Below are 57,671 nucleotides of genomic sequence, written 5' to 3' on the forward strand. Positions count from 1 at the left end.
GCTCGCTCGCCGCCGCCTGGGACGGGCGGCGGCTCGTCACCCTCACCGGTGCGGGCGGGGTGGGCAAGACAAGGCTCGCCCTGGAGGCCGCGGAGACGTACGACGGGCCGGTCCACCTCGCCGAACTCGCCTCCGTACGCGAGGAGTCCACGGTCGCCGCCGCCGTCCTCACCGCGCTCGGGGCCCGCGAGACCCACCTCTGGCACACCTCGGCCGTCGCCGCGGCCGGCCCGAAGGACCGCTTCGCGCCCCTCGTCGAACACTGTGCCGGGCGCCGGATGCTCCTTGTCCTCGACAACTGCGAACACGTCGTCGCCGAGGCGGCGGAGCTCGCGCAGGCGCTGCTCACCCGCTGCCCGGGCGTGACCGTCCTCGCGACGAGCCGGGAGGCCCTGGGAGTGCCGGGGGAGGAGGTGCGGCCGCTGGGCCCGCTGCCCGTGGACATGGCGCTGCGACTCCTCGGGGAGCGGGGCGCCGCCGCACGCCCGGGGTTCGGGGTGGCGGAGGACCCGGAGGCCGCGGAGGAGATCTGCCGCCGGCTCGACGGGCTGCCGCTGGCGATCGAACTGGCGGCGGCGCGGCTGCGGATCCTGTCGGCACGACAGATCGCGGACCGGCTCGACGACCGCTTCCGGTTGCTGACCTCGGGCGCCCGGACGGTCCTGCCGCGTCAGCAGACCCTGCGGGCGGTGGTGGACTGGTCGTGGGACCTCCTCGACGAGGCCGAACGGGCGGTACTGCGACGGCTCGCGGTGTTCACGGGCGGGTGCGACCTCACGGCGGCGGAGGCGGTCTGCGAGGGCGGACCCCGGAGCGCCGACGTCCTCGACACGCTCGGCGCCCTTGTCGACAAGTCGCTGGTGGTGGCCGCTCCGGACGGCGGCGGGATGCGCTACCGGCTCCTGGAGACCGTCGCCGAGTACGCGAGGGAGCGGCTGGACGAAGCCGGGGAGCGGGCGGCGGTCGAGCGGCGGCACCTCACCCACTACCGGGAGCTCGCCCGCCGGACCGACCCGGAGCTGCGCGGTCCGGACCAGATCACCGCCATCGCCCGCCTCGAGCGGGAGCACGACAACCTGCGCGCCGCCCTCCGGACCGGCGTCGAACGCGGCGACGAGCAGGAGGTGCTCTGCCTCGTTCACGCGCTCAGCTGGTTCTGGCAGCTCCGCAACCACCAGGTCGACGCCCGTACCTGGGCCGCCGAGGCCGGGCGCATCGGCCCCGACCCCTTCCAGGAGCCCGTCCGCCCCGCCGAACCACTCGACGGACGGTGCCTGGACGTGCCGCCGCCGTGGGCGGGCGAGCGGCTGTGGGAGGCCCGGCGCGGCGGCCGGCTGTACGCCCTCGCCACCGAGGGCGGCGAGGGCGCCACCGCCCTCGAACGGCCCGAGACCCGCGCCCGGCTCGCCGCCCTGGTCGCCGCGTACCGCCCCGGCCTTCCCCAGACCTGCCGCCAGCCGGGCACGATGTGGTACTTCGCCCGGCTCATGACCGGAGAACTCACCGGGCTCGACGAGACCCTGTCCCTGATCGTCGACGCCTCCCGCACCCACGGCACCGGCTGGGACCTGGGCTTCGCCCTCCTCATGCGGGCCAAGCTCGTCGGCCACGGCGCGGACGCCGCCGAGGCGCTCGCCCTCTTCGAAGCCGCCGGGGACTCCTGGGGGATCGCGGAGGCACTCGCCGCCCGGGGCGAGGCGTACGAGCGCGAGGGCCGGCTCGCCGAGGCCGCCGCCGACTTCGAGCGGGCGACCGAGGCCGCGGCCCGCGTCGGCGCCCGCTCCCAGCTGCCCTCCTTCACCGCCCGCCTCGCGGCCGTACGCCTCCGGCTCCACCCGGAGGGGGACGCGGCGGCCGAACGACTCCTGGTCGAAGCCGCCGACGAGGCCGGCCAGTGGGGCGCGGAGTCCGCCGGCACCGGCCGGCTGCTGCTCGCCCAGCACTACGGTCACACCGGGCGCACCGGCCTCGCCCGCGCGCAGCTCTCCCGCCTGGAGGAGGAGTTCGGGGACGGCACCCCGGCGCTCTTCTGGGGACTCGTCGGCGGGACGTGGGCGTGGCTCGACTGCCTCGACGGCGACCACGACCGGGCGCTGTCGCGCCTCGCGCGGGCCGTCGTGGACATCGAGACCCTCGCCCACCTGGTCGCCCCGCACCTCGTCGTCGCCCAGTTCGGTACCGCGGCCTGGGCCCGGGGCGGGCGCGGCGCACCGGGCGACGCGGAGGCGGGGGCCCGGCTGCTCGGCGCGTACGACGCCCACGCCGGCTCGGGCACGGGCGCCGGCTTCCGCCCCTTCACCGCGCAGACGGAGGAGACCATCCGGGCCCGCGCCGAGGAGACGCTCCGCGCGGCCCTGCCCCCGGAGACGTACACCCGCCGGTACGCGGAGGGCGCGGCTCTCTCCCTCAGGGCGGCCGCCGCCCTGGTCCGGGACCTGGAAGGCCCCTGATAAGGCCTGTCCGGCGGACCATGGCCGGGTTCGCGACGTCTGACACGGCGCCTCGCCGCGCTGCCGAAACGCCCGAACAGCTCCGCTGTCAGGTCACTCCGGCGCCTTGCGATGCGTCCCCTACGCGGCAGTACGGGCTCCGCCCGGCCCGGCCCGGGGAAGAACGGCTTGACCTGCTGATCGGGGCCCGCGAGGACGAAGCCGCCGAGAGTCGGCGCGCCGAGCGTGACGCGCCGCATGCGCGGGGTCATCGGCCGGACGGCTGTCACCCGCAGGCGGTGCAGGGGCAGAGGCCGGCTCCTCGTGGTCGGCGGCTTCGGGGGCACTCCACCTTCGCGGGCCCGGTCGTCACGCCGCCGACAGCCCGTCGGCGCGCGGTGACCGCCCTGGGGCGCTTGGCCCCCATCAGCCCCCGGATGCGCTCGCAGGGGCCGGACACGAGAATGGCGAGTGCCGGACGAACACGTAGGAGGCGGCATGAACGCTGAGCCCGACAAGACGTCCCCGGGGGACTTCCCGACGCCCGACCGGCTGCTGCACGCCGGTTCTGAGGGCGATTTCACGGCGGAGGACCTGGTCCTCGCATCGGGCCGTGACGTGAATCCGAAGAGCCTCGCCTGGGCGGAACGCCGCATGGCGGAGAAGGGGCGCGCCTCCATGGACGAGCTCCTGCCGTAAGACCTGGCCGGCCTTCGGGCCGGTTCCGTCCTTCCCCTCCCACAGGCCCCGGCTCGGTCGCTCCGAACCGGGGTCTCGGGCGTTCCCGGCAGCCCCGGGGCTTCCGCATTTGTGGAACACGTTCTACCGTGGCCGCGCGCCGCACCGCCCCGGATCGCCCGCGGGGCGCCGCCGCCGGACGCCGTCACGGGAGGACGCCATGCACCTCGAGTACACGCCCGCACAGAACAGCCTGCGCGCCGAGCTGCGGGCGTACTTCGCCGACCTGGTCCCGGAGGACGTCCACACCCGCTACGCGGACCCGGCCTCCCAGAAGCGCTTCTACCGCGAGACCGTGCGGCGCCTCGGTGCCGACGGCCGGCTCGGGGTGGGCTGGCCCACCGAGTACGGCGGCCGCGGGCTGACCCCCATGGAGCAGTTCATCTTCTTCGACGAGGCCGCGCAGGCCGGCGTGCCGCTCCCGCTGATGGCGCTGAACACCGTCGGCCCGACGATCATGCGGTACGGCACGGACGAGCAGAAGGGGTACTTCCTGCCCCGGATCCTCTCCGGCGAGATCGACTTCGCCATCGGCTACAGCGAGCCCGACGCGGGCACCGACCTCGCCGCCCTGAAGACCCGCGCGGTGCGGGAGGGGGACACGTACGTCGTCAACGGCCAGAAGATCTGGACGACCAACGGTGACACCGCCGACTGGGTCTGGCTCGCCGTCCGCACCGACCCCGACGCCCCGCCGCACAAGGGCATCACGATGCTCCTCGTGCCGACGAGCGACCCCGGCTACTCCTGCACGATCATCAACACGCTCGCCTCGCACGACACCACCGCGAGCTACTACGACGACGTCCGCGTCCCGGTCTCCCGCCGCGTCGGCGAGGAGAACAGGGGCTGGCGGCTCATCACCAACCAGCTCAACCACGAGCGCGTCACCCTCGCCGCCCACGGCACGATGGCGATCCGCGCCCTCCACGACGTGCGGCGCTGGGCCGCCGACACCCCGCTCTCCGACGGCCGCCGCGTCATCGACCTCCCGTGGGTCCGCCGCACTCTGGCGCGCACCCACGCCCGGCTCGACGCGATGAAGCTCCTCAACTGGCAGATGGTGAACGCCGTGCACAACGGCACCCTCACCCCCCAGGACGCCTCCGCCGTCAAGGTCTACGGCTCCGAGGCCCGCCGCGACGCCTACGCCGCCCTCATGGAGGTCGTCGGCTCGGCGGGCGCCCTCAAGGAAGGCTCGGCGGGCGCCGTCCTCCACGGCGAACTGGAGCGCGGCTACCGCTCGGCCGTCATCTTCACCTTCGGCGGCGGCAACAACGAGATCCAGCGGGAGATCATCTCCTGGATCGGCCTGGGCATGCCCCGCGTCCGTCGCTAGGTCCGTTGTTCGGCGCCGCCGTAGTTCTCGGCTGTGCGCCGGCCCCTGAGATGGCCCTTTCACGCAGTCTTTCCCCGAGGCGGCCTCGTCCGGGCCGCAGGGCGAGGCAGTGCCGAAGCCAGCCGCCGCCTACGTCGAGCCGGACGGCTCGGCCCTCACCTGCGTGGGGGCCGGACCTTCGCCACGTTCCCGCGATGCCGGCTGCGCGGCGACAACTCGCTGTCCTGACCAGCCGGGCGGGCTCGTCGCTCAGCGGTACTCGCAGAGGTAGGCCGTCTCCACCGCGACCTTGAGCTGGAAGCGGCTGTCCCCGGGGACCTCGAAGCGGTCTCCGGCGGCGAAGGTCTTCCACGCGTCGGCGCCGGGCAGCCTGACCGTCAGCGCGCCGCTGACCACGTGCATGACCTCCGGCGCGGCGGTGCCGAACTCGTACTCGCCCGGGGCCATGACACCGATGGTCGCCGGGCCCTCCTCCTGCGTGAACGCGATCGACTTGACCGAGCCGTCGAAGTACTCGTTGACAGGGAACATGGGCGTCCTCGTGGGGGAATCAGGTGGCCTGGTCACGGCGTACCGGCCAGGGGTAGGGGCACCTTAGACGGCGCGCGGGCGACCCCTTCGGCCGGTCTCACGTGCTGGACGTCGGACGGCCCCCGAAGGACCAGTCGTGGACCTCGATGTCGGCCTCCCCGACGCCCAGGACCAGGTGACGGTTGCCGCCCTCGCGGCCTCCGGGGAACTCCCACGTCGTCCGCCCCAGCGTGTCGCGCCGGGCGCCGCAGCGGGACGTCCCGGTACACCCCGGCCTGGTAGTCGGGCTCCGAGCGCCACATTCCGGCGGACGGAGGACAGGGGCCCGGGCCGGCCGGCCTGTGCCACCATGGGCGGATGCCGAAGAGAAGGGCGGCCGTCGCATGACCACCTCCACCGTCGTCGTGCCGCTCACCGCGGAGCACGCCGACGCGGTCGTCGCCATCTACCAGGCCGGTGTCGACGAGGGCAACGCCACCTTCGAGACCGTCGCCCCGACCTGGAAGCAGTTCGACGCGGCCAAGCTTCCCGAGCACCGCTTCGCCGCTCTCGGCGACGCCGGGCGCGTCCTCGGCTGGGTCGCCGTCAGCCGGGTCTCCGACCGGTGCGCGTACGCCGGAGTCGTCGAGCACTCGGTCTACGTCCATCCCGACGCCCGCGGCCGGGGCGTCGCCTCCGCGCTCCTCGACGCGCTCGTCGCGTCCACCGAGGCGGCCGGCATCTGGACCATCCAGTCCGGCATCTTCCCCGAGAACGCCGCGAGCCTCGCCGTCCACGCCCGCGCCGGCTTCCGCGTCATCGGCACCCGTGAACGCATCGGGCGGCACCACGGCGTCTGGCGCGACACCGTCCTGGTCGAACGCCGCAGCCCACGCATCGGCTGACCGGAGCCGGCAGCCCGGCGTCCGGCGTCCGGCACGGCGGGAATCCCGAACCGACGGACGGCAGCCCGCACCACGGACCGAAGAGGGCGCGTACGGACCGGTTCCCCGGGGCCGGTTCCGGCGTAGCCTGAGCGCCATGAGGCAGGACGCCGACCCCGGGCTCTTCGGTCCCCGCTCCGTGACCTGGCAGCTGCACAGCGACCCCGTGATGTGGATCGCCGGGGTCCGCGCCCTCTGGCTCCAGGCGCTGCACCCCGTCGCCGTCCGCGGCGTGATGATCAACAGCGGTTTCCGGCAAGACCCCTGGGGCCGGCTGATGCGGACCGCGAACTTCGTCGGGACCCTCAGCTACGGGACCACCGAGGCCGCCGAGGCGGCCGGCGCCCGTGTCCGGCGGATCCACCGGCTGCTCGGCGTGGACGACCCCGAGCTGCTCCTCTGGGTCCACTGCGCCGAGACCGACTCGTACCTCTCGGTCGCGCGCCGCTCCGGCATCCCGCTCACCGACGCCCAGGCCGACCGGTACGTCGACGAACACCGCACCTCGGCCCGGCTCGTCGGGCTCGATCCGGACACCGTCCCGGCGTCCACCGCCGCGCTCGCCGCCTACTTCGAGACGGTCCGACCCCGGCTCGCCGCCGGACCGGACGCCCGGACCGTCGAGGACTTCCTGCGCCGCCCGCCCGTGAAACCCGCCCTGGTCCCGGCGCGCGAGGTGATCTGGCGGCGCGTCACCGCACTCGCGTACGACACCCTGCCCCCGTACGCCCACGCGCTCTACGGCCGGCCCGCCCCGCCGCCGGAGACCGTCACCCGGCGGCTCGTCGCCGCGGCCGGCCACCTGCGCCGCGTCCCCGCCCGCCTGCGCTGGCGGCTGCCACCCCGGCACATCCTGCGCGCCATGGACCGCCTCGGCCCGGACACCCGGCCCGACCCGTACGCGTACCCCGCCCCGTATTCACTGTCCGACCCGGCGGCCATACTGGAGGAGCCGAGGAGGCAGTACGGAATCGACGGGGGCGGCAGCACACGATGGGGGACTCCAGACTGATCCAGGGCCGGTACCGCCTGCACGAGGTCATCGGCCGCGGGGGCATGGGCGAGGTGTGGCGCGCCACCGACGAGGCGCTCGGACGCGGCGTCGCCGTGAAGTGCCTCAAACCGCTGGGACCGCAGCAGGACCCGCAGGTCCTCACCGTGGTGCGCGAGCGTTTCCGCCGCGAGGCCCGGGTGGCGGCGGCGCTCCAGCACCGGGGCATCACCGTCGTGCACGACTTCGGCGAGTACGACGGGGTGCTGTTCCTCGTCATGGAGCTCCTGGAGGGGCGCAACCTCAGCCAGCTCCTCGTCTCCAACGACCAGCAGCCGCTGCCCGTCCAGGAGGTCGTCGAGATCGCCGACCAGGTCGCCGACGCCCTCGCGTACACGCACCGGCAGGGCATCGTGCACCGCGACCTGAAGCCCGCGAACATCATGCGGCTGCGGGACGGCACGGTGAAGATCTGCGACTTCGGGATAGCGCGACTCGGCGCCGACATGGGCTTGACCTCCAAGCTCACCGGGACCGGCATCGCGATGGGCACCCCGCACTACATGTCCCCGGAGCAGATCGGCGGCGGCGAGGTCGACCACCGCAGCGACCTCTACTCCCTTGGCTGCGTCCTGTACGAACTGGCCACCGGCGCCCCGCCCTTCGACCTCGGCGACTCCTGGGCGATCCTCATCGGCCACCGGGACACGGTGCCGAGCCCGCCGCGCGCGCTCCGGGCCGAACTGCCGGACTTCTTCGACCGGATCGTCGTCGACCTGCTCGCCAAGGTCCCCGAGGAGCGGCCCGCCGACGCGGGCGACCTCCGGCGCCGGATCGTCTCGGGCCGCTTCCCGCCGGCCCCCTTCCCGTCGCCGGCCGAGACGCCCGCGCTCCCCGTCCTGCCGCTGACCGTCCCCCTGCCCGTACCCGTGTCCGGCGCCCTGCCCGTGGCCGCGGAGACGGGCCCCGCGCCCGCGTGGGCCCGGGGACTCACCGGCGGCCCCCGACCGGCTGCCGTCACCGGACCGCGCCCGGCCCTCCACGACCCCGCCGCGGCCGTCCTCACCGCCGAGTGGACCACCGCGGGCGCCGGCGGCCCGCCGCCGCCCGCCCCCGCGCCCTCGGCGGAGCTGATCGCCGTGCTCGCCGGGCGTTTCCGGGCCGGGATGGGCCTCGGCCGGCTCGGCCGCTGGGACGAAGCCGAGTCCGTACACCGGTCCGTCGCCCGGGACCGCGCGCGGACCCTCGGCGAGGACCATCCCGACACCCTGACCAGTCAGTACGAGGTCGGCTTCGCCCTCGCCCGGCTCGACCGCCCCGCCGACGCCCTGCACGTCTTCGGCAAGGTCGCCGAGGCCCGCGCCCGCGTGCTCGGCGACGACCACCCCGACACCCTGGCCGCCCGACAGGAGCGGGCCTACGCCCTCGGCCGACTCGGACGGCACCCCGAGGCGTACGAGGTGTACGCCGAGGTGCTCGCCGCCCGTGAGCGCACCGTCGGCCCCGACCACCCCGACACCCTGCGCTGTCGCCACAACATGGCCTTCACGCTGGGCCGTCTCGGCCGTCTGGAGGAGTCGTACCGTACGGCGCACGAGGTCGCCCAGGCCCGGTCCCGGCTGCTCGGCGAGGCACACCCCGACACCCTCGTGACCCGCCACGAGGTGGCGTACACCCTCACCCGCCTCGGGCGCGGAGAGGAAGCGCTCGTCCAGTACCGCGCGGTCGCCGAAGCGCGGGCCGCCGCCCTCGGCCCCGACCACCCGGACACCCTCGCCGCCCGCTACGAGACCGGGGTCTGCCTCGGCCGGCTCGGCAGGGCCGCGGACGCCCTCGACCTCTGCCGTGAGCTCGTGGCCGCCCGTACCCGCGCCGAGGGCCCCGACGGGCCGGAGACGCTCCGCGGCCGCCAGGCCGTCGCCGTCAACCTCGGGCGGCTCGGGCGCTGGAGGGAGGCGCTCGCGGAGTCGGAGGGCGTGCACGCCGACCGCGAGCGGGTGCTCGGTGCCGACCACCCCGACACGCTCCTCAGCCGCTGGGAGACGGCCGTCGCCCTCGGGAGGCTCGACCGCTGGGAGGAGGCGCTGGAGTGCCACCGGGCGATCACCGCCGTCCGCACCCGCCTCCTCGGACCCGCGCACCCCGACACCCTCGCCGCCCTCGACGCCGAGGCCCTCTGCCTGGAGCGCCTCGGCCGACACGCCGAAGCGGCCGCCCTGCTCCTGAGAGCGGCGTCCCCGCCGGGGGCGTGAGCATCAGCCGGACGGCGTGAGCTCCTTCGGGCCGTACCGGGCCGAGAGTGCCCCGGTGGCCAGGGCCCAGTAGCGGTCGCCGAACGACCAGTGCCACCACTCCGTCGGGTAGTTCACCAGGCCCGCCGCGGTGAGCACGGAGCCGAGCAGCTCCCGATGGGCGCGGGCCTCCGCACCGATGCCCTCGGCCTGGGTGTAGCAGGCGCCGCCGCTCTCCTCCGGGGACGCGTTCATCCGCGTCCCCAGGTCGAGTTCCCGCCCGTCGGCCCAGGCCAGGGTGAGGTCGACGGCCGCGCCGGCGCTGTGCGGGGCGATCTCGGGCGGGGAGACGTACCGGCTCGCCGCCGACAGGATCCGCTCCTCGGGCCACCCGGGACGGAGCGCGCGGAGTTCGCCGGCGTACTCCTCGAAATAGGCCCGCTGGAGCGCCGGAGGGCGGTACCCCTCGACGAACAGCAGCCGCAGACCTTCCGGCAGCAGCTCCTGCGCGGTCAGGAGCCGCTCGACGACGCCCTCCCGCAGGTGCGCGAACGCGTCCGCCGCATCCCGCTTGCGCGTGTCGACGAGCAGCGGACCGGCCCGGCGGACGTCCACCAGGCGCTCACCGCACTCCGTCACGGGTATGGCGGCGACCCTCGGATCCGACATCAGAACGATCTCAGTCATCCCGCGATCATGACGCACGGCGGCGGGGTTCCCCCGGCGCACCGGTGCGTGTGAGCATGAGCCATGACCGCCCCTCACGCTTCCGCAGGGTCCCGCTCGTACGACGCCGTCATCGTCGGAGGCGGGCACAACGGGCTTGTCGCCGCCGCCTATCTGGCCCGCGCCGGACGCACCGTCCTCGTCCTGGAGCGGCTCGGCTCCACCGGCGGGGCAGCCGTGTCGACGCGGCCGTTCGCCGGGGTCGACGCACGGCTCTCGCGGTACTCGTACCTGGTCTCGCTCCTCCCGGAGAAGATCGTGCGGGAACTCGGACTGCGGTTCGCCGTGCGGAAACGGTCCGTCTCCTCGTACACCCCGAAGGGCGACGGCGGCCTCCTCGTCGGGGGCGGACCCGAGCGCACCCGGGCCTCCTTCGCCGCGCTCACCGGCTCGGACGCCGCGCACGAGGCATGGCGGGCCTTCTACGCCCGCACGGGCCAGGCCGCCCGCCGCATCTTCCCCACCCTCACCGAACCGCTCCCCACCCGCGCCGAGCTGCGCGCCCGCGTCGACGACGCCGACACCTGGCGGATGCTCTTCGAGGAACCCCTCGGCGTCACCGTCGAGAAGACCTTCGCCGACGACCTCGTCCGGGGCGTCGTGCTCACCGACGCCCTCATCGGCACCTTCGCCGACGCCCACGACCCTTCCCTGCTCCAGAACCGCTGCTTCCTGTACCACGTCATCGGCGGCGGCACCGGAGACTGGGACGTGCCCGTCGGCGGCATGGGCGCCCTGACGGACGCCCTCGCCGACGCCGCCCGCGCCGCCGGGGCCCGTATCCTCACCGGCCACGAGGTCACCCGGATCGAGACCGACGGGCACCGCGCCGCCCTCACCTACCGCACCGCCGACGGCGAGGGCACCGTCGAGGCCGGCCAGGTCCTCGTCAACGCCTCCCCGCAGGAGCTCGCCGCCCTGCTCGGCGAGACGCCCCCGCCCGCCCCGGAGGGCGCCCAGCTCAAGGTCAACATGCTCCTGACCCGGCTGCCGAGGCTACGGGACCGGTCCGTCGACCCGCGCGAGGCCTTCGCCGGCACCTTCCACATCGCCGAGGGGTACGGCCAGCTGGCCACCGCCCACGCCGAGGCCGCCGCCGGAAGCCTGCCCTCCGCGCCGCCGTCCGAGATCTACTGCCACTCCCTCACCGACCCGACGATCCTCGGCCCCGAACTGGCCGCCACCGGCCACCAGACGCTCACCCTCTTCGGCCTGCACACCCCCGCCCGGCTGTTCGCCGCCGACAACGAGGGCACGCGCGCGAAGCTCCTCGCCGCGACCCTCGCCCAGCTCGACGCCCACCTGGACGAGCCGATCGCCGACTGCCTCGCCCTCGACGCGGAGGGCCGCCCCTGCGTCGAGGCGAAGACCCCGCTCGACCTCGAACGCGAACTGCGGCTCCCCGGCGGCCACATCTTCCACCGCGACCTCTCCTTCCCGTACGGGAAGGAGAGCACCGGCCGCTGGGGCGTCGAGACCCCCCACGCGAACGTCCTCCTGTGCGGAGCGGGAGCGATCCGCGGCGGGGGAGTGAGCGGCGTCCCCGGCCACAACGCGGCGATGGCGGCACTGGGCCGGTGAATGTCCGGGGCCGCCTCGACCGGGTCCTCTCCGTTCGGCCCCGTTGACGTCGCCCTGTCCCCGCCTGGGGTGTGAAGCTGATCTGCGAGCGCGCTTAAGAAATCCTCGATGGACCGCGGGCCCCGCGTACGGAAGATTCTCTTCCGGGGATCTTGGGCGCGCAGCCGTGCCCGCACCCCCACATCACAGGACACGCACGTCGGGAGCCGTTGCATTGAAGGCGCTGGTCAAGCTGAAGGCGGAGCCGGGACTCTGGCTCACGGACGTGCCCGAGCCGGAGACAGGCCCCGGAGACGTCCTCATCAAGGTCAAGCGGACCGGTATCTGCGGGACCGACCTGCACATCCGCTCCTGGGACGGCTGGGCGCAGAAGACGATCGGCACGCCGCTGACGATCGGCCACGAGTTCGTCGGCGAGGTCGTCTCCGTCGGCCGTGACGTCGCCGACATCACCGTAGGAGACCTGGTCAGCGGCGAGGGGCACCTCGTCTGCGGCAAGTGCCGCAACTGCCTGGCCGGGCGCCGCCACCTCTGCCGCGCCACCGTCGGCCTGGGCGTCGGCCGCGACGGCGCCTTCGCCGAGTACGTGGCGCTGCCCGCCTCCAACGTGTGGGTGCACCGCGTCCCCGTCGACCTCGACGTCGCCGCGATCTTCGACCCCTTCGGCAACGCCGTGCACACCGCCCTCTCCTTCCCGCTCGTCGGGGAGGACGTCCTCGTCACCGGCGCGGGCCCCATCGGCATCATGGCCGCCGCCGTCGCCAAGCACGCCGGCGCCCGCAACGTCGTCATCACCGACGTCAGCGAGGAGCGCCTCGCCCTGGCGCGCAAGACGGGCGTCACGCTCGCCCTCAACGTCGCCGAGCAGACCATCGCCGACGGGCAGCGCACCCTCGGGCTCAAGGAGGGCTTCGACGTCGGCCTGGAGATGTCCGGCAACCCGCACGCGATGCGCGACATGGTCGCCAACATGACCAACGGCGGCAAGATCGCCATGCTCGGCCTGCCCAGCGAGGACTTCTCCGTCGACTGGGCGAAGATCGTCACCTCCATGATCACGGTCAAGGGCATCTACGGCCGCGAGATGTTCGAGACCTGGTACGCGATGTCGGTGCTCCTGGAGGGCGGTCTCGACCTCGCCCCCGTCATCACCGGCCGCTACGCGTACTCCGACTTCGAAGCCGCCTTCGACGACGCGGCCTCCGGCAAGAGCGGCAAGATCATCCTCGACTGGACCACGGGAGCCTGACCCATGTTCGATTCCGTACGCGACTCCGTCCGCGCCACCCTCGAAGAGATCGAGCAGGCCGGACTGCACAAGCCCGAGCGGGTCATCGGCACCCCCCAGTCCGCGACCGTCGAGGTCACCGCCGGCGGCCGCCCCGGCGAGGTGCTCAACTTCTGCGCCAACAACTACCTGGGCCTCGCCGACCACCCCGACGTGGTCGCCGCCGCCCACGAGGCGCTCGACCGCTGGGGCTACGGCATGGCCTCCGTCCGCTTCATCTGCGGCACGCAGGAGGTGCACAAGGAGCTGGAGGCCCGCATCTCGGCCTTCCTCGGCCAGGAGGACACGATCCTCTACTCCTCCTGCTTCGACGCCAACGGCGGCGTCTTCGAGACGATCCTCGGCCCCGAGGACGCCGTCATCTCCGACGCCCTCAACCACGCCTCCATCATCGACGGCATCCGCCTCTCCAAGGCCCGCCGCTTCCGCTACGCCAACCGCGACATGGCCGACCTGGAGACGCGGCTCAAGGAGGCCACCGAGGGCGGCGCCCGGCGCAAGCTGATCGTCACCGACGGCGTCTTCTCCATGGACGGCTACGTCGCCCCGCTCGACGAGATCTGCGACCTGGCCGAACGCTACGACGCCATGGTGATGGTCGACGACTCGCACGCCGTCGGCTTCGTCGGCCCCGGCGGCCGCGGCACCCCCGAGCTGCACGGCGTCATGGACCGCGTCGACATCATCACCGGCACCCTCGGCAAGGCCCTCGGCGGCGCCTCCGGCGGTTACGTCGCGGCCCGCGCCGAGATCGTCGCCCTGCTGCGCCAGCGCTCCCGCCCGTACCTCTTCTCGAACACCCTCGCCCCCGTCATCGCCGCCGCCTCCCTGAAGGTCCTCGACCTCCTGGAGTCCGCCGGCGACCTGCGCGAGCGCCTCAACGCCAACACGGCGCTGTTCCGCTCCCGCATGACCGAGGAGGGCTTCGACATCCTCCCCGGCGACCACGCCATCGCCCCCGTCATGATCGGCGACGCGGCCGAGGCCGGCCGGATGGCCGAGCTGCTCCTGGAGCGCGGGGTGTACGTGATCGGCTTCTCGTACCCCGTCGTGCCGCAGGGCCAGGCCCGCATCCGCGTCCAGCTCTCCGCCGCCCACTCGACGGAGGACGTGAACCGGGCCGTGGACGCCTTCGTCGACGCCCGCGCCGCCCTGCGGGGCCAGGGCGCCTGACCAAGGCACTCCCTCGTGTCCGCAGGCTGAGACACTAGGGGAATGATCGAAGCGCGGCGGTTGCACATCCTCCGTGCGGTGGCCGACCACCGCACGGTCACGGCGGCGGCCGCCGCGCTCTATCTCACCCCCTCCGCCGTCTCCCAGCAGCTCGCCGCCCTGGAGCAGGAGACCGGCCACCGCCTGGTGGACCGCAGCGCCCGCGGCGCGCGCCTCACGCCGGCCGGGGAGATCCTGCTCGGCCACGCGAACGCCGTGCTCGCCCAGCTGGAGCGCGCCGAGGCCGAGCTCGCCGCCTACGGCTCGGGCGACGCCGGTACGGTCACGGTCGCCGCGTTCGCCACCGGCATCGGGCTCGTCGTGGCCCCCGCCATCACGGCCCTCGCCCGCACCGCGCCCGGCATCCGGGTCCGGGTCCGGGACGCGGAGGGCGACGAGAGCCTCCTCATGGTCCTGGACCGGCAGGTGGACGCGGCCGTCGCGGTCGAGTACCGGGGCGCCCCGGGCGAGGACGACGACCGGCTCACGCGCGTCCCGCTCTACGCCGAACCGTTCGACGCGCTCCTGCCGTCCGGTCACCCCCTGGCGGGCGACGAGCGGGTCGCGCTCGCCGACCTCGCCAAGGACACCTGGATCGGGCAGTCCACCGGCAACCCCTGCCACGACGTGACCGTCCTGGCCTGCGAGTACGCCGGTTTCGCCCCCCGCTTCGCACATGTGTCCGACGACTTCCGGGCCGTCGCCGCCCTCGCCTCGGCAGCCGCCGGAGTGGCGCTCGTCCCGCGCTCGGCGCTGCGCGGGATGGACCTCTCCGGCGTCGACGTCCGCCCCGTGGACGGGGTCGCCCCCACCCGCCGGGTCTTCGCGGCGGTACGGCGGGGAGCCGAGCAGCACCCCCTGATCAGCCCGCTCCTGACGGAACTCCGCACGGCGGCGGCACCGGAGCGGGCGGACGCGGAACACTGACGGGGCGGGACGGGCGCAGTCGCGGCGAGGCGGGCCGAGGCGGGGCGGGGTGGCGGTCCGGGGCGAGTCGGGGCGGGGCTGGACGGCGGTCCGGGGCGAGTCGTGTCGGGGCGGGACGGCGCGCCCGGACAGGGTGACGGCCCTGGCTTCCTCCCCGCCTCAGTCCGCCGAGCGGCTCCACCCCACCGCCTCCAGCCGTGCGCCGTCCCCCGGCCGGGCCTCGTCGAAGAGCGGCCGTCCGGCGGCGTCGAGCACCCGCACGGCGTCCACGTACACCCCGCGCCCGACGTACCGCTTGTCCGTCTCGTACCGCCAGCGCAGCCGTACGGGGAAGGCACCCCGCTCCGGCAGGTCCGCCGTGAGCCGGTGCCAGACCCGGCCGGACCAGCCGCTCACCGCCCCGGCGGGATGCGGCCGCGGCTCCTCTCCCGGGCGTACGGTCACGAACGGCACCGGCTCCCAGCTCGCGCCGCCGTCCCGGGACGCCTCCAGGCGCGCGGCGTCCGCGCCCGGCTCGGTGTCCCACCACAACGCGCAGGCGAACCGGGCCGCGCCCGGCACCGGCGGGAGGGTGAGCGTGCCGGTGGCGCCGCTGTCCATGCCGGAGAACCAGGAGGTGCCGCCCCGGGGCGGCCGCACGGGTACGGCCCTGGCCAGCCGGTCCGCCGTGGCGACGCGGGGCGCTGACCCGGAGCGCCAGGAGCGCACCGGGTGCACGGAGTTGCCGAGCACGATCAGGAACGCGTCGGTCGTCGGGTCCAGGACGAGGCTGGTCCCGGTGAAACCGGTGTGCCCCGCCGTGCGCGGGGTGGCCATGGCGCCCATGTACCAGTGCTGGTGGAGCTCGAAACCGAGCCCGTGCGCGTGGCCGGGGAACGCGGTGTTGAAGTCGGTGAACATCAGCTCCACCGAGGCGGGGGAGAGGATGCGGGCCCGGCCGTACGCGCCGCCGTTGAGCAGGGTACGGGCGAGGATCGCGAGGTCCCAGGCGCGGGAGAAGATCCCGGCGTGGCCGGCGACGCCGCCGAGGCTGTGGGCGTTCTCGTCGTGGACCTCGCCCCAGACCATGCCCCGGTCGAGGCCGGACCAGGGCGGTCGGGCGTCCTCGGTGGCGGCGATCTCCGGGCGCCACGAGAGCGGCGGATTGAAACGCGTGCGGTGCATCCCGAGTGGAGCGGTGATCTCGTCGTGGAGCAGGGTGTCCAGACCGTGACCGGTGATCGCCTCCAGGATCAGCTGGAGCGAGATCAGGTTGAGATCGGAGTAGAGGTACGTGGAGCCCGGCGGGTTCGCCGGGGTCTCGGCCCACAGCAGCCGCAGCTTCCCCTCCCGGGTCGGCTCCCGGTAGAGCGGGACCCAGGGCCGGAACCCGGAGGTGTGGGTGAGCAGCTGCCGTACCGTGACGTCCTGCTTCCCGCCGCCGCCGAACTCCGGCAGGTACGCGGTCACCCTCGCCTCCAGCTCCAGGGCCCCACGCTCGATCTGCTGCACCGCCAGGATCGAGGTGAACAACTTGGAGACCGACGCCAGATCGAAGACGGTCTCCTCGGTCATGGGACGCTGCCGCTCGGGCGGCAGCTCGACGCCGGTGTCGGTCTTCTCGTCGTACGCCGCGTACCGCACGGCCGAGCCGATCGCCCGGTGCAGGGCGACGGTCCCGCCCCGCCCGGCGAGCAGGACGGCGCCCGCGTACCAGGGGTGGGCGGGGGAGGGGGCGAGGAAGCGCTCGGCCTCCGCGACGAGCCCGTCCAGGTGCGGGGCGAGCAGCCCGGCCCGTTCCGCCGAACCGCGCCGCAGCGTGGTCCGCCGCGCGGCCACCGCTGCCCCGCGCGCGGCCCCCGGTCCGGCCCCTCGCTCCGGGCCGGCCGCAGCCGCCGCCCCCGGCACCGCCCCGATCATCAGCGCACCTCCGAGAGCCAGTACGCCGCCGCCGAACGCACGGCGGCTCGGCCTTCCGTCTCGTTTCCCATCCTCCGTCATGCCCACCCTCTCCCACCGGGGACGACGGCCAAACGCCGACGTGCCGCCCGCGCCGCCCGTGTCGCGCACGCCCAAAGAATCTGACGATGCATCAGAAAAGGTCTTCCCTCCGCCGCGCCGCTGCGGCATCCTGCCGCCCATGGAGACGGAGCTGAGTCGCACCCTGGGGATCGAGCACGCCATCTTCGGTTTCACGCCCTTCCCCGCGGTGGCCGCCGCGCTCACCAGAGCCGGCGGGTTCGGCGTCCTCGGCGCGGTCCGCTACACCGCGCCCGACGACCTCGCCCGCGATCTCGACTGGATGCAGGAGCACACCGACGGCCTGCCCTACGGCCTCGACGTCGTGATGCCCGCGAAGAAGGTCGAAGGGGTCACCGAGGCCGAGGTCGAGGCGATGATCCCCGAGGAGCACCGCGCGTTCGTCCGCGCCACCCTCGCCAAGCACGGCGTGCCCGAACTGGCCGAGGGCGAGGCCTCCGGCTGGCGGATCACCGGCTGGATGGAGCAGGTCGCCCGCAGCCAGCTCGACGTGGCCTTCGACTACCCGATCAGACTCCTCGCCAACGCCCTCGGATCACCACCGCCCGACGTCGTCGCCCGCGCCCACGACCACGGCGTCCTCGTCGCCGCCCTCGCGGGCAGCGCCCGGCACGCCCGCCACCACGCCGACGCCGGCATCGACATCGTCGTGGCGCAGGGGTACGAGGCGGGGGGCCACACCGGCGAGATCGCCTCCATGGTCCTCACCCCCGAGGTCGTCGACGCGGTCTCCCCGCTGCCCGTGCTCGCCGCCGGCGGCATCGGCAGCGGCGAGCAGATCGCCGCCGGACTCGCCCTCGGCGCCCAGGGCGTCTGGCTCGGCTCGATCTGGCTCACCACCACCGAGGCCGAGCTGCACTCGCGCGCCCTCACCGCCAAGCTGCTCGCCGCCGGCTCCGGCGACACGGTCCGCTCCCGCGCTCTCACCGGCAAGCCCGCCCGCCAGCTCCGTACCGAGTGGACCGACGCCTGGGACGACCCGGCGGGACCCGGCCCGCTCCCCATGCCGCTCCAGGGGCTTCTGGTCGCCGAGGCCGTCTCCCGTATCCAGCGGTACGAGGTCGAGCCGCTGCTCGGCACCCCCGTCGGCCAGATCGTCGGCCGGATGACCTCCGAGCGCAGCGTCCAGGAGGTCGTCGACGAGCTCACGCGCGGCTTCGAGAAGGCCGTCGACCGCATCAACCGCATCGCCGGACGGAGCCTCCAGTGACGCAAGGTCCCACCGGATTCTGGGCCCAGGCCGCCGCCGACCCCGGCCGCACGGTCCTCGTCGCGCCGGACGGCGAGGAGTGGAGCGCGGGCCGGCTGCACGCCGAGGCCAACCGTCTCGTCCACGGCCTGCGCGCCGCCGGTCTCGAACGCGGCGACGCGTTCGCCGTCGTCCTGCCCAACGGTCCCGAGTTCTTCGCCGCCCATCTCGCCGCCACCCAGGCCGGGTTCTATCTCGTCCCCGTCAACCACCACTTCGTCGGCCCCGAGATCGCCTGGATCGTCGCCGACTCCGGCGCGAAGGTCCTCGTGGCCCACGAGCGGTTCGCGGAGGCCGTGACCATCGCCGCCGACGAGGCCGGCCTCGCAACGAGCCACCGGTACTCCGTCGGCACGATCCCCGGCTTCCGCCCGTACGCCGAACTCCTCGAAGGCCAGGACGCATCGGCCCCCGCCGACCGCACGCTCGGCTGGGTCATGAACTACACCTCCGGCACCACCGGCCGTCCCCGGGGCATCCGCCGCCCGCTTCCCGGAAAGCTCCCCGAGGAGACCCACCTCGGCGGCTTCCTCGGCATCTTCGGCATCCGGCCCGGCGACGGCAACGTCCACCTCGTCTGCTCGCCGCTCTACCACACCGCCGTGCTCCAGTTCGCGGCCGCCGCCCTACACATCGGCCATCCGCTCGTCCTCATGGACCGGTGGACGCCCGAGGACATGCTCCGGCTCATCGACCGGTACTCCTGCACCCACACGCACATGGTCCCCACTCAGTTCCACCGTCTGCTGGCCCTTCCCGCGGAGGTACGGGAGCGGTACGACGTCACCTCCATGCGCCACGCCATCCACGGCGCCGCACCCTGCCCGGAGCACGTCAAGCGGGCGATGATCGACTGGTGGGGCCGGTGCGTCGAGGAGTACTACGCGGCCAGCGAGGGCGGCGGCGCCTTCGCCACCGCCGAGGAATGGCTCAAGCGGCCCGGGACGGTCGGCAAGGCCTGGCCGATCAGCGAAATCGCCGTCTTCGACGACCACGGGAAGCGGCTGCCGCCCGGCGAACTCGGCACCGTCTACCTCAAGATGAACACCGGCGGCTTCCAGTACCACAAGGACGAGGCGAAGACCGCGAAGAACCGCATCGGCGACTTCTTCACCGTCGGCGACCTCGGCCTCCTCGACGAGGACGGCTACCTCTACCTCCGCGACCGCAAGATCGACATGATCATCTCAGGCGGGGTCAACATCTACCCCGCCGAGATCGAGGCGGCGCTGCTCTCCCACCCCGCCGTCGCGGACGCCGCCGCCTTCGGCATTCCGCACGCCGACTGGGGCGAAGAGGTCAAGGCGGTCGTGGAGGCGGCCGAGGGGCACGAGCCGGGGGATGCGCTCGCCACCGAGATCCTGGCCCACTGCGGCGACCGTCTCGCCGGCTTCAAGCGCCCGAAGTCGGTCGACTTCATCGCGGCCATGCCCCGCGACCCCAACGGCAAGCTGTACAAGCGTCGGCTCCGCGACCCGTACTGGGAGGGGCGCAAGCGCCCGCTCTAGTCCTCCAGTGGCGGATCGTGTTCCGGGCCGGATCGTCGTCGGCAGCGGCGCGCCGCTCGGTCCGCTGTCGGTAGCGGGGCCCGTCCCCGGTCGCCCGGCCGGTGATCGCTCCGGCGTGCTCCTGGGCTCACCTGCCTCGCCGCGTGACCTCCGGCGCCGTACGCCGTCGGGCCGGGCCGGGCCTCGCCCGGCGGCCGGTCGCCGACTCGCGAACAGATCCATTTCAGACAAACATGTCGAATTGTGGATCGAACTTCGGCGGCCCCTGACCCCGTGCACCCCCGCTCGTGCCGCGCAGCCTTCTTCGGCACCCCCAGGAGACCACGGGTGTCGAGCTCGTCGTCATCGGTGACGACGACCTCGCCGCGGCCGAGAAGGCCTCCGGCGCGGGGCGGGAGCCGCTGTGCGACCACGTCGCGCCAGTGAACGGGCTCGCGGTCGTCTCGACCGAGCGTCGACGACCGGCTCCGCGTGTACCGCGCTACTGACGAGGAAGCGGACCGTATGTCACCGGAAGGACCCCCCATGAACACCCCATCGCCCCGCGGGAGCCGGTCGGTGCGCGTTCGGGCGGCGAGCGCCGTCGTCGCCGTCGTCGCGACCGCACTCGGCGCGGTCGCCCTCGTGTCCTGCGACTCGGGCGGGGACGACGCCGACGCACCCGCGTTCAGCGAACGCCCCACGGCGCCCGACACCGCCTCGTTCTCCGGCGACCATCCCTCCTCCGCCGCCTCGGCGGCGGAGTCGCGGATCGCGTCCGCCCAGGCCTCGGCGTCGTCCGCGGCGGCCTCGGCCTCCGCACAGGAGGCGTCACGCCAGGCGTCGGTCGGCGCCGAGGCGGAACGCTCCCGGCAGGCGGCGGAGAACGCCTTGAAGGGCGTCGAGGGCAGAGGGAACGCCCTGAACGAGGTCGGGATGACCGGCAAGCCCCGGGCCGAAACGGGCGGCCTGCTCACCGTCGTCGTCACCATCACCAACAAGACGGACGCGACCGCGTCCTACGCCGTCCAGGTCGACTTCCTCGACCCGTCGGGCAAGGTCGTCGAGACCCAGTTCGTCGGCGCCGAGGACCTCGCGCCCGGCGAGCGCCGGCAGCCCCTGGTCATCAGCCGGCAGCCCCCCGAGCCGGTGCTCACGCCGCGACTCACCAAAGCACAGAGGTACTGAGAGGCGGGACCCGACCCGGATCCCGGCCGGGCAGTGGTTCATCGCCCACTGCAGCCGGTCCGGCGCGTCCATCATCTCCGCCTCGACGACGTCGAGCAGCCCGGCGAGGTCGAGCCCGGCGGGCTGCCTTCCCACGCGCGCGCACTTCATATCCATGAAGTTCACGAGCCACTCGTGCACCTTGGAGGTGTGGCCGGGTTAGGGTGCGGCGGCCGATCGGCGTGAGGAGGCGCGTGGAACAGCGGGTGCGGGTGCGGGTGCACAAGGTCAGGCTCGGCAGCGGCGAGGTCAGGGTCGTACGGCCGGATCCGGCCCCGGCGCGGCTTGCCCTGCGCGACGACGGCCACTGGCTCTCGATGTACGCCGACCGGGGCGGCGCCACCCGACTCACCGCGCTGTGGGCGCTGGCCGCCCGGTCGCCCCGCTCCCTGGTCCACCTTCCGATCCGCGCGAACCCGGCCCCCGAAGAGGGCCCGGGAGGGGGCGTGCCGGTCGCGCTCGACCTGGTCCTGGTCCACCACAGCCTGCAGTTCCCCACCGCCTCGTGGAAGCAGGTCCGGGCCCGGCTCGGTGCGGGCAGACTCCACACGGCCGCCACCCCGGACGGCGACTTCCCCGACGCGAGCGCCATCGACCACGAGCGCAGGTACCACGCGACGTACCGGGACCACCTCGGCTTCCACATCGCCGCCCACACACTGTTCGTCGTGGGCAGCGCCACCGCGTTCCGGGAGCACGGCACCGCACTGCGCGGCCTCGTCGACGAGGCCCCGTCCCACCGGCACCGCCATCCGGGTGCCGGACACTACTGCGTGGAGTTCGGCCCGGGTTCGTGGTCGCGGCCGCGGACCCGCCGCAACGTGCCGGGTGCCCTGCACATCCAGTACTGCGAGGACTGGCGCGCCTGACAGTGGTCCGGCGCCGGCCTCGCGGGTGAAGTCCAGGACGGTCGCGGATGTTCGGCGGGACCCTCGCCGCGTTCGAGCACGGTCTCGCGAGCACGACGACTGAACGAAACGGGCGAAAGGCCCCGTTGTGGCAGGATGCGGATCATGAGTTCGAGTACGGCGACGACGGCACGGCAGTGGACCACCTGGGGGCCGGTGGTGGCGGCGCTCGCCCTGGGCGCGGCCTGGGGGCGCGACCTCCCGGGCTTCGCCGTCGGCCTCATCGCGCTCTGCCTCATGGCCGCCGTCCTCGCGGCCGTCCACCACGCCGAGGTGATCGCCCACCGCGTCGGCGAACCCTTCGGCTCCCTCGTCCTCGCCGTGGCCGTCACCGTCATCGAGGTCGGACTCATCGTCACCCTGATGGCCGGTGGAGGAGAGAAGACCTCGACCTACGCGCGGGACACCGTCTTCGCCGCCGTCATGATCACGTGCAACGGCATCGTCGGCCTCTCCCTGCTCGTCTCCGCGCTGCGCAACCGCACCGCCGTCTTCAACGCCGAGGGCTCCGGCGGCGCGCTCGCCACCGTCTGCACCCTCGCCACCATGACCCTGGTCCTGCCGACCTTCACCACGAGCCACCAGGGCCCGGAGTTCTCCTCCGCGCAGCTCGCCTTCGCCGCCGTCGCCTCGATCTGTCTGTACGGCGTGTTCGTCGCCGTACAGACCTTCCGGCACCGCGACTACTTCCTCCCCGTCGCGCGCCCGGGGCAGGAGTCGGAGGACGAGCACGCCGACCCGCCGGGCACCCGCGAGACCTGGGCCAGCCTCGGCCTGCTCCTCCTCGCCCTCGTCGCCGTCGTCGGCAACGCCAAGCTGATCTCGCCCACCATCGAGGACGGCGTCGAGTCGGCGGGCCTGCCCAAGGCGGTCGTGGGTGTCGTCATCGCCCTGATGGTCCTGCTCCCCGAGACCCTGGCCGCCGTCCGCGCGGCCCGCAGGGACCGCGTGCAGACCAGCCTCAACCTCGCGTACGGCTCGGCGATCGCCAGCATCGGCCTGACCATCCCGGCGATCGCGCTCGCCTCGATCTGGCTGTCCGGGCCCCTGGTGCTCGGTCTGGGACCGCTCCACATGGTCCTGCTCACCCTCACCGGTGTGGTGAGCGCGCTGACCGTGGTGCCCGGACGGGCCACCCTCCTCCAGGGCGGCGTCCATCTCGTGATCTTCGCCGCCTTCGTGTTCCTGTCGTTCAGCCCGTGACGGGCCCGTTCACCCCCTGACGACCACCACCCGCAGGCCGGGCGAGCGCAGGATGTCCTTCTCGCAGAACCGGGAGGTGACCCAGCGCTCGCCCGCGTACAGCAGGGTCTGGTCGCTGTAGTGCGGTGACGCCGGGTTCGACGACTGGGAGTACGAGAGCAGGGTGCGGGCCACCGGACACCGGCTGCCGTCCCAGCCCACCGCCTGCACGTGGCTGGTCCCGTGCGCGACCTCCGTGTAGCCGCCGCCCGCCGCGTTCCACACGGGCTCGGTCTTGTTCCAGATGCCCAGCGACTCGGTCCCGCCGCCCACCGGGATCCGTTCCCCGTTCCGTACGACGAACTGGTGGGCGCCGAGCGGCGCGTCCAGCGCGATCCCCGCCGCCCGCAGCTCCGCCGCCGCGTCCCTGAGGGCCTGCGCGAAGCCGGGCGCGCCCGTGTTGAGCGTGCGCGGGGTGCGGACCGGATCAGCTGCCGAGAACGGCACCAGCCACTGGTCGGCCGGCTTCACCGTGCCGGTGAACTTCCGCCAGAACCGGTCGAAGAGCAGCGCGCCCCGGCTGTCGGTGTTCACCGTCCGGTCCCACGCCCCGATCACGCGACAGACCTCGGGGTCCTCCGGCAGGGCCGACGCGCAGGCCTTCGCCGCGTCGGCCGCCGCCAGGTCACCGGCCGGCGCCCGGTTGGCGAACTGCTGACGCTGGAGGTCGGCCACCGTGAGCCCACCCCGGCCCGCCATGGCCGCCACGTCCTCGATCCCGCCCCGGGTACGCAGCGAGCGCTGGGTCGCGACCGTTCCGAAGATCCGCTCGTAACCGGTCAACGGCCGGTCGGCGTTGGCCAGCCAGGCGCTGTCGTTGGAGTTCTCCACGTACGGGGTGTCCCGCAGGACCGGCATCTTCGACGGGCCGAAGACGCCCGGCTGCACCGCGTCGGGATCGGAGCCGAGCGCGCACTCCGAGCGCGAGCCGTCCAGCACGGCGACGCCCGAGGCCGGGTAGGTGGCCCGGCCGAGCGGGGTGGAACAGCGCGCGGCGAGCTCGTCGGTGATCCGGGGGAGCACCTGGGACTGGCTGAAGAGGGAGTGCCCCGCGGGGTCCGCCGCGATCGTGTTCACCCAGGGCAGCCCCTGCGTGCGCCGCAGGGTGTCGGCGATGTCCCGCGCGGAGCGGGCCTTGCCGAAGCCGAGCGCGGTGTCGGAGCCGCGCAGGTTCGCGGCGTTGGGATCGTTCAGCGCGTACGCCGTGGTCGAGGTCCACGGCAGCGGCAGCTGCGCGCCGAGCCCGCCGACGACGGGTCCGTACCGGGTCCACCACTGAGTACGGGTGACGGGGGCACCGTCCTTGACGGCCACGGTCACCGCGCGCGGGGTCATCCGCTCCGGCCGGCCGTCCACCGAATAGGAGGTCGGGTCGCCGGGCGCGAGCGTCAGCTGGTGGAGGTTGAGCGGCACCCCAGTGGCGACGGTGTGGCTCCAGGCGACCTTGTCGTTGAAGCCGATGCTGACGGCGGTCGTGCCGAGGAGCGAGGCGCCGGAGACGTTCAGCTCGCCCGGGATGGTCTGCTGCGACTGCCAGAAGCGGCGCCCGCCCTGCCACGGGTAGTGCGGGTTCCCCAGGAGCAGCCCGCGCCCGTTCGCCGTCGTGGCCCCGGAGAACGCGACGGCGTTCGAGCCCATGGTGGCGTTCTCGGCGGCGAACAGCTCACGCGCCGCCTCGGCCGTACGAGCAGGGTCCGGGTCCTGCGCGGGCGCGGCCGCGCGGGACGGGGCCTGCGGTGCCGGCGGCGCGGCCGCCGTGATCCCGTCCACGGCCCTGCCCTGTCCGCCGAGCACCGAGACGGCGAGGCCGCGCCGGGCCACGTCGAGCGCGGTCACCGGACGGACCCATTCGGCGCCCGCGCAGGCCGGGTCGGTGATCCGGTTCTTCCGCAGCCAGGCGTTGTAGCCGGCCGCCCAGCCGCGCATCAGCTCCCTCGCGTCCCGGCTCGGCCCGGCCGGCGCGGGGGTCCGGAGCAGGTCCTCGACCGTGCCCGCGTCCTTGACGCCACGGAAGTACAGGTCGCTGGAGAGGTTCGTCGCGGCGGAGGAGAGCGAGCCGTCCGGGGCGGCGGCCGGGCCGAAGTACCGGGAGCGTTCACCGTTCACGGTGAGGAAGCCGTCGGCCAGCACACAGACCTGGTCGGCGGCCTGCGCCCAGCCCGTGCCGAAACCGAGGTTCGCGTAGTCCTCGGCGACGATGTGCGGGATGCCGTACTCGGTGTAGCGGATGACGGCCGACAGACCCCGGTCGGACGGGTGACGGCCCCGGTCCCCGGAGTCGGCGGCCGCCGCGCCGGGGAGCGAGGCCGTGACGACGGCGAGGGCCGCGCCGGTGAGCGCCAGGTGTTCAAGGCGGGTACGGAGGTGCAAGGTGCCTCCCAACGGGTGGATGAGCACTGCGGGTTGCCCCATGCACGCAGTCGCGCGGCCCCTTGTCAACATCCCGTTCGGTATCCGAGGTCCGGGCATGCACGGCGCACCGCGCGGTACTTGACCTCCCGCCCTCCCCGCGCCCAGGATCACCGCATGGACCGACTCCTCAGCCGCACCGTCGACGGCGTCCTGCGCGCGAGCGCCCGGCGCGTGCCCGACCGGACCGCCGTCCGGTACGCCGACCGGACCTGGACGTACGCGGAGCTGGACGCGGCCGTCGACACCGCCGCGGCCGTCCTGCGGGAGCCGGAGCACGGCCTCGGCCTGCCGGAGTACGCCCGGGTGGCGACGTGCGGCCACAACTCGGACGCCTACCTCATCGCGTTCCTCGCCTGCGCCCGGTCCGGCCTGATCCACGTGCCGGTCAACCACCATCTGACCGGCGAGGACCTGGCGTACGTCCTGGAGCAGTCGGACAGTTCACTCGTCCTCGCCGACCCCGCCCTCGCCGACCGGATCCCCGAGGGCTTCGCGGTCAAGGCGCTGCGGGACGCCCCCGGTTCACTGCTCGACGCGCTCGCCGAACCGGAGCCGTACCTCACCGACCGCGACGCCCGCGACCTCGCCCAGCTGCTCTACACCTCGGGCACCACCGCCCTCCCCAAGGGCGCGATGATGACCCACCTCGCCCTCGCCCACGAGTACGCGAGCGCGATCGAGGCGCTCGACCTGAGCGAGGACGACCGGCCCGTGCACGCGCTGCCGCTCTACCACTCGGCGCAGATGCACGTCTTCCTGCTGCCGTACCTCGCCGTCGGCGCCGAGAACACGATCGTCGACGGACCTGACCCGGCCGTCCTGTTCGACCTGATCGAGACGGGCCGCGCCGACAGCTTCTTCGCCCCGCCGACCGTCTGGATCGCCCTCGCCGACCATCCCGGGTTCGCCACCCGCGACCTCTCCGCCCTGCGCAAGGCCTACTACGGCGCCTCGATCATGCCCGTGCCCGTCCTGGAGCGGCTGCGCGTCCGGCTGCCGGAGCTGCGCTTCTACAACTGCTTCGGCCAGTCGGAGATCGGCCCGCTCGCCACCGTCCTCGGCCCCGACGAGCACGAGGGCCGCATGGACTCCTGCGGCCGCCCCGTCCGGCACGTCGAGGCCCGGGTCGTCGACGAGAACGGCGCCGACGTCCCCGACGGAACCCCGGGCGAGATCGTCTACCGCTCCCCGCAGCTGTGCGAGGGCTACTGGGACAAGCCCGACGAGACGAAGGCCGCCTTCAAGGGCGGCTGGTTCCACTCGGGGGACCTCGCGGTCCGCGACGCCGAGGGCTACCTCACGATCGTCGACCGGGTGAAGGACGTCATCAACTCCGGTGGTGTGCTCGTCGCCTCCCGCCAGGTCGAGGACGCGCTCTACACCCACCCCGAAGTCGCCGAGGTGGCGGTCATCGGTCTCCCCGACGAGCGCTGGATCGAGGCGGTCACGGCCGTCGTCGTCCCGTGCGGGGAGGTCACCGAGGCCGAACTCCTCGACCACGCCCGCGAGAAGCTGGCCCACTTCAAGGCACCGAAGCGCGTCTTCCTCGTGGACGCCCTTCCCCGCAACGCCAGCGGCAAGATCCTCAAGCGCGACCTGAGGGACCGCTTCGGCGCCTCGTAACACCTCGACGCGTCGGGCGTTGAGGGTCTCAGCCCTCGCGGTCCTCCGTCACGCAGAGAATGTTGCCCTCGCTGTCCTTGAACCAGGCGCCCCGCATGGTGTCCGACTCGACCACTCCGTCGACCGTCTTGATGCCGGGGAGGTCGTACTCCTCGAACGTGACGCCCTTGGAGCGGAGAGTCGACATCTCCGCGTCGAGGTCGTCGACCTTCCAGCTCGCCAGCGTGTGCTCGGCCTTGCCGCCGTACGGAGTCTCGTAGAGGCCGATGATCGTGCCACCGCACTCGTACCTGGTGTCCTCCGGGGACTCCTTCGTGAGGGTGAGGCCGAGGGTCTCGGAGTAGAAGCGCTTGGCCCGGGTCAGGTCATTGACCGGAATGATCGCGGCTATGGGGGAGTCCGACAGCATCGCAACCACCTCCTCCCATCCAGGCTACGCGCCCCGGAGGTCCACGATCCGCCTGATCTTGCCCACCGAGCGCTCCAGCGTCTCCGGGTCGACCACCTCCACCGCCACCGAGACCCCGACCCCGTCCTTCACCGCCGCCGCGACCGCCCGCGCAGCCTCCGCACGCTCCTCCGGTGTCGCGTCCGGACGGGCCTCGGCCCGCACGGTCAGGGCGTCGAGTCGGCCCTCGCGGGTCAGCCGCAGCTGGAAGTGCGGCGCCACACCCGGGGTGCGGAGCACGATCTCCTCGATCTGGGTCGGGAAGAGGTTCACCCCGCGCAGGATGATCATGTCGTCACTGCGCCCGGTGACCTTCTCCATCCGCCGGAACACCCGGGCGGTCCCCGGAAGCAGCCGGGTCAGGTCGCGGGTCCGGTAGCGGATCACCGGCATGGCCTCCTTGGTGAGCGAGGTGAAGACCAGCTCGCCCTCCTCCCCGTCCGGCAGCACCTCGCCGGTGAAGGGGTCCACGATCTCCGGGTAGAAGTGGTCCTCCCAGATGTGCAGACCGTCCTTGGTCTCCACGCACTCCTGCGCCACGCCGGGGCCGATGACCTCCGACAGGCCGTAGATGTCGACCGCGTCGATCGCGAACCGCTCCTCGATCTCCTTGCGCATCTCCTCCGTCCACGGCTCCGCGCCGAAGACGCCCACCTTCAGCGAGGTCGAACGGGGGTCCACGCCCTGCCGTTCGAACTCGTCGAGCAGCGTCAGCATGTACGAGGGGGTGACCATGATGATCTCGGGGCGGAAGTCCTGGATGAGCTGCACCTGCCGGGCCGTCATGCCTCCGGAGGCCGGGATCACCGTGCACCCGAGGCGCTCCGCGCCGTAGTGGGCCCCGAGCCCGCCGGTGAAGAGGCCGTAGCCGTACGCCACGTGCACCTTGTGTCCGGGGCGTGCCCCCGCCGCGCGCAGGGAGCGCGCCACCACGTCGGCCCACATGTCCAGGTCGGCCTCGGTGTAGCCGACGACGGTCGGCCGGCCGGTGGTGCCGCTGGAGGCGTGGATGCGCCGGATCCGCGACTGGTCGACGGCGAACATGCCGAAGGGGTAGTGGTCGCGCAGGTCCGACTTGGCGGTGAACGGGAAGCGGGCCAGGTCCGCGAGCGTACGGCAGTCGTCCGGGGTCAGTCCGGCCGCGTCGAGGGAGCGCCGGTAGAAGTCCACGTTCTCGTACGCGTGGCGCAGGGTCGCGCGCAGCCGCTCCAGCTGCAGGGCCGCCAGCTCCTCGCGCCCGAGCCGTTCGCCGCTGTCCAGCAGTTCCGTCATGCGCCACTCCTCCACCGTCGTAAAACGGGCGACCGATCATTCGGTCGATCCGTTCCGGGTCAGTAAAACCGGAGGCACCCGGGACTTGGCAAGGGGGTGGACGGACTTTTCCCGTCAGGGCGCCCGGCCCGGACGGCGGGGCGGGGCGGGTGCTCGCGAGGTGGCCGTCGCCGTCCGGGTGCTCCCGCGCGCCAAATCCCGTTGCCCGGTGCCGGACGGCAGTGCTGGAGTGGCCGGCATGGAATCCCAGCACCTGCGTGACCTCTTCGACCTCCAGCTGCGCCGCGAGGCGCGCCCCGACGGGCCCGGCTGCCGGGTCGAGCGCGTCGGCGCCGTCGTCCGCCAGACCGGCCCCGCGCACGCCTGGAACGGCGTCCTCTGGTCCGGCTTCGACGCGCCCGCCGCCGACAGCGCCATCGCCCGGCAGATCGAGCACTACCGCGCGGCCGGGCTGTCCTTCGAGTGGAAGCTGTACGGGCACGACGCCCCCGCCGACCTCGGCGACCGGCTCCGCGCGGCGGGCTTCACCCCCGAGGACCCCGAGACGGTGATGGCCGCAGAGGCCACCGCCCTGCCCGGGGACGTCCCGCTCCCGGAGGGCGTCGAACTGCGCGCGGTCACCGACGAGACCGGGGTCCGCCAGGTCGTCGAGGTCCACGAGCGTGCCTTCGGCAGCGACAGCTCCGACCTCGGTCGCCGGCTCCTGGACCGTCTCGCGGCCGACCCCGGCACGGTCACCGCCGTCGTCGCCCTCGCGGCCGGCGAACCCGTCAGCGCCGCCCGCCTGGAGCTGTACCCCGGCACGGACTTCGCGGGCCTCTGGGGCGGCGGCACCGTCGAGGCCTGGCGCGGCCGCGGCCTCTACCGCGCCCTGGTCGCCCACCGCGCCCGCATCGCCGCCGCCCGGGGCCACCGCTACGTCCAGGTCGACGCGGCCGACACCAGCCGCCCGATCCTCCAGCGCCTCGGCTTCCTGGCGCTGACGACGACGACGCCTTACACGTACGAGGTCTGAGGTGGGCGGCCAGGGGGCTCCGGAGGTCGTCGTGCGTCCCCGGGGCTGTCAGGCCGTCCAGTGCGCGGGGCGGTCGAAGCCCTCCGGGAGGCGGGTCGCCGCGTTCCCGCGCGCCGAGTTCAGCTGGGGCTGCGTGAGGAACAGGGCTCCCGTGAGGTCCGCGCCCGACAGATCCGCGTCCCGCAGGTCGGCGCCGATCAGGTCCGCCAGCGACAGGTCCGCCCCCGTCAGGTCCGCGGCGATCAGCAGCGCCCCGCGCAGGTCCGTGCCCCGCAGCTTCGCCCCGCGCAGCCGCTTGCCGATCAGGTCCGCCCCGCGCCGGCTCTTCGGACGCCCACCGGCCGTGGCGCGGACCAGCTCACTCGTCCTGAGCAGCAGCGGGTTGACCTCGGCGCGCACCCCGGCCACGTCCAGCTTCTCCAGGGCGTCCGGCGTGCCGCCGGCGAGCTCCTCGACCCGGGCCAGCGCGGCCCGCAGCTCGGCGTGGACCGGGCGGGCCGTCGGCAGCGCCAGGGCCTCCGTGAGATAGCGCAGCAGCTCGTGCAGCTGGCGCACCACAGGGAACACCTCGTACATCTGCCGGGCCGTCTCCGGGGCCTCCCGCCAGGACACGCCGCCGAAGGTCACCTGGGAGACCCGCTGACCGGCGCCGAAGCAGTCGTACACGGTGCAGCCCTGGAAACCGCTCGGCCGCAGCCGCGTGTGGATCCCGCAGCGGAAGTCCTCCCGGAGGTTCCGGCAGGGCTCGCCCGACGCCTTGTTCACGGCGAAGTCGGCCGACTTGGCGAAGGGCAGCGCCACGCAGCACAGGCCGAAGCAGTTCGCGCAGTCGCCGCGCAGGGCGGATTCGCGGGTATCGGGCACGGTGGAACGGTTCCTTCGCAGCTCGGAGACGGTCCTCCACCGTATCGCGCCGCCGCAATCCCCTTCACGGAGAAACCGATTGCGGTGATCCGCCGGCTCCGGTGAGGATCGGCGGCATGCCGACGTTCACGACGTACGACGGGACCGAACTCGCCTACCGCGTCCACGGGGAGGGAGAGCCGCTCGTCTGCCTGGCGGGCGGGCCGATGCGCGACGCCCGTTACCTCGGGGACCTCGGCGGGCTCGCCGCCCACCGCGCCCTCGTCCTGCTCGACGCCCGCGGCACCGGGGCGAGCGCCGCGCCCGCCGACCCCGGCACGTACCGCTGCGACCGGCAGGTCGGCGACGTCGAGGCGCTCCGCGCCCACCTGGGCCTGGACCGTGTCGACCTCCTCGGCCACTCGGCCGGCGGGAACCTCGCCGTCCTGTACGCCACCGCCCATCCCGAACGGATCCGCTCCCTCGTCCTGGTCACCTCCGCCGCGCGCGCCCTCGGTGTCGTGCCCACCGACGAGGAGTGGGACAAGGCCGTCGAGGTCCACGCCGACCGGCCCTGGTACCGGGAGGCGAGGGCCGCGCTGGACGCGACCGGCCCCGACACCCCGCTCCGGCGCGTCCACGAGATCGCCGCCCCCTTCGCCTACGGCCGCTGGGACGCCGCCGCCCAGGCGCACGCGGCCGGCAACGGACGGGAGACGAACTGGGAGGCCGCCCCCGTCTACCACGGCGAGGGCGCCTACGACCCGGAGACGACCCGCCGCGCGCTCGGCGCGCTCACAGCTCCGGTCCTGGTCCTGGCGGGCGAGTACGACGGGAGCCCGACACCCGCCAAGGCGGCCGAGGCGGCGGCCCTCTTCCCGCGCGCGGAGCTCGTCGTCCAGCCGGGCGCCGGACACTACCCGTGGGTCGACGACGCGGAGGCATTCGTCCGCGCGGCCGCCGCCTTCCTCGACCCGGCCGTCCGTACGGTCACCGTGGACGGCGTACGGCTCGCCTACCGGGTCGCGGGGCCCGAGGACGCCCGGCCGGTCGTCCTCGTCCACGGCCGCGGCGAGAACAGCGCGAACTGGGCGGAGATCATGGCGGACCTGGCCGCCGACCACCGGGTCCACGCCGTGGACCTGGGCGGCCACGGACTCAGCGACCGGCCCGGCCGCTACGGCTTCGACGACTTCCGTGACGAGCTCGGCGGCTTCCTGAAGGCCCTCGGCCTCACCGGCGCCACCGTCGTCGCGCACTCGATGGGCGCGGGCGCCGCGCACCTCCTCGCCCAGCGCGAACCCGGCCTCATCGGCCGCCTGGTCCTGGAGGAGCCCCCGGCCTTCGTCCCGCTGGACCCGCCGCGGCCCGTGGCCGAGCGCCCCGAGGGCCCGCTCTCCTTCGACTGGGAGATCGTCCCGGCCACCGACGCCCAGCTGAACGCCCCCGACCCGGCCTGGCGCGAGCAGCTGTCCGCGATCACGGCCCCCACCCTCGTCGTCGCCGGCGGCCCGGCCAGCCACGTCCCGCAGGACCAGCTCGCGGGGCTCGTCGACGCCATCCCGGGCGCCCGCCTCGTCACGATCGAGAGCGGGCACCTCGTCCACCACACCCGCCCGGCCGCGTTCCTCGCCGCGATCCGGGATTTCGGGCTCTAGAGAACGCCTCCCGCTCGTTGGCCGGTATGAATCGTCCGTGTTCGTCACGGCGCCGCCGACGGTTCATCGGATGGTGCGTACTCGTGTTCATCGGACGTTCGCGCCGGACACGACACCAGGATCTCGGTCGTCGACGGTCTCGGCGTGGCTGGTCTGCGTCCAGGCGCTCCACCGCTGAGTGGTGGAACTGGAGGCCGGAACGGCCCGGCTGCGGGAGGCCGCTGCGATGACTCCGGCCGAGATGGGGCGATGACGACGGACGCGCTGTCGTCGGTGTCCATGGACACGGTCTTCCGGCTTCCCGTGACGGTCTGCCGCATCACCGGGTTCTCGGCGAGCGGACGGCCGGCGCCCTCCTGGAGCGAGCCACCGCCTCCACGGGAGACCGGCTCAAGCCCTCCATGGTCCGGGACCGGGAGCCGGACCCCGGCCTGCGGCGGTCCCGGCCGTGCCCGGACTTCGACGCGGCCGAACTGCTCGCGCCCATCGAGGACGTACGGGAGGCGGTCGAGGCCCGAGGTACGGCCGGTCGTGTGCCCCGAACGGCGGCAGGAGGACAGCCGCTTCGCCGTCAACGGCCGGCTGTTGCGCCCCCGACCCCGCGCACGGGCACTAGCCGCGCTCCTCCGCGTCCGCCTCCATCGCCACCGCGCGGGCCCAGCGGTAGTCGGCCTTGCCGCTGGGGGAGCGCTGGATGTGGTCGGCGATGACCAGCTGGCGGGGGACCTTGTAGCCCGCGAGCTGTTGCCGGCAGTGCGTCTGGAGGGAGTCCAGGCCCAGTGACCCCGCCCCGGACCGGAGTTGGACCACCGCGGCGACGTGGTTGCCCCACTTCGCGTCCGGTACGCCGGCGACCAGCGCGTCGTACACGTCGGGGTGGGACTTCAGGGCCTGCTCCACCTCCTCCGGATAGACCTTCTCGCCACCGGTGTTGATGCACTGGGAGCCGCGGCCCAGGACGGTGACCACCCCGCTCTCGTCCACGGTCGCCATGTCGCCGAGCAGCACCCAGCGCACCCCGTCCCGCTCGAAGAAGGTCTCGGCGGTCTTGACCGGGTCGTTGTAGTAACCGAGCGGGACGTGGCCGCGCTGAGCGAGACGGCCGGTCTCACCCGGGGCCACGGGCGCGCGGGTGACCGGATCGACGACCTGGGTCCGTTCGTTGACGTGCAGCCGGAAGCCCCGGGCCGGACCGGAGTCCTCCGTGGCGCGGCCGTTGGAACCGGACTCGGTGGAGCCGAAGTTGTTGAGCAGCAGCACGTTCGGCATGAGCTCCTGGAGCTGGGCCCGTACCGTCTCGGACATGATCGCCCCGGAGGAGGAGAGGCTGAGGAGTGCCGAGAGGTCCGTGCCCCTGAGCGGTCCGCGCAGCGCGTCCACGAGCGGGCGCAGCATCGCGTCCCCGACCAGGGAGATGCTGGAGACCTTCTCCTTCTCCAGGGTGCGCAGCACCTCCTCGGGCACGTACTTGCGGTGCAGGACGACCCGCTGCCCGTAGTTGAGGGCGATGAACGCGGTCAGGGTGGAGGTGCCGTGCATCAGCGGCGGCGCGGGGAAGAAGGTGAGTCCGGCGCCGCCGGCCGCGACCCGCTCGGCCAGCTCCTCGGGGCGCTTCACGGGCTCGCCCGAGGGGGCGCCGCCGAAGAGCCCTGCGAAGAACAGGTCCTCCTGGCGCCACAGGACCCCCTTGGGCATGCCGGTCGTGCCGCCCGTGTAGATGATGAACAGGTCGTCGGGCGAGCGGGGGCCGAAGCCGCGCTCCGGTGAACCGGCGGCCTCCGCCTCGGCGAAGGGCACGCACGCGAGCGGCTGGGCGTCCGCGGGCGGGGCCCCCACCCGCACGAGGTGCCGCAGCTTCTCCGTCTGGGGCAGCGCCGCCGCGACCCGGCCGGTGAACTCGGCGTCGAAGACGAGCGCGGCCAGGTCGGCGTCCCGGTAGAGGTGGACGAGCTCCTCCTCCACGTACCGGTAGTTCACGTTGACCGGCACGATCCGCGCCTTGAGGCAGGCGAGGAGGGTCTGCAGGTACTCGACGCCGTTGTAGAGGTGGAGGCCGAGGTGCTCGCCCGGCCGGATGCCCGCGTCGATCAGGTGGTGCGCGATCCGGTTGGCGGCGGCGTCGAGCTCTCCGTAGGTGAGCCTGCGCTCCGCGCCGGTGCCGGGATGGTCGACGTACACCAGCGCCTCGCGGTCGGGGACCACGTCGACGACCGATTCGAACAGGTCGGCAAGGTTGTACTCCACCGTTCCTCCTGACCCGGGTTCGCCGGCTCTCATGGGCGTGGCGGTCATTACAGCGCCGACCGGTCGACGGGGGAAGGGGATGCGCGGAAGAATCTGACTGAGTGTCAGAAAACTATTGAACTGGATCCCCGGCTCCTGCAACCTGTTCCAGAACTGGAGACGGGAGGCCCCCATGGGCGGCACCGAACACCTCAGCGTCCGGCGCGAAGGCGCCACGCTCGTCCTCACCTTGAACCGGCCCGAGGCCAAGAACGCCCTCTCGCTGCCGATGCTCGTCGGCCTGTACGACGGCTGGCTGGAGGCCGACGCCGACGACACCGTCCGCTCGGTCGTCCTCACCGGCGCGGGCGGTTCCTTCTGCGCGGGCATGGACCTCAAGGCGCTGGCGGGCAAGGGCATGGAGGGCGAGCAGTACCGCGACCGGCTGAAGGCCGACCCCGACCTGCACTGGAAGGCGATGCTCCGCCACCATCGCCCCCGCAAACCCGTCATCGCCGCCGTCGAGGGCCACTGCGTCGCCGGCGGCACCGAGATCCTCCAGGGCACCGACATCCGGGTCGCCGCCGCCTCCGCCACCTTCGGCCTCTTCGAGGTCCGGCGCGGCCTCTTCCCCATCGGCGGCTCCACCGTCCGGCTTCCCCGCCAGATCGCCCGCACCCACGCCCTCGAAATGCTCCTCACCGGCCGTCCGTACAGCGCTGAGGAAGCCGCCGCGATCGGCCTCGTCGGACGCGTCGTCCCCGACGGCACCGCCCTGGACGCCGCCCTCGACATCGCCGAACGCGTCAACGCCTGCGGGCCGCTCGCCGTCGAGGCGGTCAAGGCGTCCGTGTACGAGACGGCCGAACTGACCGAGACGGAGGGGCTCGCCGCCGAACTGAAGCGGGGGTGGCCGGTCTTCGACACCGCGGACGCGAAGGAGGGGGCGAGGGCGTTCGCGGAGAAGCGGACACCGGTGTACCGGCGGGAGTGACGTTTCCCCCATTCCGCCCCTTCCCGAGATCGGGGCCCCACCCCTGGACCCCGTACGGCCCGCGGCCGCGAGGCGCCGGGGTTCCGGGGGCGAAGGCCCCGCCCAGCCCACCCAAGGAGCCCGCCCATGACCGTCACCCCACCGCCGGAAGCCCTCCGCGCGCCCCTCGTCGTCGAGTTCCCCTTCACCCGCTCCCTCGGCCCCGTCCAGTCCGCCTTCCTCACCGGACTGCGCGAGCGCACCGTCCTCGGCGTGCGGACCGAGACGGGCGACGTGCTCGTCCCGCCCGTCGAGTACGACCCCACGACCGCCGCCGAGCTGAACGAGCTCGTCGAGGTCGCGGCCACGGGCACCGTCACCACCTGGGCCTGGAACCCCCAGCCCCGCCGCGGCCAGCCCCTCACGACCCCCTTCGCCTGGGTCCTCGTACGCCTCGACGGCGCCGACACCGCCCTCCTCCACGCCCTCGACGCCCCCGGCCCCGAAGCCGTCCGCACCGGTCTGCGGGTCCGGATCCGCTGGGCCACCGAACGCACCGGCACCATCACCGACATCGCCTGCTTCGAACCGTACGAGTCGACGCCCGAGCACGAACCCGCGCCGCACGACGGCCGGTTCGAGGCGCCGGTGACCGGCATCGTCGCCCCGGCCCGCCTCGACTACACGTACAGCCCCGGCCGCGCCCAGACCCGCTACCTGCACGGGCTCGCCGAGCGCCGCACCGTCGGCGAACGCTGCCCCTCCTGCGCCAAGGTCTACGTGCCACCCCGCGGCGCCTGCCCCACCTGCGGCATAGCCACCACCGACCAGGTCGAGGTCGGCCCCCGCGGCACCGTCACCACCTTCTGCATCGTCAACATCAAGGCTGCGCATACGGCGAATCTGGACATCGAAGTCCCTTACGTCTACGCCCACATCGCCCTCGACGGCGCAGGGCTCGCCCTCCACGGCCGCATCGCCGGCATCCCCTACGACGAGGTCCGCATGGGTCTGCGCGTCGAACCCGTGTGGAGCGAGGACGGCCGCTACCCCGACCACTACCGGCCCACCGGCGAACCCGACGCCGACTACGACACCTACAAGGAGCTGCTGTGACGCCGGACCGAGAGGTGGCGATCGTCGCCTTCGCCCAGACCGACCACCGGCGGCACACCGACGACCTCTCCGAGGTCGAGATGGTGATGCCCGTGCTGCACGAGGTGCAGCGGCAGACCGGCCTGAAGGCCGCCGACATCGGCTTCACCTGCTCCGGCTCCTCCGACTACCTCGCCGGGCGCGCCTTCTCCTTCACCATGGCCCTCGACGGGGTCGGCGCCTGGCCGCCGATCTCCGAGTCCCACGTCGAGACGGACGGCGCCTGGGCGCTCTACGAGGCATGGGTGAAGCTGCTCACCGGCGAGGCCGACACGGCCCTCGTCTACTCCTACGGCAAGACCTCGCCCGGCTCCGTGCGGGACGTCCTCACCCGCCAGCTCGACCCCTACTACCTCGCCCCCTTGTGGCCGGATTCCGTCGCCCTGGCCGCCCTCCAGGCCCAGGCCCTCGTCGACGCCGGGGAGACCGACGAACCCGCCCTCGCCGCGATCGCCGCACGCAGCCGCGAGGACGCGCGGGCGAACCCCCACGCCCAGCTGCCCGGCGCCCGCCCCCAGGGCGGATACACCGTCCACCCCCTCCGTACGGGCGACTGCCCGCCCATCGGCGACGGCGCCGCCGCCGTGATCCTCGCCGCCGGCGACCGGGCCCGCGAGCTGTGCGAGCGCCCCGCCTGGATCCGGGGCATGGACCACCGCGTCGAGGCCCACTCCCTCGGCGTCCGCGACCTCACCGACTCGCCCTCCACCCGCCTCGCCGCCGAACGCGCGGGAGCCTTCGACGGGCCCGTCGACACCGCCGAACTCCACGCCCCCTTCACCTCCCAGGAGGTCGTCCTGCGAAAAGCCCTCGCGCTCGACGACAGGGTGCGGGTCAACCCCTCCGGCGGCGCCCTCGCCGCCAACCCCGTCATGGCCGCCGGACTGATCCGGCTCGGCGAGGCCGCCGCCCGCATCCACCGCGGGGAGTCCGACCGCGCCCTCGCCCACGCGACCTCCGGCCCCTGCCTCCAGCAGAACCTGGTCGCCGTCCTGGAAGGAGAACCCCGTGGCTAAGGAGCCCGTGGCGATCGTCGGCATCGGCCAGACGAAACACGTCGCCGCCCGCAGGGACGTCTCGATCGCCGGACTCGTCCGCGAGGCCGCCCTCCGCGCCCTCCAGGACGCCGGGCTGACCTGGGGGGACATCGACGCCGTCGTCATCGGCAAGGCCCCCGACTTCTTCGAGGGCGTCATGATGCCGGAGCTGTACCTCGCCGACGCGCTCGGCGCCGTCGGCAAACCCATGCTCCGGGTGCACACCGCCGGATCCGTCGGCGGCTCCACCGCCCTCGTCGCCGCCAACCTGGTCTCCGCGCGCGTGCACCGGACCGTCCTCACCGTCGCCTTCGAGAAGCAGTCCGAGTCCAACGCCATGTGGGGCCTCTCCCTGCCCGTCCCCTTCCAGCAGCCGCTGCTCGCCGGTGCCGGCGGCTTCTTCGCTCCCCACGTCCGGGCCTACATGCGCCGCACCGGCGCCCCCGATACGATCGGCTCCCTCGTCGCGTACAAGGACCGGCGCAACGCGCTCAAGAACCCGTACGCCCACCTCCACGAGCACGACCTCACCCTGGAGAAGGTCCAGGCCTCCCCGATGCTCTGGGACCCGATCCGCTACTCCGAGACCTGCCCCTCCTCGGACGGCGCCTGCGCCATGGTCCTCACCGACCGGGCCGGGGCCGAGCGCGCGCCGAGGCCGCCCGCCTGGGTGCACGGCGGGGCGATGCGCAGCGAACCCACCCTCTTCGCGGGCAAGGACTTCGTCTCCCCACGGGCCGGCCGGGACTGCGCGGCCGACGTGTACCGGCAGGCCGGCGTCACCGACCCCCGGCGGGAGATCGACGCCGTCGAGATGTACGTGCCGTTCTCCTGGTACGAACCCATGTGGCTGGAGAACCTGGGCTTCGCCGGGGAGGGCGAGGGCTGGAAGCTCACCGAGGCCGGGGTGACCGAACTCGACGGCGACCTGCCCGTGAACCCCTCGGGCGGGGTGCTCTCCACCAACCCCATCGGAGCCTCCGGGATGATCCGCTTCGCCGAGGCCGCCCTGCAGGTACGGGGGGACGCCGGCGAGCACCAGGTCGAGGGCGCGCGCCGGGCGCTCGGCCACGCCTACGGGGGCGGCGCGCAGTTCTTCTCCATGTGGCTCGTGGGGGACACCCCGCCCACCGGCTGAACACCGACCCCGCGAACCCGACCAGGCCCTTCGCCCGGCCGTGACCGGGCGGGGGCTCCGGGTGACCGGCGCGGCGGCTGGAGGCGGCCGCCCGGCGCGTCGCGGCGCGCGGCGGGGCACGTACCATGGCCGTATGTCCTTCCTCCGCCGCCGCAGCGCCGCCACTCCCGCGGGCCCGGACTTCGACGTCCTGGCCATGGATCCGGGGGACTGGCCCGGCAATCTCGGCGCCGGTCTGCTGCCCGCACCCGACGGCTCCTGCCAGGGCGTCTTCCTCCGCTACGACCTGTTCGGCGGCCGCGGACCCGCGATGATCATCGGCAACCTCCCGGAGGGCTCCCCGGCGCGCGAGCTCGCCGACGGACAGATCCCCTTCGAGGTGGCGCAGCTCCTCGCCGCCCTCGAGAACGACGAGCCGGTCGAGCTCCTCGACACCGAGGACATGCCCGTCATGCAGGGCGACAACCTCCTCATCGTGCGCCGCCTCAAGCTCTCCGAGAGCCGCATCTCCTGCGTCCAGTTCGACCGCAGCGACAACGTCCTCGTGACGATCGCCAGTTGGGACCGGCCGATCACCGACGACCTGTACGCACTGCTCAAGCCGCTGCCCGCCGAGCTGTTCCAGCAGGGCTGACGAGGGAGCGGGGGCCGATGAGCGCGCGCGTCGACGCCTGGATCTGGGCGGTCCGACTGACCAAGACCCGCTCGCAGGCCGCGGCCGCCTGCCGGGCAGGGCACGTCAAGGTCAACGGCGAGCGGGTCAAACCCGCCCAGGCCGTGAAGCCCGGCGACGAGGTCCGGATCTTCCACGGCGGCCGGGAGCGGATCGTCGAGATCAAGGAACTCCACACCAAGCGGGTCGGCCCGCCGGTCGCCGTCGAGGCGTACGTGGACAACAGCCCGCCCCCGCCGCCGCGTGAGCACGTCGCCGTCGCCGCCGTGCGCGACCGGGGCGCGGGCCGTCCCACCAAGCGTGAGCGTCGCGAGCTCGACGAACTGCGCGGCCGGCGCCCCTGATCCGTACGTGGCTTTGACGAGGGCCCCGCCCCGGGCGGGGCCCTCGCTCGTACTGTCAGCGGGTCAGGGAGGCCACCCGAGCGGCCGAGGTCCCGATCCCGGTCGGCCCCCGGCCGATCAGCGGCGTTCCGCTGCCGACGCGGACGTCCTCGTCGCGGTAACGCCGTACGCTCCGGTGCCAGTGGAGGATCCCCGCGAGCCAGTCCTCCAGCTCCCGCAGATACGCCTCGAAGGCCGCCCTGCCCTTGGTGTCGAGCCCGAAGTCCTCGTAGAGCAGCGGAACTTCGTTCTTCTTGAGGTGTTCGTACTGGCGCAGCCGCCCCCGCATCAGGTCGTCGACCATCGCCACCGCCGTCGGGTAGTCGCAGTCGAAGAACTTCTGCAGTACCAGGACACCGTTGTGGACCTCACCCTCGACCTCGATCTCCTTCTGGTACGAGAAGAGGTCGTTGAGGAGCGTCGCGTAGTCGGAGGCCGAGTGCTCCAGGGCGCGGACCGTGCCCGTCGCGTAGATCTCGGGCGGCAACGCCTCCGTGTGACGCAGCCGGCACAACAGCATCGTCAGCTCCGAACCGAAGGTGGTCCGGCGCATCTCGATGTAGTCCACCGGATCGGGCACCCGGTGCTGCGCCTGGTTGTGCAGCTCCCACAGCCAGCTGTCCAGCATGGCGTCGAGCGCGGCCCGCAGCTGGGCGCGGGCCTCCGGCGCCATGGGGCCCGCGGTCCGCGCCCACAGATCGGCGAGCGAGCGCTCCATCGGGTTGGCGGCGAGCGCCGCCCCCGCCGCCGGATCCTCCAGCACCATGCAGGCCTTGAACCGCTCGGTCTGCTCCTTCGCGCCGAGCAGGTTGCGTGGCCGGCCGAAGACGGCCGGGTAGTAGTCGTCACCGTACGTCCCCCAGGTCAGCCACTCGGCGCTCAGCTCCAGCTCCTCCGGGGTGGCGTCCGGGTCGAGCCCGGCCGAGCACAGGGCCAGGTCGAAACCGTCCATCATCGGACGGTCCCAGATGTCGTCCAGGAGACCCATCCGCTCGGCCCAGTCCCCGGAGCGCCGCTTCGCCTCCTGGTGGTGCGGACTGAGGGTCAGCGGGTACGGCAGGTCGAACTCCGGCAGCAGAGAGGGCCCGACGTGCTGGTGCGGCGTGTGCGTCAGCGCCCGTCGGCGGGCGGCCGCCGGGCGGCCGAACAGGTTCCTGATGTCGAGGGCGGAGGTGCCGATGACCCCGTCCAGGTGCGTGGGACCGCCGACCATGCCCTCGTTCATGTAGCGGCTGGAGCGCATGTGCCACTCGTGGCCGCCGGACTGCCAGTCCTGGAGACCCTTCGTGTACGCCGCGACGGCCGCGCACTCCTCCGGGCTCAGCCCCTTCTCGGCGGCGAGCAGCGGGACCTCGGTGAGCGCCGTGTTCTCGAACTGCTGGAGCCGGGAGGTCAGCAGGTCGTTGACGGCGTTCGCCGCCTCCTGGGTCGTGCAGCCGAGGAACCGCTCCAGGACCAGGACGCCGTTGCTGTTCTCGCCCTCGTCCTCCACCTCGCGCTGGTACGAGAAGAGGTCGTTGCGCAGGTGCACGGCGTCCGAGAAGGCGTCCCTGAGGACCCGCAGCGGCCGGGAGCGCGCCACCCTGTCCGGGACCTCGGCCCCCGCCGCGTACTCGACGAGACCGGCCGACCAGGGCGCCCCGCCCACCTTGCGGCGCATCTCGATGTACTCGACGGGGTTGGCGACGCGCCCCTCGTTGATGTTGTCCAGCTCCCAGAGCGACTCGTTGAGCAGGTGCTCCGTCGCCTCCGCGAACCGCACCCGCCAGCCCTCGGACATCGAGGGTACGGTGCGGCGCCAGAGGTCCGCGAGACCCGCCTCGACGGGGTTGGCCGGCTCGGGCATGCCCGCCGCCGGGTCCGCCGGCATGAAGAGCGGGAGCCGGTCCAGGTAGGTCTTGCTGCCCGCCCGGTCCTGGGTGCGCTTGAAGACCTCCAGGAAGTGGTCGTCGAAGAAGAAGACCCAGGTGTACCAGTCGGTGACCAGGTTCAGCGCCTCCTCGCCGCAGTCGGGGTGGGTGTAGGAGCAGAGCAGCGCGTAGTCGTGGGATTCGAGGTCGTGCTCCTCCCAGACCCCCGAGCCCTCCAGCATCCCCATCCGCCGCGCCCACTCACGCGTGTGCGTGCGGGCGGCCTCCACATGGGGGTTGAGCCGGGCCGGATACGGAACATAGAAATCCGGCATGACGAAGGGCTGAGGCATGTGCTGGGGGGCCTTCCGGTGAGCTCGTGCGGTGACCGGCCCAGCCTTACCCGTCGCCCGGACGGCGCACGCGATCTCCGGAATAGTCGTATGAACGGCGAAGGGGCGGTGCCGGACCCCATGACCGGCACCACCCCTCACCTTTCGGCCAGTGCTCCGTCAGGCCTGGGAAACCCGCACGTCAGCGGCCTTCACAAAGGCGACCCGATGGCCGAACTGGATCTGGTAGTACTCCTCCTGCCCCCGGACGACCGTGTGACCGCTCGGGTCGAACACCGGCGCGAAGTAGTACTCGCCCGGGGTGCGGCCGCCCACCACGTACCGCTGACCCGCGAGCAGCCTGTACGGCAGCGGCGACACCGACTGCACCGGCACACCCGCCGGATAGGCCGCGGCCTCCGGATACGCCCGCCCGTACACCGGCACCTCCGCCAGGCCCTCCCGCGGCGTCAGGACGAGACCGCGCGAGTTCACCGCCGTCGGCTCCTCCGCCGGGTTCCGGAACCACGCCTTCTGCCCGAGGTACCAGACCGCCGTCCACTCACCCCGGCGCTCCGCCACCGCGAAGCTCTGCCCGGTCGAGGCCCGCGCCCCGGTGTCGTTGACACCGGTGGTGGACGCCTGCCCGCCCGGCCGCAGACCGATGTCCTTCACCAGGGGCGCGTCGGAGCTCGGCGCCGTGTGCAGCCGCACCGCCCCGCTGCCGTGCGGCACACACGCCTGTCCAGCCGTCACGCAGCCCGTGTAGACGGGCTGGTGGGAGCCGTAGTCGGGGCGGATCGTCACCACGCCCGCGTGCGGGCCGGCGCTGGGGGTGATCGGACGGCCGAGCAGCCGGAAGTAGTGCGCCCAGTCCCAGTACGGCCCCGGGTCCGTGTGCATGTTCTTGATCGTGGACGTCGTCGTGCCCGGCACGTTGTCGTGGCCCAGGATGTGCTGCCGGTCCAGCGGGATGTCATACCGCCCCGCGATGTACCGCACCAGCCGCGCCGACGTCCGGTACATCGCCTCGGTGTACCAGGAGTCCGGCGAGGTCAGGAAGCCCTCGTGCTCCAGGCCCACCGACTTGGCGTTCACGAACCAGTTGCCCGCGTGCCAGGCCACGTCCTTCAGCGGCACGTGCTGGGCGATGTGCCCGTCGGAGGAGCGCAGCGAGTACTGCCAGGACACGTACGTCGGATCCTGCACCAGCTTCAGGGTGGTCTTCCAGTCGGCCTCGGTGTCGTGGATCACGATGTAGTCGATCGACTGGGAGACGGGCCGGTTCGCCTTGTCGTGGTTGCCGTAGTCGCCGTCGCCGAACTCCTCGTACGGCGCGGGGATCCACTCGCAGGCCACCGAGGCCGGGCACTCCACCGGCCCCTCGGCCGGCGGGCGGAGCCCCAGGTCCTCCACCTGACCGGTGGCGGGCGCGACCGCCGGGGCGGCCGGGAGCGTCACCACCTGCCCGCTGTCCGTCGTCCGCGTCTCCCCGGTCCGGATCACGTCGAACACGTCGTTCGCGTACGTCGCGGCGGTCGCCGAGTCGTCCGCACCCGAGTACCGCGCCACCGCCCCGTACCAGTCGGCCGGGTCCGCGCTGGCCGGCAGCCCGGCCTCGCGCTGCGCCTCCGCGAGCAGCGCGGCCCCGCCCTCGATGTTCGCGGCCGGCACGGTCCGCAGCTCCTCCGCCGGGATGCCGGACAGCGCGGACGCCCGCTCCAGGGTCCGCAGCCGCTCGGGCAGCCGCTCGGGCAGCCGCTCGGGCGCCGGCACCGGCACGTCGCCGGCCGTGCGGGGCGGGCGGGAGGAGTCGCCGCGGGCGTCCTCCTCGCCTTCGGAGTGGTGGGGGAGGGCGCCGGACAGTGCCGTCACCGCGTCCGTGAGATGCATCGGCCCGTACCCACCCGTCACGCTCGGCGCACCACCGTGGGTGTCCCACCGCGACTGCAGGTACGAGACGGCGAGCAGCACGCTCTCGGGCACGCCGTGGCGCTCGGCCGCCCGCGCGAACTGGTCCTGCAGCACCCCCGCTTCGGGCGCGTCGGCGCCGGCGGGCGGGGCGGCGGACAGCAGGGGAAGCAGCAGGGCGGCGGACGCCAGGGCGCCCACCGCCCCCGGCACACGGAACGGCGGACGTCTGCGCGACGCGGAACGGAGCAAGGCGGCCTCCAGAGGCAGGGCGTGACACGGGGGGCGTGCGGGGCCGAACCCGTACAGGGGTATCGGCTTCCGGACGTTCCGTCAATCACACCCGCACAAACGCAAGTTCCCACGTCAGGGCGGGAATGGAGGCCATACGGCGGAGTTTCGAGCAGACGGGTCCCGGGCCTGGGACGCGTCACTGGAGTGGACCATTGGAGGGACTCCGCGGTCACTTCTCGCGAGACCGAGGTACGGACAAGCCAGTGCCGCGGTAGCGTCGCGCGAGACCGGGGCACAGGCAAGCCGGTGCGCCGCCTCCCGGTGTGTCGGCACCGGGTTCGCGGCGCACCGCCCCCGTGTGGCCGGCCGGACCCGCGTCTTCAGCGCGTCCCGACCGCCGCGCGCACGGCCCGCCGTGCCATGGCGCAGTCGTCGTGCAGCCGCCTCAGCAGCAGCCGCTGTTCCTCGCCGGGCGCGAGTGCCCCCGAGGGCACCGGCACGGACCCGGCCGGCGGAGCCTCCTTCATGGTGCGCTGCACCGCCGTCTCGTAGGTACGGATCTCCCGCGTCAGCACGATCATCAGGTTCACGAGGAAGGCGTCCCGGGAGGCGGGCCCCGCCTGCTGGGCGAGCTGACTGATCTGGCGCCGGGCCAGCGGCGCGTCGGCGAGCACCGCCCACAGCGTCGCCAGGTCGTAGCCGGGCAGGTACCAGCCCGCGTGCTCCCAGTCGACCAGGACCGGACCGGCGGGGGAGAGCAGGATGTTGGAGAGCAGAGCGTCACCGTGACAGAACTGCCCCATGCCCTGCCGGCCGCCCGCGTGCGCCAGACCGTGCAGCAGCTTCTGCAGGTCGTCCCGGTCCCGGTCCGTGAAGAGCCCGAGTTCGTGGTAGCGGGCGATCCGGGTGCCGTAGTCCAGCGGGGCGTCGAAGGTCCCGGCCGGCGGCCGCCAGGCGTTGAGCCGGGCGATCGCGCCGAGCGCGGCCCGCACGTCGGCCCGGGGTGGGGCCTCGACGGGGTGACGCGACAGCGCCGCCGCCCGTCCGGGCATCCGCTCGATCACCAGCGTGCAGTTCTCCGGATCCGCGGCGATCAGCCGCGGCGCCCGCACCGGAGGACGGTGGCGGACGAAGGAACGGTAGGAAGCTATCTCGTGCCGGAACCGCTCGACCCAGGCCGGGGAGTGGTCCAGTAAACACTTCGCGACCACGGTCGTCCGCCCGGTCGTCCCGACGATCAGTACGGAGCGGCCGCTGCGCCGCAGCACCTGCACCGGATTGAACTCCGGGCAGATCCGGTGGACCGACGCGATCGCCGTCTTGAGCTGCGCCCCCTGGGGGCCGGACAGGTCGATTCTCCCGCTGACCGGCTGGGTTCCGGTGCCGCCCGCCCAGCGCCTCGGCCTCACGACCTGGGGGGCGGGGGCCAGGTACGGTCCCGCGCCGACCGGGATGATCCGGTGCTGCGGCCGGGGCGGGGCGGACACGGAGGACGATGCTGTGTACATGGAGGTGACAGATCCCTTCGTGCGCCGACGAGTTGCGTGCGTCGCCCCGCCCGCCCCCGGTCTCCGCACCCTGGGGAATGAGGGCCGGTCGGCGGGGCGGGGTGGCGCGTTCCTACCTGACACCCGGGCGCGGGTGGCGGAACATCCAGCGCACCCTGGCGAACCCTGGCGAATTGTCGCCAGGCCTATGACAGGGGGTTACTGTCAACTCAGCCGAGAACCTGGGGGCTTAGACGTGACCGGACAAACCAACACCCGCCTGGCAGACCTGTTCGGCCTGGCCGGCTGGTCCAAGGGCGAACTCGCGAGACTGGTCAACCGGCAGGCGGCGGCCATGGGCCACCCCCAGCTGGCGACCGACACCTCGCGGGTGCGGAGGTGGATCGACCGGGGCGAGACCCCGCGCGATCCCGTCCCCCGGGTGCTGGCAGCACTGTTCACCGAGCGACTCGGCCGTGTCGTGACCATCGAGGACCTCGGGTTCGTACGACACGGGCGTGCCGGAAAGAAGCAGGACGTCAGGAAGACGGAGAACCCTGACGGGCTGCCCTGGCCACCCGATCGTGCGGCGGCGGTCCTCACCGAATTCACGGGAATGGACCTCATGCTCAACCGACGCGGCCTGGTGGGCGCGGGTGCCGCGCTTGCCGCCGGTTCCGTACTCAGCAACGCCATGCACGACTGGCTGCAGACCGACCCCGCACGCAAGGGCACCGCCCAGCGAGCCACCGATCCCCTCCACGCCGACCCCGCCGGGTTCGACCGCTACGAGGCCGCCCCCATCGGGTCGGAGGAGATCGAGGCCCTGGAGCACTCGGTGGTGGTGTTCCGCGCCTGGGACGCCTCCCGGGGCGGCGGTCTCCAGCGCAAGGCGGTCGTGGGCCAGCTCAACGAGGTGGGCGGCATGCTCGCCTACCGCCACGCCGACCACCTCCAGCGGCGCCTGTGGGGCGTCGCCGCCAACCTGGCCGTCCTCGCGGGCTGGATGTCCCACGACGTCGGCCTCGAACCGACGGCGCAGAAGTACTTCGTCATCGCCGCCCACGCGGCCCGCGAGGGCGGCGACCGGCCCCGCGCGGGTGAGGCGCTGTCCCGGGCCGCCCGACAGATGGTGCACCTCGGCCGGCCCGACGACGCCCTCGACCTGATGAAGCTCGCCAAGGCCGGCTCGGGCGAGCGGGTGCTGCCCAGGACCCAGGCCATGTTCCACACCATCGAGGCCTGGGCGCAGGCCTCGATGGGACGCGGGCAGGCGATGCGGCGCACCCTCGGCGAGGCCGAGGACCTCTTCGTCTCGGACACGGGCGAGGAGAAGCCGAGCTGGATGCAGAACTTCGACGAGGCCGACATGCACGGCATGCAGGCCCTCGCCTACCGCACCCTCGCCGAGCACGAACCGGCGGCGGCGATCCCCGCGCAGCGGCACGCCAAGCTGGCACTCGAACTGCGGCGCGGCGGCCACGACCGGTCGAAGCTCTTCGACCACATCTCGCTCGCCTCGGCCTGCTTCATCGCCGACGACCCGGAGCAGGCCGACCGGTACGCCCGCCTGGCTCTCATGTCCATGGGGGACACCTCGTCCCACCGGACCTGGGACCGGCTGCGGGAGATGTACCGGCTCACCGGCCAGTACGCGGGCTACTCGAGGATCGAGACCCTGCGCGAGGAGATCGAACTGGCCCTTCCCAGGTCCCCCGTCAACCGTCCCAGGACCGGGATGGCCTGAGCCTCCCCGTCCCCGGGACGGAGAGGCTCAGACCGGGCGTTCCACCGGGCTCCCTCAGCGGGTGACCTGGACCACCATCACGCAGGCGTCGTCCTCGCGTGACTCCTCGCCGAACTCCTCCAGCACCGCGCGCACGCCGTCCTGCGCGTCCCGCGCCTCCGCCAGCCGGGGGCCGAGGGCGAGCAGCCGTCGCGCGCCCGTGTCGTCGTCCGTGGCACCGCCCCGGGTCAGCCCGTCGGTGTGCAGGACCAGCAGGTCGCCGGGGAGCAGCCGGGTCTCGGCCTCGCCGTACACGGCGCCGGTCGTCGCCCCGAGCAGCACGCCCTCGGGGCGACGGAGCGCGTGCCCCGTCCCGTCGCGGAAGAGCAGCGGGGCGGGGTGGCCCGCCTGCGACCAGGCCAGGGTCCGGGACACCGGGTCGTAGCGGCAGCACATCGCACTCCCGAGCGCGGGCTGTACGGAGGCTTCCAGGAGCTGGTTGAGATGGCCCATCAGCGCGGCGGGCCGGATGCCGGCGACGGCCATGCCGCGCAGCGCGCCGAGGAGCATCGCCATGGAGGAGGTCGCGGCGACCCCGTGGCCCGTGAGGTCGCCGACGGTCAGCAGCGCGTCCCCGTCGGGCAGGGCGAGCGCGTCGTACCAGTCGCCGCCGATCAGACCGGAGCTGGCGGCCGGCAGGTAGTGCGCGGCGACGTCGAGCGGAGCGGGGCCGTCGTGGGCGAAGCGGAGCGAGCCGCGCCACGGCGGGAGGACCGCCTCCTGGAGCTCGACGGCGACGCGCCGCTCGGTGAGCTCGACGTGGCGGCTGCGCTCCAGGCTGTCGCGGCTCTCGCGGACCGCCCGCTCGCTGCGTCGCAGTTCGCTGACGTCCCGCAGGACGGCCCACATGGAGGCGGTGCAGCCGTCGGTGTCGAGCACGGGTTCGCCGGTCATGTGCACGGTGCGCACCCGGCCGTCGGACCGTACGATCCGGAACTCTCCGTCGATCGGCCTGCCGTCGATCAGACAGCCCGTCACCAGTCCCTGGAGCACGGGCTGGTCCTCGGCGAAGACCATCGTGGGCAGCTCGTCGAGCGACATCGGGCCGCTCTCGCGGGGCCGACCGAAGATCTGGAACAGCTCCTCGGACCAGCTGACCTCGTCGGTGAGCAGGTTCCACTCGGCGCTGCCGACCCGGGAGAGCAGCGAGCCGGTCCGGGGCGGGGCGGCCACGCCGTACGCGGTGCCGGGGTCGGTCGCGAGCGCGGTGTCGACGACGACGTCGGTGCCGGTGTCCCCGGTCACGTCCTCGGGGTCCGCACTTGCCGGGACTCCGGCCCGGAGTTGACCCAACTGGGCGCCCAGATCGTCGAGTTGATGCACCGCGAGGTCGCACAGGGCGCGCTGCCACCGCTGCTGGGGGTCGTCCTCGTCCGCCACGGCGTCCCGGCGAACGGCGTCCACCTCACCGCGCAGACGGCGGGTCTGTGAGATCAGCGCGTCCACCGCGCCCGGCTCCGGCGGCTGGGCGGGGCGGTCCGCGAACAGATGGGACGGCATGTCGTACTCCGATACAGGCGCGGCGCGGCCAGGTGTGGAAGGAGGCCCGGAGACGACTGTGGCACAGCCCGGCACAGCCTGTAAGGGATTTGGCAACACTCGATCCGGTGGTGCTTCTGGCATATGTCAACGGCCCGGCGATTATCGGACAGGACGCGACCCGTTACGGTGCTGGGGTGGTGAACGACGACGGAAACGGCACGGTGGGCGCGGGTACGACGGTCCCGGGCGGGGTGGTCGCGGGCGAGTCGGACGTGTGTCCGGGAGTGGGCGCGGTACTGCCGGGAAGCCGCGCGCCCGGTACCGCTGCGGCGGGTGCGGGCGCGGGTGCCGTGGCCGCCGCGGCGGGGCCGGCGACCATGAGGGGGGCGGGGGCCGGATCGGGTGCGACGGGCGCGAGCCCGGTGGGTACCGGTGCGGGCGCGACGGGCGCGAGTGGGAGCGCGTCGGGCATGGGTGCGGGTGCGGGTGCGGGTGCGGGTGCGGCGAGCGCGGTGGGGACCGCCGTCCTGCTCGCGGCCGCTCCCGCCGGCCGGGGCCGCGCGATGGACGCCGCCTCCGTGCTGCCGGCGCTCGCCGCCGTGCCTCCCGGCGTCCTCACCGGCACCACGGCCGCCACGGTCGTCGAACTCGCCGACCCGCTCGACCCGCAGACCGTCCTCACCCGCCTCCGCGCGGCCGCCGCGAGCCCCGGCCCCCTGGTCGTCTGCCTCGCGGGCCAGCTCCACCTCGACCGCCGCCAGCAGCTGCCCCATCTCGCGCTCGCCCGCACCACCCCGGCGACCCTCCGCTACACGGCGCTCCCCTGGCACTGGCTCGCCGCCGAACTCGCCGCACGGCAGCTGGGCACCACGACCGTCGTCGCGGACCTCGCGGCCGATCCGGACCTCTGGCAGCGCCTCACCGCCGCGCCCGGACTGCTGCACCTGGGACCCGGCCCCCTTCTCTACGGGCGGGTCGTGCCCGCCCCGCGCAGGGGTGAGCCCATCACCCCGGAGTACCTGCGCGCCTGGGCCGAACTCTGGCGCTCGGGGGCCCGGTTGGCACCGGCGGCGGCGCACGCGGAGGCCGCCGCGCGGGCGGTGACGGTGGCGCCCGCACCGGCACCGGTGTTCCTCACGCCCGGAGCCGCGCCGGCGCCGGTCTCCTCCGGGCCGGGGTCCGTGCCTCCATCGGCACCGGCGGCCGCAGCCCTTCCGGAAGCCGGGCCCGTACCCGTATCCGTACCCGCGCCCGTGCCTGCCGGCTCGGCCGGCCCGGGGATTCCGGAGGACCCACACCCCGCGATCCTCGCCGCCGCCATGGCCGGCCGTCACGGGGAAGCGGCGGCGGTGGCGGCGGCCTGGGAGCGCGAGGCGCTGCGCCGCCACGGCCCCCGCTCGGTGGAGGCCGTGCACTGGACGGAGGTACGGGCCGACCTCGCCCGCCTCGCCGGGGAACCGGCCCGCAGCTGCGAACTCTGGCTCGCCGCCGCCGAGGCCCGGCTCTCACTGTCCCAGCGCCCGGACGACCCCGATGTCGAAGGGGCCGTCGACCGGGCGCACCACCAGTGGGAGCGGATCGGCGACCCCGACCGGGCCCGCGCCCTCGGCCCCGCCCTGATCGCGCTCCGGCGGCGGGTCCCGGGCCGCCGGCCCGGCGCGCTGGCCGCGCTCACCCGCCGCATGGGCTGAGAGCCCGGACAGGGGCGGGCGGGAGCCGGCCGCACGCGCACGCCGGTACGCCGGACGTTCCGGGTCCGGCCGGGCACGGTCGGCACCGGCCGCACGCGCACGCCCGTACGAGAGCCCGAGCCGTCCCTACCCCGAAAGGCCTGCCACGTGACCTCGCTCGCCACCGCCCAGCGCTCGCTCGCCGACCCGTCCGTACGCCACCCGCTGTGGCCGCCGCTCACCCGGGGCTGCCCCGTCACCTCCACCGAGGACGTCGCGTACCCCCTCGACATCGACTACGCCTACGACCGGGTCCCCGCCGATCTGTTCACCCGCCCGGCCGCCCACGGCCTGGAACGGTGGGCCCCGCTGCTCCCGCCCCTCGCCGCGCCCGGCCTCGGCGAGGGAAACACGCCCCTGGTCCGGCTCCCCGACGGCGTCTGGATCAAGGACGAGTCCCGCAACCCCACCTGGAGCCACAAGGACCGGCTCAACCGGGTCGCCGTCAGCGCCGCCGTCGCCTCCGGCGCGCGGGGCATCGTCGTCTCCTCGTCGGGCAACCACGGTGCGGCGGCCGCCGCCTACGCGGCCCGCGCCGGGCTGCCCTGCGCCGTCTTCACCTCCCCGGACGCCCCGCCCGCCGTCGCCTCCCACCTCCGCGCCTACGGAGCGACGGTGCTGACCGTGCCGTACGCCTCGGTGCGCCCGCTGATGCGCCGCATCGTCGACGAGCTCGGCTACCAGAGCGTCAGCAGCGTCACGGACACCGCCCACACCGGGCACCCCTTCGGGCCCGAGGGCTACAAGACCCTCGCGTACGAGCTCGCGCTGGAACTCGGCCGCGCGCCGGCGGAGGTCCATCTCCCCACCGGGTACGGCGAGTTGCTCTTCGGGGTGGCCAAGGGATTTCAGGAGCTCGCGCGGCTCGGCGTCACCGACTCCGTGCCGCGTCTGTATGCCGCCGAGCCCGCCGCGGCCGGCGCCCTCACCGAGGCCCTGCGCACCGGCAGGCCCGTCGCCCGCGTCCCCGTCGGACCGACCACCGCGTACGCCATCGACTGTGAGGTCAACAGCTACCGGGGCGTCCTCGCCGTCCGCACGACCGGCGGAGCGGCCCGTACCGTGACGGACGACCAGATGGCCGCCGCACGAGCGGAATTGGCGGCGCACGGACTCTGGTACGAGACGTCCTCCGCCGCCGGGCTCGCCGGTCTCCGTGCCCAGGGAGGGCATGCGGCCGACGGCCCGGTGGTGTGCGTGCTCACCTCCAGCGGCTACAAGGACGTCGCCACGGCGAAGGAGACCTTCGCGCCGATGGCCCCGGACTGGGAGCCGATCAAGGCGGCCCTGACGGCCGGAGGCGAGCACGGAGGAGAGCGGGCGGGAGAGCGGCACTGACCGGTTCGTGACACCAGGCGGCGACACGGCGCGGCGATGCCGCCGGTCGCCGGCGGGCCCGGGACACCCGGCTCGGGCGGCTGCGATGATGGGCCGCATGCCCACAGTCCCGACCCCGAGCCCGGCCGTCGCCCCGGCGCAGGCGGAGGGGCCGCCGCTCGTCACCGAGCGGCTGGTCCTGCGGCCCGTCCGCAGCGGTGACGTGCCGACGGTGACGCGCCTGTGGACCGATCCCGAGGTGCGGCGCCACCTCGGCGGTCCCGTGATCGACTCGGTCGTCCGGATCCGGCAGCGGCGGATCGTCGGGACGGCCGGTTTCCACGCGGTGGTCCGGGCCGAGGACGGTGCCGTGCTCGGGCTCGTCACGGTGGAGGAGGCGGGGCGGGACGGGGAGACGGAGATCTCGTACCAGTTCCTGCCCGAGCACTGGGGAAAGGGATACGCGCGCGAGGCCGTCGGCGCGGCCGTGGCACGGGCGCTGGAGAGCGCGCCGAGCGTCGTCGCGGTCACCCAGGAGACGAACCACCGGTCCCGTCGGCTCCTGGAGGCCCTCGGCCTGGAGCACGCCGATTCCTTCGTCGAGTGGGACGCCCACCAGGTGCTGTACCGCCTGCGCCGATGACGGCCCTCCGCACCTCGACCGCCTCTCCCGCCGCCCGCCGGGACACCCACCCCAAGGAGCTCCGACCATGTCCTTCCTGGTGATCGGCGAGTGCGTCGCCGACATCGTCCGCGCCCCCGAGGGATCGGGCGCCGCCGACCGCGTCCACCCGGGCGGCAGTCCCGCCAACGTCGCCTACGGCCTCGCCCGTCTCGGCCGGGACGTCACCCTGCTCACCCAGCTCGCCGACGACCCCACCGGCCGCCTGATCGCGGACCACCTGAAGGGCGCGGGGGTGCGGGTGGAGCTCGGCGGTGTTCCCGTACGCACCCCGTCGGCGGTGGTGCGACTCGACGCGCACGGTCGCGCCACGTACATCTTCGCCATCGCCTGGACGCTGGAGACCGGAGCGCCGCCGGACGAGGCGCCCGCGCACGTGCACATCGGCTCCATCGCCGCCGTCACCGCCCCCGGCGCGGCCACCGTCCTCGCCGAGGTCGAACGGCTCCGTGACCGGGCCACGGTCAGCTACGACCCCAACGTGCGGCCCGAACTGATGGGGGAGCGCGCCGAGGCGGTCGCCCGCGTCGAGCGCTGCGTGGCTCTCAGTGATCTGGTGAAGGCGAGCGACGAGGACCTGGACTGGCTGTACCCCGGCGAGGAGCCGGACGCGGTCGCCGCCCGCTGGCTGGCCCTCGGCCCGGCCGTCGTCCTGATCACCCGGGGCGCGGCCGGTTCGCTCGCCGTCACCCGGCACCACACGGTCGCCGCCGAGGCGCCGCCGGTCACGGTCGTCGACACGGTCGGCGCGGGCGACTCCTTCATGTCGGCCGTCCTGGACGCCCTCGCCGGGCGGGGGCGGGAGGCTCTGGCCGGGCTCGGCCCCGAGTACCTCGCGGAGCTGCTGCGGAAGGCGGGCGCGGCGGCGGCCGTCACGGTCTCCCGGGCCGGCGCCCTGCCGCCCGACCGCGCCGAACTGGACGCGGTCGGGGCGGAGTTCGCCCCCAGGTCCGGACGGCTGAGGTGAGCGCCGGCCTGTCGGTCCGCGCCCCGGCCCTCAGGTCCGGGCGTGGGTCGTGATGTCCGAGGCGAACTGCTCGACCATCGCCGGCGTGACCGTCGGCCGGCACTCTGCGATGGCCTCCAGGTAGTCCGCCGTGCTCGCACCGGGCGCCGGGTCGTCGCCGCCACGCCCGCCGACCGCGACCAGGTCCCGTTCGAAGGAGGCCTGGGCGGCGATCCGCGCCGCGTGTTCGATGTCGGCGGGGGTGAACAGCTCGCTCGCCAGGACCAGTTCGTCGATGTCGACCTCCGGCCGCCCGTCGGTGTAACGCGACCAGATCGCCGCGCGCGCCGCCTTGTCCGGCGTACCGATCGGGATGAGGTAGTCGAACCGGCCGGGGCGCAGGAACGCCGGGTCGAGGGAGCGGATCGAGTTGGTCGCGCAGACGAGCAGCCGCTCGTCCCGCTCACGGAAGCCCGGTATCAGCTTGAGGAGTTCGTTCGTGACGCCGTGCATGCCGCCGGGCTGGGCCGGCTCCGAGCGGACCGGGGCGATCTCCTCGACCTCGTCGATGAAGACGAGGACCCGCTCGAGCTCGGCGATGCGGGCGAACGCGGACCGCAGGGCGGCCGCGAGGTTCCCCTCGTCGGCGAGGCGGGACGGCAGGATCTCCACGAAGGGCCAGCCGAGCCGGGAGGCGATGCCGCGCGCGAACGTGGTCTTCCCGGTGCCGGGCGGGCCGAACAGGCAGACCGCGCGCGGGGGCCGCACGCCGTGGCGGGTGGCCCGCTCCGGCTCGGCCAGCGGCAGCACCACCCGCCGTTCGATCAGGTCCTTCTCCCGCTCCATGCCGGCGACCTTCGCCCACAGGTCGCCCGGGAGCAGCCGGCCGCCCAGGTCGTCGAGGAGTCCGGCGGCGGGGCCGTGCAGCGGCTCCACCTTCTCGAAGTAGGCGACGGCGGGCTGGCGCGTGTACCCGGCGTTCAGCAGGCCCTCGCCGAGGAGCTCCTCCTCCGGCAGGACGTACGCGATGCGTCCGACGCGGGCCGCGACGAGCCGCCGCTCCAGCTCCACCAGGAGGGCGCTGGCGAGGCCACGGCCCCGCCAGGCCGAGGAGATCGCGATCCGCATGACCCAGGCCCGCTCGCCGGAGACGCAGGCGAGGGCCGCCCCGATGGGGGCACCCTGGTGCACGGCGACCACGGCCGGCTGACGGCTGGTGAGGGCGCCGATGCACTCGGCGAGCGAGAAGACGGACTCCTGCCCGAGCTCGGCGGTGGTGTCTATCAGATGGACGACGGCGGCGAGATCGCTCTCGCGGTAGTCGTGGATGTGCCAGTTCACCGGTGGTTCCGCCCCTCGTTCGTGCTGTTGCGGCGAGGCTAGGCGGGGCGGCGGGAGCGGGTCCTGCGCCACCGTGCACAAGGCGGCGTGGTCAAACGCTCCGTACCGGCTCTGTACGGCTCCGTACCGGACCTCTCGGGGGTCCGGAGCGGCTCCGGACGCGCGAGACCCCCGGAATGGAGCTGCCGGGGGACTCGAAGGGGGAGGATCAGAACGTCACGTCCTTCGCTTGCTCATGAGCATTCCGCCTGCCATGAGGGCGAACAGGCAGACGCACGCCCCGGTGATCACGTTGCTGAGGATCATGCCCGTGTCGGGGTTCCTCGTCGCCACCCACGGCGCGGCGATCAACCACGCGCCGAGCAGCAGGACGACGAAGTTCAGGTCCTGCGACCGCTCGGGTGTCATCGACATGCACAGGCCGAGGCCCGCGAGGGCGATGCCGACGACCAGGTTCGTGACGGCGAGTTCCGGCCGGGTGGCGGAGAAGTGAACCACCCACGGGGAGATCGCGGCGTAGACACCGGCGAGAATCACCAGTTCCTCCACGGCCGCGACGCCCCGGGTCTGGAGCATGCGGGCATATCGCTCCCGCATCTCCGGCGCGTCGGGGTGTCCTGCGATGTCACCGCGACGGTGAGAGACGTCAGACATACGACCTCGCCTCCTTCTGGCGTCATGCACGTCCGACCGCATGTGCGGCGATCGCGCCGCTGCTTCATTGTGCGCTTATATGTCCTTTATGTGTAGGTTTGCCCGGTGGGGGATGTGCACAGAAACGGGGGCGCGGAAGTGCGGGGAACCACCAAAGGGCAGCGGCGGTGGCCTACGCCGCCCCGGCGTAGCCTGGAAGTGGACTCGGGGAAATCGGACCTTCCCACCGGGGAGTGCGCGATGGCCGGCATCGTACGAAAGAGCTTCGACTCGGCGGACGAGACGCGTCCCTTCGAGGACGGCAAGGGCAGGCTCGACCTGCTCACCAACGAAGGCGGCGCGGTGGGCCGCGCAGTCTTCGAGCCGGGCTGGCAGTGGTCCAAGCACGTCAAGCCCATCGCGGGCACCGACAGCTGCCAGGCGTCGCACGTCGGATACGTGGTCAGCGGCCGGATGAAGGTCGTCATGGACGACGGCGAGACGACCGAGTTCGGCGCGGGCGACTACATGGAGGTCAAGCCCGGCCACGACGCCTGGGTCCTCGGTGACGAGCCCTGCGTGGCGCTCGACTGGACGGGATTCACGGACTACGCGCTGCCCTCCTGACGGACCCCGGCGCGGCACGCTCTGGCGCCCGCGACCGGCGGGCGCCGGGCGGCGGAGGCCCGCGCATGTACCACCGCCGTAGCGGCCCACCCGCGCATGTACCGCGCCGTGCGGCCCAGGTGCCGCACGGCGAACCTCAGGGCGCGTCCCCCGGACCTCCGTGCCGCCCTGAGGGCGCGGTCTCGTGCTGTGAGAGGCCGGTGCCGGGAGCCTCTGTCGGGTGTGGCGGCGGCGGCACGATCCAGCGGATCGCCGTGACGATCGCGTGTCCGCCCGGGCGGGCGAGCGGCAGCAGCAGCCGCGTGGCGTAGGGCAGATCGAGGCGGGCCCGGACCCACGGGGGCAGCAGCTCGACCGCCGCGGCCGCCAGGAACGCGTAGGGCAACCGCGCGGGCCACGGCAGCGGAGGGCGGGACAGCAGATAGCGCGCCGCCGCGCGCGACTGCGCGGTGGCGCGCAGCTCCGGGCGGTACTCCGCGAGCCGCGCCGCCAGCTCCGCGGTGCCCTCCGGCGGGTCAAGCACCCCGAGCCGGCGCCCGACCAGCGCCATGTCGGCGACATAACCGTCGGCCGCCCGCGGATCCAGCGGTCGCCTTCCGTACCGCTGATGGGCCCTCAGGAAACAGGCCGTCTCGGCCGCGTGCACCCAGGCGAGCAGATGCGGATCGGATGCCCGGTACGGCACGCCCTCCGGCGTCCGCCCCCACACCGAGTCGTGCACCCGGCGCACCCGGAGCACCGCGCGCTCCGCGTCCTGCGCCGTACCGAACGTCGTCGTCGCCAGGAAGGTGCTGGTGCGCTGAAGCCGTCCCCAGGGGTCGCTCTCGAACCCGGAGTGCGCGGCGACCGCCGCCATCGCGACGGGGTGCAGCGACTGCAGGAGCAGCGCGGCGAGCCCACCGACGTACAGCGCCGCGTCCGTGTGCACGACCCGGACCGGCCGCTCGGGACCGAACCAGCGCGGCCCCGGAGTCCCGTGGATGCGGGCCCGCTTCTCGTGCACGGTGGGGCCGGCGACCCGGTGCAGCAGCGCCTCACCGGCCCGCTCCCGCAAATCGCCGAGACGCGCTGGGGTCCAGACCACCCCTCCAGTGTGCGCCAGGACCGCGCCGGGCTCCAGGACGCCGGGGCTGGGCGGCCCGGTGCGCCGCCCGCTGGGAGATCGGGACACGAAGCGCGGGGCCGGCCGGCCCTCGCACGTACCAGAGGGCGTACGAGCGAATCCACGGCGCTTCCCCTGCGTCGCCGGGCAATTCGACGTCTTTGGGCGCGAGTTGTCCCGCCGCTACTCGTAGGCGTCCGTGACGCAGTCCGTGGCGCATTGCCCGTACTCGAACCGGCGACGCAGCGCCGCCGCCGCGTGGAGCCGCTCCACCCCGGCGTGCCCGTACCGCTCCTCGGCCAGCCGCATC

Annotated in this window: 47 protein-coding genes and 2 pseudogenes (2 of these 49 only partly in view); 31 read left to right on the forward strand and 18 right to left on the reverse strand. The window is 73.6% G+C overall.

Annotation, left to right across the window (positions count from 1 at the left end; translation table 11 throughout):
- Positions 1-2,450, forward strand: the 3' portion of a protein-coding gene (locus ACZ51I_RS12990) for an ATP-binding protein (protein ID WP_468874740.1). 841 nt of this gene lie to the left of the window's left edge; only the last 2,450 of its 3,291 coding nucleotides appear in the window; its start codon lies off the left edge, out of view; its stop codon occupies positions 2,448-2,450.
- Between the two features lie 134 nt (positions 2,451-2,584).
- Here ACZ51I_RS12990 and ACZ51I_RS12995 read toward each other — a convergent pair.
- Positions 2,585-2,929, reverse strand: a pseudogene (locus ACZ51I_RS12995) (siderophore-interacting protein); the annotation flags it as partial.
- Between ACZ51I_RS12995 and ACZ51I_RS13000 the strand changes: the two are divergent.
- Together ACZ51I_RS13000 and ACZ51I_RS13005 are read left to right on the forward strand one after the other, a co-directional pair.
- Positions 2,928-3,128, forward strand: coding sequence for a hypothetical protein (locus ACZ51I_RS13000; protein WP_384405905.1), 201 nt, complete (start codon positions 2,928-2,930; stop codon positions 3,126-3,128). The pseudogene ACZ51I_RS12995 and the gene ACZ51I_RS13000 overlap by 2 nt on opposite strands.
- Before the next feature lie 199 nt (positions 3,129-3,327).
- Positions 3,328-4,506, forward strand: a complete 1,179-nt coding sequence (locus tag ACZ51I_RS13005; RefSeq protein ID WP_468874744.1) for an acyl-CoA dehydrogenase family protein — start codon at positions 3,328-3,330, stop codon at positions 4,504-4,506.
- A 249-nt stretch (positions 4,507-4,755) separates the two neighbouring features.
- Here ACZ51I_RS13005 and ppnP read toward each other — a convergent pair whose 3' ends face one another.
- The gene (ppnP, locus tag ACZ51I_RS13010) at positions 4,756-5,037 is read right to left on the reverse strand and encodes a pyrimidine/purine nucleoside phosphorylase (protein WP_468874746.1); all 282 of its coding nucleotides are present in this window, start codon (positions 5,035-5,037) and stop codon (positions 4,756-4,758) included.
- A gap of 383 nt (positions 5,038-5,420) precedes the next feature.
- Between ppnP and ACZ51I_RS13015 the strand changes: the two genes are divergently transcribed.
- The 3 genes from ACZ51I_RS13015 to ACZ51I_RS13025 all read left to right on the forward strand — a co-directional run bounded on the left by ACZ51I_RS13015 (position 5,421) and on the right by ACZ51I_RS13025 (position 9,203).
- Positions 5,421-5,921, forward strand: coding sequence for a GNAT family N-acetyltransferase (locus ACZ51I_RS13015; RefSeq protein WP_468874748.1), 501 nt, complete (start codon positions 5,421-5,423; stop codon positions 5,919-5,921).
- Between the two features lie 136 nt (positions 5,922-6,057).
- Positions 6,058-6,972, forward strand: a complete 915-nt coding sequence (locus ACZ51I_RS13020; protein WP_468874750.1) for an oxygenase MpaB family protein — start codon at positions 6,058-6,060, stop codon at positions 6,970-6,972.
- Complete coding sequence (locus ACZ51I_RS13025; protein ID WP_468874752.1) at positions 6,954-9,203, forward strand: serine/threonine-protein kinase; 2,250 nt, start codon at positions 6,954-6,956, stop codon at positions 9,201-9,203. Before ACZ51I_RS13020 ends, ACZ51I_RS13025 begins: the two co-directional genes overlap by 19 nt.
- Before the next feature lie 3 nt (positions 9,204-9,206).
- On the opposite strand, the gene ACZ51I_RS13030 is transcribed toward ACZ51I_RS13025, so the two are convergent.
- The gene (locus ACZ51I_RS13030) at positions 9,207-9,869 is read right to left on the reverse strand and encodes a M15 family metallopeptidase (protein ID WP_468874754.1); all 663 of its coding nucleotides are present in this window, start codon (positions 9,867-9,869) and stop codon (positions 9,207-9,209) included.
- A 63-nt stretch (positions 9,870-9,932) separates the two neighbouring features.
- On the opposite strand from ACZ51I_RS13030, the gene ACZ51I_RS13035 reads away from it, so the two are divergent.
- The 4 genes from ACZ51I_RS13035 (at position 9,933) to ACZ51I_RS13050 (ending at position 14,916) form a co-directional block, all read left to right on the forward strand.
- On the forward strand, positions 9,933-11,489 hold the full coding sequence (locus ACZ51I_RS13035; protein WP_468874757.1) for a phytoene desaturase family protein: 1,557 nt from the start codon (positions 9,933-9,935) through the stop codon (positions 11,487-11,489).
- Between the two features lie 214 nt (positions 11,490-11,703).
- Entirely contained in the window at positions 11,704-12,738 is a 1,035-nt protein-coding gene (gene tdh, locus ACZ51I_RS13040; protein ID WP_468874759.1) for an L-threonine 3-dehydrogenase, read from the forward strand.
- Between the two features lie 3 nt (positions 12,739-12,741).
- Positions 12,742-13,950 (forward strand): glycine C-acetyltransferase, encoded by a 1,209-nt coding sequence (locus tag ACZ51I_RS13045; protein WP_468874761.1) that lies wholly within the window; start codon positions 12,742-12,744, stop codon positions 13,948-13,950.
- Positions 13,951-13,992: 42 nt separating this feature from the next.
- Positions 13,993-14,916 carry a LysR family transcriptional regulator gene (locus tag ACZ51I_RS13050; protein WP_468874764.1) on the forward strand — a complete coding sequence of 308 codons (924 nt, stop codon included), beginning with the start codon at positions 13,993-13,995 and terminating at the stop codon, positions 14,914-14,916.
- Between the two features lie 159 nt (positions 14,917-15,075).
- Here the strand turns inward: ACZ51I_RS13050 and ACZ51I_RS13055 are convergent, their stop codons facing one another.
- A complete protein-coding gene (locus ACZ51I_RS13055) occupies positions 15,076-16,896 on the reverse strand; it encodes a serine hydrolase domain-containing protein (protein WP_468874767.1) in 1,821 nt (606 codons plus the stop codon).
- Between the two features lie 139 nt (positions 16,897-17,035).
- On the opposite strand from ACZ51I_RS13055, the gene ACZ51I_RS13060 reads away from it, so the two are divergent.
- From ACZ51I_RS13060 to ACZ51I_RS13075, 4 genes are all read left to right on the forward strand, one after another.
- A complete protein-coding gene (locus ACZ51I_RS13060; RefSeq protein WP_468874770.1) occupies positions 17,036-18,145 on the forward strand; it encodes an NAD(P)H-dependent flavin oxidoreductase in 1,110 nt (369 codons plus the stop codon).
- Complete coding sequence (locus ACZ51I_RS13065; RefSeq protein WP_468874772.1) at positions 18,142-19,692, forward strand: acyl-CoA synthetase; 1,551 nt, start codon at positions 18,142-18,144, stop codon at positions 19,690-19,692. The genes ACZ51I_RS13060 and ACZ51I_RS13065 overlap by 4 nt, the downstream gene beginning before the upstream one ends.
- A 287-nt stretch (positions 19,693-19,979) precedes the next feature.
- Positions 19,980-20,180: a hypothetical protein gene (locus tag ACZ51I_RS13070; RefSeq protein WP_468874775.1), complete on the forward strand. Its 201-nt coding sequence runs from the start codon at positions 19,980-19,982 to the stop codon at positions 20,178-20,180.
- Between the two features lie 37 nt (positions 20,181-20,217).
- Positions 20,218-20,859, forward strand: a complete 642-nt coding sequence (locus tag ACZ51I_RS13075) for an FxLYD domain-containing protein (protein ID WP_468874777.1) — start codon at positions 20,218-20,220, stop codon at positions 20,857-20,859.
- A 12-nt stretch (positions 20,860-20,871) separates the two neighbouring features.
- Here ACZ51I_RS13075 and ACZ51I_RS13080 read toward each other — a convergent pair.
- A pseudogene (locus ACZ51I_RS13080) lies at positions 20,872-21,000 on the reverse strand (DNA alkylation repair protein); the annotation flags it as partial.
- Between the two features lie 92 nt (positions 21,001-21,092).
- Here ACZ51I_RS13080 and ACZ51I_RS13085 point away from each other — a divergent pair.
- A complete protein-coding gene (locus ACZ51I_RS13085) occupies positions 21,093-21,767 on the forward strand; it encodes a hypothetical protein (protein ID WP_468874780.1) in 675 nt (224 codons plus the stop codon).
- A 144-nt stretch (positions 21,768-21,911) separates the two neighbouring features.
- Positions 21,912-23,009, forward strand: a complete 1,098-nt coding sequence (locus tag ACZ51I_RS13090) for a calcium:cation antiporter (RefSeq protein ID WP_468874782.1) — start codon at positions 21,912-21,914, stop codon at positions 23,007-23,009.
- Between the two features lie 9 nt (positions 23,010-23,018).
- Here ACZ51I_RS13090 and ACZ51I_RS13095 read toward each other — a convergent pair whose 3' ends face one another.
- Entirely contained in the window at positions 23,019-25,418 is a 2,400-nt protein-coding gene (locus tag ACZ51I_RS13095; RefSeq protein ID WP_468874785.1) for a penicillin acylase family protein, read from the reverse strand.
- Between the two features lie 156 nt (positions 25,419-25,574).
- Between ACZ51I_RS13095 and ACZ51I_RS13100 the strand changes: the two genes are divergently transcribed.
- Entirely contained in the window at positions 25,575-27,083 is a 1,509-nt protein-coding gene (locus ACZ51I_RS13100; RefSeq protein ID WP_468874788.1) for a fatty acyl-CoA synthetase, read from the forward strand.
- Positions 27,084-27,111: 28 nt separating this feature from the next.
- Here the strand turns inward: ACZ51I_RS13100 and ACZ51I_RS13105 are convergent, their stop codons facing one another.
- Together ACZ51I_RS13105 and paaK are read right to left on the reverse strand one after the other, a co-directional pair.
- On the reverse strand, positions 27,112-27,492 hold the full coding sequence (locus ACZ51I_RS13105) for a VOC family protein (RefSeq protein ID WP_468874789.1): 381 nt from the start codon (positions 27,490-27,492) through the stop codon (positions 27,112-27,114).
- 24 nt (positions 27,493-27,516) lie between these two features.
- On the reverse strand, positions 27,517-28,803 hold the full coding sequence (gene paaK, locus ACZ51I_RS13110) for a phenylacetate--CoA ligase PaaK (RefSeq protein WP_468874792.1): 1,287 nt from the start codon (positions 28,801-28,803) through the stop codon (positions 27,517-27,519).
- Between the two features lie 238 nt (positions 28,804-29,041).
- Between paaK and ACZ51I_RS13115 the strand changes: the two genes are divergently transcribed.
- Positions 29,042-29,818, forward strand: a complete 777-nt coding sequence (locus ACZ51I_RS13115; RefSeq protein ID WP_468874794.1) for a GNAT family N-acetyltransferase — start codon at positions 29,042-29,044, stop codon at positions 29,816-29,818.
- Positions 29,819-29,866: 48 nt separating this feature from the next.
- Here ACZ51I_RS13115 and ACZ51I_RS13120 read toward each other — a convergent pair whose 3' ends face one another.
- Positions 29,867-30,682 carry a pentapeptide repeat-containing protein gene (locus tag ACZ51I_RS13120; protein WP_468874796.1) on the reverse strand — a complete coding sequence of 272 codons (816 nt, stop codon included), beginning with the start codon at positions 30,680-30,682 and terminating at the stop codon, positions 29,867-29,869.
- A 116-nt stretch (positions 30,683-30,798) separates the two neighbouring features.
- Between ACZ51I_RS13120 and ACZ51I_RS13125 the strand changes: the two genes are divergently transcribed.
- Positions 30,799-32,319 carry an alpha/beta fold hydrolase gene (locus tag ACZ51I_RS13125; protein WP_468874797.1) on the forward strand — a complete coding sequence of 507 codons (1,521 nt, stop codon included), beginning with the start codon at positions 30,799-30,801 and terminating at the stop codon, positions 32,317-32,319.
- Positions 32,320-32,931: 612 nt separating this feature from the next.
- Here ACZ51I_RS13125 and ACZ51I_RS13130 read toward each other — a convergent pair.
- Positions 32,932-34,563 carry an acyl-CoA synthetase gene (locus tag ACZ51I_RS13130; protein ID WP_468874799.1) on the reverse strand — a complete coding sequence of 544 codons (1,632 nt, stop codon included), beginning with the start codon at positions 34,561-34,563 and terminating at the stop codon, positions 32,932-32,934.
- Positions 34,564-34,735: 172 nt separating this feature from the next.
- On the opposite strand from ACZ51I_RS13130, the gene ACZ51I_RS13135 reads away from it, so the two are divergent.
- The 6 genes from ACZ51I_RS13135 (at position 34,736) to ACZ51I_RS13160 (ending at position 39,862) form a co-directional block, all read left to right on the forward strand.
- Positions 34,736-35,536 carry a crotonase/enoyl-CoA hydratase family protein gene (locus ACZ51I_RS13135; RefSeq protein ID WP_468874802.1) on the forward strand — a complete coding sequence of 267 codons (801 nt, stop codon included), beginning with the start codon at positions 34,736-34,738 and terminating at the stop codon, positions 35,534-35,536.
- Positions 35,537-35,662: 126 nt separating this feature from the next.
- Positions 35,663-36,631, forward strand: coding sequence for a Zn-ribbon domain-containing OB-fold protein (locus ACZ51I_RS13140; RefSeq protein WP_468874804.1), 969 nt, complete (start codon positions 35,663-35,665; stop codon positions 36,629-36,631).
- Complete coding sequence (locus ACZ51I_RS13145; protein ID WP_468874806.1) at positions 36,628-37,686, forward strand: thiolase domain-containing protein; 1,059 nt, start codon at positions 36,628-36,630, stop codon at positions 37,684-37,686. The genes ACZ51I_RS13140 and ACZ51I_RS13145 overlap by 4 nt, the downstream gene beginning before the upstream one ends.
- Positions 37,679-38,845 (forward strand): thiolase domain-containing protein, encoded by a 1,167-nt coding sequence (locus ACZ51I_RS13150; RefSeq protein ID WP_468874808.1) that lies wholly within the window; start codon positions 37,679-37,681, stop codon positions 38,843-38,845. The genes ACZ51I_RS13145 and ACZ51I_RS13150 overlap by 8 nt, the downstream gene beginning before the upstream one ends.
- A 133-nt stretch (positions 38,846-38,978) precedes the next feature.
- Positions 38,979-39,479 carry a hypothetical protein gene (locus tag ACZ51I_RS13155; RefSeq protein WP_468874811.1) on the forward strand — a complete coding sequence of 167 codons (501 nt, stop codon included), beginning with the start codon at positions 38,979-38,981 and terminating at the stop codon, positions 39,477-39,479.
- A gap of 17 nt (positions 39,480-39,496) precedes the next feature.
- On the forward strand, positions 39,497-39,862 hold the full coding sequence (locus ACZ51I_RS13160) for an RNA-binding S4 domain-containing protein (protein WP_030688986.1): 366 nt from the start codon (positions 39,497-39,499) through the stop codon (positions 39,860-39,862).
- 55 nt (positions 39,863-39,917) lie between these two features.
- On the opposite strand, the gene ACZ51I_RS13165 is transcribed toward ACZ51I_RS13160, so the two are convergent.
- The 3 genes from ACZ51I_RS13165 to ACZ51I_RS13175 all read right to left on the reverse strand — a co-directional run bounded on the left by ACZ51I_RS13165 (position 39,918) and on the right by ACZ51I_RS13175 (position 45,736).
- The gene (locus tag ACZ51I_RS13165; RefSeq protein ID WP_468874814.1) at positions 39,918-42,104 is read right to left on the reverse strand and encodes a terpene synthase family protein; all 2,187 of its coding nucleotides are present in this window, start codon (positions 42,102-42,104) and stop codon (positions 39,918-39,920) included.
- Between the two features lie 159 nt (positions 42,105-42,263).
- Entirely contained in the window at positions 42,264-44,195 is a 1,932-nt protein-coding gene (locus ACZ51I_RS13170) for an N-acetylmuramoyl-L-alanine amidase (protein ID WP_468875629.1), read from the reverse strand.
- 413 nt (positions 44,196-44,608) lie between these two features.
- On the reverse strand, positions 44,609-45,736 hold the full coding sequence (locus tag ACZ51I_RS13175) for an aminoglycoside phosphotransferase family protein (protein ID WP_468874816.1): 1,128 nt from the start codon (positions 45,734-45,736) through the stop codon (positions 44,609-44,611).
- Positions 45,737-45,971: 235 nt separating this feature from the next.
- Between ACZ51I_RS13175 and ACZ51I_RS13180 the strand changes: the two genes are divergently transcribed.
- On the forward strand, positions 45,972-47,462 hold the full coding sequence (locus ACZ51I_RS13180; RefSeq protein WP_468874818.1) for a DNA-binding protein NsdB: 1,491 nt from the start codon (positions 45,972-45,974) through the stop codon (positions 47,460-47,462).
- Positions 47,463-47,516: 54 nt separating this feature from the next.
- Here the strand turns inward: ACZ51I_RS13180 and ACZ51I_RS13185 are convergent, their stop codons facing one another.
- Positions 47,517-49,001, reverse strand: a complete 1,485-nt coding sequence (locus tag ACZ51I_RS13185) for a PP2C family protein-serine/threonine phosphatase (RefSeq protein ID WP_468874820.1) — start codon at positions 48,999-49,001, stop codon at positions 47,517-47,519.
- Between the two features lie 452 nt (positions 49,002-49,453).
- On the opposite strand from ACZ51I_RS13185, the gene ACZ51I_RS13190 reads away from it, so the two are divergent.
- From ACZ51I_RS13190 to ACZ51I_RS13205, 4 genes are all read left to right on the forward strand, one after another.
- Positions 49,454-50,674, forward strand: a complete 1,221-nt coding sequence (locus ACZ51I_RS13190) for a hypothetical protein (RefSeq protein WP_468874823.1) — start codon at positions 49,454-49,456, stop codon at positions 50,672-50,674.
- A gap of 147 nt (positions 50,675-50,821) precedes the next feature.
- Positions 50,822-52,051, forward strand: coding sequence for a threonine synthase (locus tag ACZ51I_RS13195; RefSeq protein WP_468874824.1), 1,230 nt, complete (start codon positions 50,822-50,824; stop codon positions 52,049-52,051).
- A gap of 97 nt (positions 52,052-52,148) precedes the next feature.
- On the forward strand, positions 52,149-52,673 hold the full coding sequence (locus ACZ51I_RS13200) for a GNAT family N-acetyltransferase (protein ID WP_468874826.1): 525 nt from the start codon (positions 52,149-52,151) through the stop codon (positions 52,671-52,673).
- Positions 52,674-52,740: 67 nt separating this feature from the next.
- Entirely contained in the window at positions 52,741-53,679 is a 939-nt protein-coding gene (locus ACZ51I_RS13205) for a carbohydrate kinase family protein (RefSeq protein ID WP_468874829.1), read from the forward strand.
- A gap of 30 nt (positions 53,680-53,709) precedes the next feature.
- On the opposite strand, the gene ACZ51I_RS13210 is transcribed toward ACZ51I_RS13205, so the two are convergent.
- Positions 53,710-54,999, reverse strand: coding sequence for an ATP-binding protein (locus ACZ51I_RS13210; RefSeq protein WP_468874831.1), 1,290 nt, complete (start codon positions 54,997-54,999; stop codon positions 53,710-53,712).
- A 216-nt stretch (positions 55,000-55,215) separates the two neighbouring features.
- Complete coding sequence (locus ACZ51I_RS13215; RefSeq protein ID WP_468874833.1) at positions 55,216-55,653, reverse strand: SPW repeat protein; 438 nt, start codon at positions 55,651-55,653, stop codon at positions 55,216-55,218.
- Positions 55,654-55,893: 240 nt separating this feature from the next.
- Here ACZ51I_RS13215 and ACZ51I_RS13220 point away from each other — a divergent pair, with 240 nt between their 5' ends.
- Positions 55,894-56,259, forward strand: coding sequence for a cupin domain-containing protein (locus ACZ51I_RS13220; protein WP_468874835.1), 366 nt, complete (start codon positions 55,894-55,896; stop codon positions 56,257-56,259).
- Between the two features lie 136 nt (positions 56,260-56,395).
- Here ACZ51I_RS13220 and ACZ51I_RS13225 read toward each other — a convergent pair whose 3' ends face one another.
- Entirely contained in the window at positions 56,396-57,343 is a 948-nt protein-coding gene (locus ACZ51I_RS13225; RefSeq protein ID WP_468874837.1) for an oxygenase MpaB family protein, read from the reverse strand.
- A gap of 201 nt (positions 57,344-57,544) precedes the next feature.
- Positions 57,545-57,671, reverse strand: the 3' end of a protein-coding gene (locus ACZ51I_RS13230; RefSeq protein WP_468874839.1) for a hypothetical protein. It continues 239 nt past the right edge of the window; the window shows 127 of its 366 coding nt (coding positions 240-366); its start codon lies off the right edge, out of view; its stop codon occupies positions 57,545-57,547.

Source organism: Streptomyces sp. NPDC034084 (assembly GCF_055575535.1).

Coding starts and splice junctions, on each gene's coding strand:
- ACZ51I_RS13060 (WP_468874770.1), top strand. CDS start 17,036: ATGGAGACGGAGCTGAGTCGCACCCTGGGGATCGAGCACGCCATCTTC.
- ACZ51I_RS13105 (WP_468874789.1), bottom strand. CDS start 27,492: ATGCTGTCGGACTCCCCCATAGCCGCGATCATTCCGGTCAATGACCTG.
- ppnP (WP_468874746.1), bottom strand. CDS start 5,037: ATGTTCCCTGTCAACGAGTACTTCGACGGCTCGGTCAAGTCGATCGCG.
- ACZ51I_RS13020 (WP_468874750.1), top strand. CDS start 6,058: ATGAGGCAGGACGCCGACCCCGGGCTCTTCGGTCCCCGCTCCGTGACC.
- ACZ51I_RS13220 (WP_468874835.1), top strand. CDS start 55,894: ATGGCCGGCATCGTACGAAAGAGCTTCGACTCGGCGGACGAGACGCGT.
- ACZ51I_RS13190 (WP_468874823.1), top strand. CDS start 49,454: ATGGGTGCGGGTGCGGGTGCGGGTGCGGGTGCGGCGAGCGCGGTGGGG.
- ACZ51I_RS13025 (WP_468874752.1), top strand. CDS start 6,954: ATGGGGGACTCCAGACTGATCCAGGGCCGGTACCGCCTGCACGAGGTC.
- ACZ51I_RS13175 (WP_468874816.1), bottom strand. CDS start 45,736: ATGTACACAGCATCGTCCTCCGTGTCCGCCCCGCCCCGGCCGCAGCAC.
- ACZ51I_RS13185 (WP_468874820.1), bottom strand. CDS start 49,001: ATGCCGTCCCATCTGTTCGCGGACCGCCCCGCCCAGCCGCCGGAGCCG.
- ACZ51I_RS13205 (WP_468874829.1), top strand. CDS start 52,741: ATGTCCTTCCTGGTGATCGGCGAGTGCGTCGCCGACATCGTCCGCGCC.
- ACZ51I_RS13165 (WP_468874814.1), bottom strand. CDS start 42,104: ATGCCTCAGCCCTTCGTCATGCCGGATTTCTATGTTCCGTATCCGGCC.
- ACZ51I_RS13000 (WP_384405905.1), top strand. CDS start 2,928: ATGAACGCTGAGCCCGACAAGACGTCCCCGGGGGACTTCCCGACGCCC.
- ACZ51I_RS13100 (WP_468874788.1), top strand. CDS start 25,575: ATGGACCGACTCCTCAGCCGCACCGTCGACGGCGTCCTGCGCGCGAGC.
- ACZ51I_RS13050 (WP_468874764.1), top strand. CDS start 13,993: ATGATCGAAGCGCGGCGGTTGCACATCCTCCGTGCGGTGGCCGACCAC.
- ACZ51I_RS13035 (WP_468874757.1), top strand. CDS start 9,933: ATGACCGCCCCTCACGCTTCCGCAGGGTCCCGCTCGTACGACGCCGTC.
- ACZ51I_RS13005 (WP_468874744.1), top strand. CDS start 3,328: ATGCACCTCGAGTACACGCCCGCACAGAACAGCCTGCGCGCCGAGCTG.
- ACZ51I_RS13115 (WP_468874794.1), top strand. CDS start 29,042: ATGGAATCCCAGCACCTGCGTGACCTCTTCGACCTCCAGCTGCGCCGC.
- ACZ51I_RS13055 (WP_468874767.1), bottom strand. CDS start 16,896: ATGACGGAGGATGGGAAACGAGACGGAAGGCCGAGCCGCCGTGCGTTC.
- ACZ51I_RS13215 (WP_468874833.1), bottom strand. CDS start 55,653: ATGTCTGACGTCTCTCACCGTCGCGGTGACATCGCAGGACACCCCGAC.
- ACZ51I_RS13125 (WP_468874797.1), top strand. CDS start 30,799: ATGCCGACGTTCACGACGTACGACGGGACCGAACTCGCCTACCGCGTC.
- ACZ51I_RS13030 (WP_468874754.1), bottom strand. CDS start 9,869: ATGACTGAGATCGTTCTGATGTCGGATCCGAGGGTCGCCGCCATACCC.
- ACZ51I_RS13015 (WP_468874748.1), top strand. CDS start 5,421: ATGACCACCTCCACCGTCGTCGTGCCGCTCACCGCGGAGCACGCCGAC.
- ACZ51I_RS13045 (WP_468874761.1), top strand. CDS start 12,742: ATGTTCGATTCCGTACGCGACTCCGTCCGCGCCACCCTCGAAGAGATC.
- ACZ51I_RS13160 (WP_030688986.1), top strand. CDS start 39,497: ATGAGCGCGCGCGTCGACGCCTGGATCTGGGCGGTCCGACTGACCAAG.
- ACZ51I_RS13140 (WP_468874804.1), top strand. CDS start 35,663: ATGACCGTCACCCCACCGCCGGAAGCCCTCCGCGCGCCCCTCGTCGTC.
- ACZ51I_RS13075 (WP_468874777.1), top strand. CDS start 20,218: ATGAACACCCCATCGCCCCGCGGGAGCCGGTCGGTGCGCGTTCGGGCG.
- ACZ51I_RS13090 (WP_468874782.1), top strand. CDS start 21,912: ATGAGTTCGAGTACGGCGACGACGGCACGGCAGTGGACCACCTGGGGG.
- ACZ51I_RS13200 (WP_468874826.1), top strand. CDS start 52,149: ATGCCCACAGTCCCGACCCCGAGCCCGGCCGTCGCCCCGGCGCAGGCG.
- ACZ51I_RS13155 (WP_468874811.1), top strand. CDS start 38,979: ATGTCCTTCCTCCGCCGCCGCAGCGCCGCCACTCCCGCGGGCCCGGAC.
- ACZ51I_RS13135 (WP_468874802.1), top strand. CDS start 34,736: ATGGGCGGCACCGAACACCTCAGCGTCCGGCGCGAAGGCGCCACGCTC.
- paaK (WP_468874792.1), bottom strand. CDS start 28,803: ATGACGGAACTGCTGGACAGCGGCGAACGGCTCGGGCGCGAGGAGCTG.